Source organism: Pseudomonas sp. NBRC 111123, assembly GCF_001320205.1.
Taxonomy (GTDB): domain Bacteria; phylum Pseudomonadota; class Gammaproteobacteria; order Pseudomonadales; family Pseudomonadaceae; genus Aquipseudomonas; species Aquipseudomonas putida_J.
Map to the genome: position 1 here is coordinate 1 of NZ_BCAZ01000042.1, position 50201 is coordinate 50201.

Genomic DNA, 50201 nt, shown 5'->3' on the forward strand with positions numbered 1-50201 from the left:
ATCTCATAGGCGCTGCAAATCTGTTGGCTGGCACCTGTCAGCCGTCACCACTTCTCGCGGCAAGCCCCCCGCTGTCAGGCATTTCCGAACCTGAAACCAAATGCTTCAGTTCCGACTCCATGTCGAATTATCTTACGGCGCCTGTCGGAAGGTGTTGTCTTGGCTGGGAAGTGCTCCCGGACTACTGTCCCTGGGTCGCCTCGCAAGGCGATCGGGCGTGAGGCACCCGGGCCAAGGCACTGGTCGACGATATGGAGCTGGGCCTGAACAAGGTTCGTCAATAGACTTCAGGAACAGGGGGCTGCAACGCAGCCCCATCTCTACGGCAATCCATTTCATCTGATTTGTCTCAAGATTTTTCATGAAATCCAGCGACAACCCTTGAGAGAAGCAAAGTGGAAGTGAACAATGTTCTCTTTCGCATTCCCTCCGAGACTGGCCATGAAAACCCGTTCCCGTCTGCTCGCCTGGTTGCCGGCTGCAATGCTCGGCCCGGTGCTGGCGCTGTGCAGCACCCTGGTGCAGGCCGAAGCACCCGCCGAGGCCGCCAAAGCCTTGCATTTGCTGGACTACATTGGTGCCGACTACCCGCCGACCGTGGAAAACGGCAAGGTGATCGACGACGGCGAATACCGCGAGCAGCAGGAGTTCAGCACCGTGCTCGCCGACCTGGTCAAAGGCCTGCCGACCAATGCCGAGCAAGCCGGCCTGCAGCAAGGTGTGCAAGCGCTGCGTCAGGCCATCGACCAGCGCCAGGACGGCGCAGCGGTAGCCAAGCAGGCGCGCCAGCTGGGCGCACGCCTGGCCGTGGCGTACGAAGTCAGCCAGGCTCCGGTGATCACCCCGGACCCGGCCCGTGGCGCCTCTCTGTACGCACAGAATTGCTCGATCTGCCACGGCGATACGGGTGCCGGTGACGGCCCGGCGGGCGTGGGCCTGGAGCCGGCGCCGGCCAACCTGCGCGACACCGCACGGCTTGATCAGCTGAGCCTGTTCGACCTCTACAACACGTTGGCCCTGGGTATCGATGGCACCGAGATGCCGTCCTTCGCCGACCAGTTGGATGAGCGCCAGCGTTGGGACGTGGCTGCCTACGTCGCCAGCTTCACCGCCAAGCCTGAAGCAGCCAAGCGTGAAAAGACCTGGAACATCGCCGACCTGGCCCGCCAGACCCCGGCGGAAGTCGCCGCCACTGAAGGCGCCGCATCGGTCGAGGCGTTCCGTGCCCAGCGCGCCCAGCCGCCGCAGGTCAAGCGTGGCCCTGCGCAGTTGCTCGAATACACCGCCAGCACCCTGGACAAGAGCCTCGCAGCCTACCGCGCAGGCGACCACGATCAGGCCTACGACCTGTCGGTGGCGGCCTACCTTGAAGGCTTCGAACTGGTAGAAAGCTCGCTGGACAACATCGACACCGAAGCGCGAAAGACCACTGAAAAAGCCCTGATGGCCTACCGTCAGTCATTGCAGGACGGCCTGCCAGTCGCCCAGGTTGAACAGCGCCTGGCCGAAGCGAAAACCAAGCTCGACCAGGCTGCCAAGCTGCTGGGCAGCGATGGCCTGAGCTGGTCGCTGAGCTTCATTTCCGGCCTGCTGATCCTGCTGCGTGAGGGCCTGGAGGCGATCCTGGTTCTGGCCGCAATCCTGGCCTTCCTGCGCAATACCGGCCAGCAGTCGGCCATGCGCAGCGTCAACATCGGCTGGGGCCTGGCGCTGGTCGCGGGCTTTGCTACCTGGGCCGTGGCGGCCTATGTGATCGACGTCGGCGGTGCCCAGCGTGAGCTTCTGGAAGGCAGCACTGCGTTGTTCGCCAGTGTCATGGTGCTATGGCTGGGCGTGTGGATGCACGACCGCCGTCACGCCGCCGCCTGGCAGGACTACATCAAGAGCAGCCTGGTCAGCGGCGGCGGGCGCTTCGGGTTTGCCGTGCTGGCGTTCTTCTCGGTGTACCGTGAGCTGTTCGAAGTGATCCTGTTCTACGAAACCCTGTGGCTGCAAGCTGGCCCAGCCGGCCATCAGGCCGTGCTGGCCGGTGGCGCTACGGCGCTGGTGCTGCTGGTTGGCTTGGCCTGGGTGATCCTGCGCGGGTCGGCAAAGCTGCCACTGTCGCTGTTCTTCAGCATCAACGCAGGGCTGCTGTGCGCGCTGTCGGTGGTGTTCGCCGGGCATGGCGTGAAGGCGCTGCAAGAGGCGGGCGTGCTGGGCACGCGGCCAGTGGCGTTCTTCGAGTTCGACTGGCTGGGGATTCACCCTGATGTGTACTCGCTGAGCGCCCAAGCGGTGGCGTTGCTGGCCATTCTGGTGTTGTATGGCCGTAGTCGCCTGGTCGAGAAGCACCGGGCAACAGCTAACTGATTGGGGGCCGCTGCGCGGCCCATCGCGACGCAAGGCCGCTCCTACAAACGATCGCGTTTCCCGTAGGAGCGGCCTTGCGTCGCGAAAGGAGGGCAAAGCCCTCCCAGCTTTTTTGAGGATAAGTGCAATGCGCATCTGGATCGACGCCGACGCCTGCCCCAAGGCAGCCAAGGACTTGATCGTCAAATTCGCCCTCAAGCGCCAGCTCGAGGTAGTCATGGTGGCCGGCCAGGCCGTAGCCAAGCCGGCCTTTGCGATCGTCCGCCTGATCGTGGTACCCAGCGGCATGGATGCGGCCGACGATTACCTGGTCGAGCACGCCGTGCCCGGCGAACTGGTGATCTGTAGCGATGTGCCGCTGGCCGACCGCCTGATCAAGAAGGGCGTGGCGGCCCTGGACCCACGTGGCCGCGAATTCGACGAGCGCAACATGGGCGAGCGCCTGGCGGTGCGCAACCTGTTCACCGAGCTGCGCGAACAGGGCCAGGTCGGGGGAGGGCAAGCGCCCTATGGCGAACGCGAGAAGCAGGCGTTCGCCAATGCCCTGGACCGTATCCTCACCCGCTTGACCAAGTGATGGCCGGGGGTTGCCTAGCAGCCTATCGCCGGCAAGCGCGGCTCCCAGACCGACCGTATTCTGCTCAAGCCTTGCACAATCCTTGTGGGAACCGCGCTTACTAGTAATGGCCTGCGCAACAGGCCCTTATTGTTCACCTTCGTGGGTCAGTTCCAGTACCCGGTCCACCAGCTTGTTGATGCCGCTGGCCGCTTCACTGATCGACTTGGCGACCATGTAGGCCGGGGTCGTCACCAGCTTGCGCTGGGTATCTTCGACGATGTCATGCACATCGCACTCTTCATGCTTGCCACCCATTTTCTCTACGGCTGACGCGGTACCCGCATCATTGCCGATGGTGCAGACCACGCCCGGGCCATAGATCTTCGCCGCCAGCGCTGGCGAGATGCAGATCAGGCCGACCGGCTTGCAGGCCTCGGCAAAGGCTTCGGCCAGTGCCAGTACATCCGGGTTTACCGTGCACTCGGTGCCTTCCACGGCAAAGTTGGACAGGTTCTTCGCCGCGCCGAAGCCACCTGGCACGATCAGCGCGTCGAAATCCTCGGCCTTGGCTTCGCGGATATCCTTCACCTCGCCGCGAGCGATACGTGCCGACTCGGTCAGCACATTGCGCGACTCGGGCATTTCCTGGCCGGTCAGGTGATCGATCACGTGCATCTGTGCGATGTTCGGTGCAAAGCACTGCACCTGTGCACCGCGCTGGTCGAGGCGCAGCAGGGTGATCACGCTTTCGTGGATTTCGGCACCGTCGTACACGCCACAGCCGGAAAGAATCACCGCTACTTTCTTGGTCATGCTCATTACTCCATTTTCGAGGCGCTAAATGTCCTCTAGTTTGGCAGATGTGGCCATAGGGATTACTGCGGGCGCATCCTAATCTCTGTGGATAACCTTCGAGAGCGTTGCCCATGGACTTGATTCTGCTGGCCGTGCCGTTCTTCTTCGTGCTGATCGCGGTGGAACTGGTCGCCGACCGCGTGCGTGGCCAGCGCAACTTCACCCTGGCCGATTCGATCAACAGCCTCAGCACCGGCGCGCTGTCCACCAGCACCGGCCTGCTGACCAAAGGGGTTGGGCTGCTGACCTATGCACTGGCCTGGGAGCACCTGGCGCTGTTGCGCCTGCCGCAGGGCGCCGTGTGGGTCTGGCTGCTGGCCTTCGTGCTGTATGACCTGTGCTACTACTGGCTGCACCGTCTGGGGCACGAGCGCAATGTGCTGTGGGCGGCACATTCGGTGCATCACCAGAGCGAAGAGTACAACCTCACCACCGCGCTGCGGCAGACCAGCAGCGGCTTCATCTTCTCGTGGATCTTCTACTTGCCGCTGGCGCTGATCGGCGTGCCGCCGGTGGTATTCATCACCGTGGCGTCGCTGAACCTGCTGTACCAGTTCTGGGTGCATACCCGGCACATTCCCAAACTGGGCTGGCTCGAGTGGGTACTGATCACGCCATCCAACCATCGTGTCCACCATGCGCAAAATCCTGCTTACTTGGATCGCAACTACGGCGGTGTGTTCATTATCTGGGACCGTCTGTTCGGCACGTTCAAGGAAGAGGACCCGGCCGAGCCGGTGGTGTTCGGCGTGACCACACCCTTGGCCAGTTGGAACCCGCTGTGGGCCAACCTGCAGTTCTACGCCCAGCTGTGCAGCGATGCCCGCCGTACCCGTAGCTGGAAGGACAAGCTGCGCATCTGGTTCATGCCTACCGGCTGGCGTCCGGCCGACGTCGCAGCGGCTTACCCACAGGCGAAGCAGAACCTGGCGTTGTTCCGCCAGTTCGAAATTGCCCTGGGCCGGGCCTGGCAGGCGTACGTGGCGGCGCAGTTCGTCGTCTACATCGCGTTGGGCAGTTATCTGATGGACGTCGCCGAACGTGTGCCGAGCGCCGCCCTGGTGCTGGGCTGGTCGCTGATGGCGTTTGGCTTGTTCGTGTTGGGAGCGGCCCTGGAAAACCGGCCGTGGGCGGTGCGCCTGGAAATGGCGCGCCTGCTGACGCTGGTGCCGGCGCTGTATCTGGCCGGCACATTGGGCTTAGCGGTGGTCGTGCCCGTGTTCTGGCTGCTTCTCGGTTTTTACCTGCTGCTCAGCGTTGGCGGCTTGCTCTTCTGTCGCCGCGCGGCGCTCGGCGCGGATGGTGCGGAAGCGCCTGCGCAGCCAAAGCAGGGCACCCAGCAGCAGCAGGCCGCCGAGCACCCATAGCTCGTACTTCTTGATGCTGCCCAGCATGCCTTCGAGGATGGCGCCGAAGTGGTAGGCCGCCAGGCCCAGCGCCAGGGCCCAAACGGCGGCACCAATGCCGTTGAGCAGCAGATAGCGGCGCGGCGGGTAACCGGACAGGCCGATGGCCACCGGCATCACCGTGCGCAGGCCGTAGACGAAGCGGAAACTTAGCACCCAGATATCCGGGTGACGGCGAATATGCTCCAGCGCCCTGTCACCCATGGCCTGCCACCGCGGCTTGCGCGCGAGGATCTTGCGCCCGTGCCGCCGGCCCATGAAGTACCACAGCTGGTCGCCGGCGTAGCTGCCGCAGAAGGCCACCAGGACCACCAGCTTGATGTCCATGTATTCGCGGAACGCAAGGAAACCCGCAAGTACCAGAATGGTCTCGCCTTCGAAGAAGGTGCCTAGAAAAAGGGCAAAGTAGCCGAAATCCTGCAGGAATTGTTGGAGCATTTTCTGAGGTGCTGGCGAAATGAACGCGCAGCCTACCCCTTCGCGCGCATTCGTGAAAGTGTCCAAATGTGTCTCGACGTGAACAATTCCTACGCGGACAATACCGGCAGCCTCAAGTCGCACCTTGCGCGAAGCTGTAACACAGTCGTCATAATGGACGCTTATCTTGCCGCTCAATTGATCATAGGGCGTTAACGTCCTCAGGAACGTCAGATGAATAATGAAGTGCTAACCCCTGTCGCGATCAAGGATGCCCAGGCAGTCCCCGAAGAGATGGTACAGACCCCGCCGGACCTGCCCGAGGTTGCCGAGCCTGTGGTCGAAGCCGCAGCCCCGGCCCCTGCGCCGACGCCGGCCATTACCGTCCCGAGCCTGGACGACAGCAGCCTGTACATTCATCGCGAACTTTCGCAGCTGCAATTCAATATCCGCGTGCTGGAGCAGGCGCTGGACGAATCGTACCCGCTGCTCGAACGCCTCAAATTCCTGCTGATTTTCTCCAGCAACCTCGATGAGTTCTTCGAGATCCGCGTCGCCGGCCTGAAAAAGCAGATCAATTTCGCCCGCGAGCTTGCCGGCGCCGACGGCCTGCAGCCGCACCAGGCATTGGCGCGCATCAGTGAGCTGGTGCACATCGAAGTGGAGCGCCAGTATGCGATCCTCAACGACGTGCTGCTGCCAGAGCTGGAAAAGCACGCCATTCGCTTCATCCGTCGCCGCTACTGGACGCCCAAGCTCAAGGCTTGGGTGCGCCGCTACTTCCGCGACGAGATCGCGCCGATCATCACCCCGATCGGTCTGGATCCGACACACCCGTTCCCGCTGCTGGTGAACAAGAGCCTGAACTTCATCGTCGAGCTGGAAGGTGTCGACGCCTTTGGCCGCGACTCCGGTCTGGCGATCATCCCGGCACCACGCCTGCTGCCACGCGTCATCCGCGTGCCGGAAGACGTTGGCGGCCCGGGCGACAACTATGTCTTCCTGTCGTCGATGATCCACGCCCACGCCGATGACCTGTTCCAGGGCATGAAGGTCAAGGGTTGCTACCAGTTCCGCCTTACCCGTAACGCCGACCTGGCGCTGGACTCCGAAGAAGTCGACGACCTCGCTCGCGCCCTGCGCGGTGAGCTGTTCTCGCGCCGCTACGGCGATGCCGTGCGCCTGGAAGTGGCCGACACCTGCCCGAAACACCTGTCGGACTACCTGCTCAAGCAGTTCAGCCTGAGCGAGAGCGAGCTTTACCAGGTCAACGGCCCGGTCAACCTGACCCGCCTGTTCAGCATCACCGGCCTCGACAGCCACCCGGAGCTGCAGTACACGCCGTTCACCCCGGCCATCCCCAAGCTGCTGCAGAACGCCGACAACATCTTCAGCGTGATCGGCAAGCAGGACATCCTGCTGATGCACCCGTTCGAGTCCTTCACCCCGGTGATCGACCTGCTGCGCCAGGCCGCCAAGGACCCGCACGTGCTCGCGGTGCGCCAGACCCTGTACCGTTCGGGGGCCAACTCGGAGATCGTCGACGCCCTGGTGGATGCGGCGCGTAACGGCAAGGAGGTCACCGCGGTGATCGAGCTGCGCGCGCGCTTCGACGAAGAGTCCAACCTGCAGATGGCCAGCCGCCTACAGGCAGCCGGTGCGGTGGTGATCTACGGCGTGGTCGGCTTCAAGACCCACGCCAAGATGATGCTGATCTTGCGCCGCGAACAGGGCGAGATCGTGCGTTACGCGCACCTGGGTACCGGCAACTACCACGCCGGTAACGCACGCCTGTACACCGACTACAGCCTGCTGACCTCTGACGACGCCCTCACCGAGGACGTGGGCAAACTGTTCAGCCAGCTGATCGGCATGGGCAAGACCTTGCGCATGAAGAAGCTGCTGCACGCGCCGTTCACCCTGAAGAAGGGCATGCTCGACATGATCGCCCGGGAAACTCAGTTTGCCCTGGAAGGCAAGCCCGCGCACATCATCGCCAAGTTCAACTCGCTGACCGACGCCAAGGTCATCAAGGCGCTGTACAAGGCCAGCCAGTCGGGCGTAAAGATCGACCTTGTGGTGCGTGGCATGTGCTGCCTGCGCCCAGGCATTGCGGGGGTTTCGCACAACATCCAGGTGCGTTCGATCATCGGCCGCTTCCTGGAGCACACGCGGGTGTTCTACTTCCTCAATGGCGGCGAAGAGCAGATCTACTTGTCCAGCGCCGACTGGATGGAGCGCAACCTCGACAAGCGTGTCGAGACGTGCTTCCCGGTAGAGGGCAAGAAGCTGTTGCTGCGGGTGAAGAAGGAGCTGGAAGGCTACCTGACCGACAACACCCACGCCTGGACGCTGCAGCCAGACGGGCGCTACGTGCGTAGCACCCCGACCGGCAACCAGAACCCACGCAGTGCTCAGGCGACCTTGCTGGAGCGCCTGAGCAACCCGCTGCTCAACGTACGCTGAGGACGAAGCCGACCCGGGCCAGCCACTCCGCCTCGTTGGCGAAGTCGGCCTGGGTCAGCTGGTTGTGCTCCAGCCAGCCGTCCGGGAACACCACTTCAAGGCTGTCTTCGCCGGCCTGCAGTTCTACCTTGGGCATCTGCTGGTTGCCACGAATGTGGTGGAACAGGATGGCGAAGCGCAGCAGCACGCATAGGCGGATCAGTTGCACGGCGTCGTCGCCGAACTCTGTGAACCTGTCCTTCGGGATGTTGCGGCGATGGCCGCGCACCAACAGGGCCATCATCTGCTGCTCTTCCCGCGAGAACCCGGCAAGGTCGGAGTGCTCGATCAGGTAAGCGCCGTGCTTGTGGTAGTGGTAGTGAGCGATATCCAGGCCGATTTCATGGATTTTTGCCGCCCATGCCAGAAGATCGCGCCAATTGCCGTCTTTCATTCCCCACGTCTCGGCCACTTGGTCGAAGGCGTGCAGCGCCTTGCGCTCAACACGCGCTGCCTGCCCCTGATCGACGTGATAGCGCTCCATCAGCGAGTTGAGGGTGCGCTCGCGCACATCCTCGTGGTGATGACGGCCGAGCAGGTCGAACAGCACGCCTTCGCGCAGGGCCCCGTCGCAGTGATCCATGCGCTGCAGCTCCAACGCGTCGAAGATCGCCTCGAGAATCGCCAGGCCGGCCGGGAAGATGGTGCGCCGGTCGGGTTTGATCCCTTCGAAGTCGATCTTGTCGACCTCGCCCAGCTTGAACAGCTTGCGCTTGACCCAGGCCAGGCCCTCGGCATTGACTTCGCCATTACCCAGGCCGCCGGCCTTGATCGCGGCGCCAATGGCGCGAATGGTACCGGACGAACCGATGGCCTCGTCCCAGGTCAGGCGATGCAGGGCATTTTCGATGCTCATCAGCTCCAGGCGCGCGGCGGTGTAGGCCTGGGCGTAGCGCGCCGGGGTGATCTTGCCGTCGCGGAAGTAGCGCTGGGTGAAGCTCACGCAGCCCATCTGCAGGCTCTCGCGCAGCAGTGGCTCGAAACGCTGGCCGATGATGAACTCGGTACTGCCGCCGCCGATGTCGGCGACCAGGCGCTTGCCGGGGGTATCGGCCAGGGTGTGCGACACGCCGAGGTAGATCAGGCGCGCCTCTTCACGGCCGGAGATGACTTCCACCGGGTGGCCGAGGATGGCTTCGGCACGCTGGATGAATTCGTTGCGGTTACGCGCTTCGCGCAGGGCGTTGGTGCCCACGATGCGCACGGAGCCTGCGGGCATGCCGTTGATCAGTTGGGCAAAACGCTTGAGGCATTCCAGGCCTCGCTCCATGGCTTCTTCGCTGAGCTTGCGCTCTTCGTCGATGCCGGCGGCCAGCTGAACCTTTTCGCCGAGCCGTTCGAGAATGCGGATCTCGGTGTGGTGCGCCTTGGCCACGACCATGTGGAAGCTGTTGGAGCCCAGGTCGATGGCGGCGATCAGGGACAGGTTCTTCGCGGAGGTATGCGGCATTCTGTGTGTTCTCGGTCGGTAACCCGGCAATCGTGCCACGATCCTTGGCTGACGCCAACGCGCACCACACCGGGCCTTGATGCAAGGCAATGTGCCATTCCATGCTATGACACTTATGTGACAGTTTCGATTCGCGGCGTCTTGCACAACTATAGTTACACTCAATCGTCCGTGACTTCCTGTAGGGCCTGGGTGCGGCTATCATGGGCCACGTTTTTTTGCTTACGACCCTGGAGATATCCATGAGCAGCGATCTGATCAAACACGTCACCGACGCTACCTTCGAAGCCGAAGTCCTGAAGGCCGAAGGCGCGGTACTGGTCGACTACTGGGCTGAATGGTGCGGTCCATGCAAGATGATCGCTCCGGTTCTGGACGACATCGCTTCCACCTACGCCGGCAAACTGACCGTCGCCAAGCTGAACATCGACGACAACCAGGAAACCCCGGCCAAGCACGGTGTGCGTGGCATCCCGACCCTGATGCTGTTCAAGAACGGCAACGTCGAAGCCACCAAGGTCGGCGCCCTGTCCAAATCCCAGCTGGCCGCGTTCCTCGACGCCCACCTGTGACGTGAAGCAAAAAACCCCGCAAACGCGGGGTTTTTTCTTTTTCAGAGCACTAGACGCAGAAAAAAGCAAGTGTTACATTCGGCCTCGCACTGCTTCTCCAGTGCCCTCTGCACGCCGTCGCCGAAGCATCCCTAATTCGAATCAGTACGCGATCCTGTCGCCATCTAGCGGCGCGGCCTCATTAAGCCAAAGCTTAATTCTCCCTTCTTACATGATTACGTCACTCCCCTTATGAACCTGACTGAACTCAAGCAAAAGCCGATTACCGATCTTTTGGAAATGGCCGAACAGATGGGCATCGAAAACATGGCCCGTTCGCGCAAACAGGACGTGATTTTCGCCCTGCTGAAGAAGCACGCGAAAAGCGGCGAAGAGATCTCGGGTGACGGCGTGCTGGAGATTCTCCAGGATGGTTTCGGTTTCCTGCGTTCGGCTGATGCGTCCTACCTGGCCGGCCCCGACGACATCTACGTCTCGCCAAGCCAGATCCGCCGTTTCAACCTGCGTACCGGCGACACCATCGTCGGCAAGATCCGCCCGCCGAAGGAAGGGGAGCGTTACTTCGCCCTGCTGAAGGTCGACACCATCAACTTCGACCGCCCGGAAAACGCGAAGAACAAGATCCTCTTCGAAAACCTGACGCCACTGTTCCCCAACAAGCGCCTGAAGATGGAAGCCGGTAACGGCTCCACCGAAGACCTCACCGGTCGTGTCATCGACCTGTGCGCCCCGATCGGCAAAGGCCAGCGTGGCCTGATCGTCGCTCCGCCAAAAGCGGGTAAGACGATCATGCTGCAGAACATCGCGGCGAACATCACCCGTAACAATCCCGAGTGCCACCTGATCGTCCTGCTGATCGACGAGCGCCCGGAAGAAGTGACCGAAATGCAGCGCACCGTGCGCGGCGAAGTGGTCGCCTCGACCTTCGACGAGCCGCCAACCCGCCACGTGCAGGTTGCCGAGATGGTCATCGAGAAGGCCAAGCGCCTGGTCGAGCACAAGAAGGATGTGGTCATCCTGCTGGACTCCATCACCCGTCTGGCGCGTGCCTACAACACCGTGATCCCGAGCTCCGGCAAGGTACTGACCGGTGGTGTCGACGCCCACGCCCTGGAGAAGCCAAAGCGCTTCTTCGGCGCTGCACGTAACATCGAGGAAGGCGGTTCGCTGACCATCATCGCCACCGCGCTGGTCGAAACCGGCTCGAAGATGGACGAAGTGATCTACGAAGAGTTCAAGGGTACCGGCAACATGGAACTGCCCCTGGACCGTCGTATCGCCGAGAAGCGCGTATTCCCGGCCATCAACATCAACCGTTCCGGTACCCGCCGCGAAGAGCTGCTGACTGCCGACGACGAACTGCAGCGCATGTGGATCCTGCGCAAGCTGCTGCACCCGATGGACGAAATCGCCGCCATCGAGTTCCTGGTCGACAAGCTCAAGCAGACCAAGACCAACGACGAGTTCTTCCTGTCGATGAAGCGCAAGTAAGATCGTCGTACCACGCAAAAAGCCGGGGAAACCCGGCTTTTTGCTATCTGTATTTTGGCTATTGCGGCCCTATCGGCGCTACACTCTGCACCCCGACCGATACGGCCAACACGAGGCTCATGCATGCAGTATCGCGATTTGCGCGACTTCATCCGTGGCCTGGAGCAGCGCGGTGAACTCAAGCGCATCCAGGTTCCGATTTCCCCAGTCCTGGAAATGACCGAGGTCTGCGACCGCACCCTGCGCGCCAAGGGTCCGGCCTTGTTGTTCGAAAAGCCCACCGGCTTCGACATCCCGGTACTGGGCAACCTGTTCGGCACGCCAGAGCGCGTGGCCATGGGCATGGGGGCCGAGTCGGTCGACGAACTGCGTGAGATCGGCAAGCTGCTGGCCTTCCTCAAGGAGCCTGAGCCGCCGAAAGGCCTGAAAGACGCCTGGTCCAAGCTGCCGATCTTCAAGAAGGTCGTGTCGATGGCGCCGAAGGTGGTCAAGGACGCGGTGTGCCAGGAAGTGGTCATCGAGGGCGATGACGTCGACCTCGGCCAGCTGCCGATCCAGCACTGCTGGCCGGGCGACGTGGCGCCGCTGATTACCTGGGGCCTGACCGTGACCCGTGGCCCGAACAAGGACCGCCAGAACCTGGGCATCTACCGCCAGCAGGTGATCGGCCGGAACAAAGTGATCATGCGTTGGCTGAGCCACCGTGGCGGCGCGCTGGATTATCGCGAGTGGTGCGAGAAGAACCCGGGCCAGCCGTTCCCGGTTGCCGTGGCCTTGGGTGCTGACCCGGCCACCATCCTTGGCGCCGTGACGCCAGTACCGGACACCCTTTCCGAATACGCCTTCGCCGGCCTGCTGCGCGGTAACCGCACCGAACTGGTCAAGTGCCGTGGCAGCAACCTGCAGGTGCCGGCCACCGCCGAGATCATCCTCGAAGGTGTGATCCACCCGGGTGAAATGGCTCCAGAAGGTCCATATGGCGACCACACCGGCTATTACAACGAAGTGGACAGCTTCCCGGTGTTCACCGTCGAGCGCATCACGCACCGGCAGAAACCGATCTACCACAGCACTTACACCGGCCGGCCGCCGGATGAGCCGGCTATTCTTGGTGTGGCGCTGAACGAAGTGTTCGTGCCGATCCTGCAAAAGCAGTTCCCGGAGATCGTCGACTTCTACCTGCCGCCGGAAGGCTGCTCGTACCGCATGGCGGTGGTGACCATGAAGAAGCAGTACCCGGGCCACGCCAAGCGCGTGATGTTGGGTGTGTGGTCGTTCCTGCGACAGTTCATGTACACCAAGTTCGTTATCGTCACTGACGACGACATCAACGCCCGCGACTGGAACGATGTGATCTGGGCCATCACCACACGCATGGACCCCAAGCGTGATACGGTGATGATCGACAACACGCCGATCGACTACCTGGACTTCGCGTCGCCGGTGTCGGGGCTGGGGTCGAAGATGGGCCTGGACGCCACGCACAAGTGGCCGGGCGAGACTACACGCGAATGGGGCCGGGTCATCGTCAAGGACGAGGCCGTCACCCGCCGTATCGATGAGCTGTGGGATCAGTTGGGAATAGATTGATGCAGGTAACGTTGCAGCCGTCCGGGGCGGTGCTGGCGCTCGAACCCGGGGAACGGATCCTGGATGGAGCGCGGCGGCTGGGCTATGACTGCCCGAACAGCTGCCGCAATGGCAATTGCCATGTCTGCGCCGCGTTGTTGGTCGAAGGAAGCGTGCGTCAGGACGGCGAGGTCCGTGACCATGGCGAGTTGTTCACCTGCATTGCCGAACCGCTGGAGGATTGTGTGTTGCTCTGGGATGGTGTGCTCGCCCTGGGTGAGCTGCCAGTGCGCAAGCTGGCGTGCAGTGTGAGCGAATGCGTCGAGGTCGGTGGCGACGTCTGGCGCGTGCGCTTGCGTGCGCCTGCCGGCAAACCGGCGCGCTACCATGCCGGGCAGTACCTGATGATCGAGCGCGAAGGCGGCAAGCCGGCGGCGTTCTCGCTGGCCTCTGCGCCGCATTCCGGGCGGGATCTCGAGCTGCATGTGCTGGCCCGCGAAGCCAGCTCGTTGCAGTTGCTGGCGCAGCTGCAGCGTGACCGCGTGGCGCGCATCGAGATGCCGTTCGGCGATACCCACCTGGCTGAGTTGCCTGACGGGCCACTGGTTCTGATTGCCGCCGGTACCGGCATGGGCCAGATGCACAGCCTGGTCGAACATTGCCGGGCACAGGGCTTCAAGCACCCGGTGCACCTGTACTGGGGTGTTCGTCGCCCAGAGGATTTCTACACCATCGAACACTGGGCCGAATGGGAGCGCTTGCCAAACCTGTTCCTGCACAAGGTGGTCAGTGACCTGTGTGGCTGGGAAGGGCGCTGCGGCATGCTGCACGAGGCCGTGTGCGAGGACGTGAACGACCTCAACACCGTGCATGTGTATGCCAGCGGCTCGCCGAACATGGTCTACGCCACGCTCGACGCCCTGGTCGAGGCCGGCATGGATGCGCACCGCATGCGCGCCGATGTGTTTGCCTACGCACCACGCGGTTAATAACCGAAGTTTCAACTAGCGGGTATAAGGCGGTAATTGTTACCGCCTGAGCCACTAACTTTCACCGCCTTCGGAACAATAATTCCCAGTCGTCGGAACTGTGCGTGAAACTTGTGCGCCAGGCCTTGAGCATTGCCCGGTTTCTATCCTATGGTTACTGCAAGCGCCCATCGCGCGGCGGCGCAGGCCGCATGGCACAAGACTCTCGCTACATTGGTAGTACACGGGGATTAATGGCGGCAGTTATGTCGGCACTTGAAAGTTTGTCCTGGGAAGTTGCTTATCCTCCGACGCTCGACTTCGGTCAGCAACTGACCCGTGAGCAATTGCTCAATTCCTTGCAAACGACCATGTCTCGCCATGAAGGTGGCCCGGTCTGGTTATTTGCCTATGGTTCGTTGATCTGGCGCCCGGAATGTAATTCCGTGGAACGCCAGCGCGCGCGCGTGCATGGTTATCACCGCGGCTTGTACCTGTGGTCGCACGAGCACAGGGGCACGCCGGAAACGCCAGGCCTGGTGTTTGGCCTGGATCGTGGCGGCTCCTGCAGCGGTTTTGCCTATCGTCTTGATGAAAGCAACCTCGACGATTCGCTGATGGCCCTGTGGCAGCGGGAAATGCCTTATCCGGCCTATCGGCCGCACTGGCTCAGCTGCCGGCTGGGTGATGGCAGCAAGGTGCAGGCGCTGGGGTTCGTGCTGGAGCGGCACCTGCCGTGCTATGCGGGCAACTTGCCGGATACCTTGCTCAGCCAGATTCTGGCCAGTGCCAAGGGCCGTTATGGCACGACGCGGGATTATGTCGAGCAGACCCTGAATGCACTGCGCAGCCATCAGATGCCGGATCGCAACCTCGAAGCTCGGTTCAGGCGCTGCCATAGCCTGCACGGGCCTCTTCGCGGGTGAACCCGCTCCCACAGGGGCACACAATTCTTGGAAGCTGTGCATTCCTTGTGGGAGCGGGTTTACCCGCGAAGAGGCTGGTCTTGTTGATAAGGGGCTGAAGTCTTACCTGGCCAGCACTACCAACTTACCCACAGCCCGGCGCTGCCCAAGCTCTTCAATTGCAGCTCCGGCTTCAGCCAGTGGATAAGTCTTCGAAACCAACGGTTTCAGCCTCCCCTCGGCATGCCAGGCAAACAATTGCCGGAAGTTCGCGGCATTGTCCTCTGGTTGGCGCTGGGCAAACGCGCCCCAGAACACTCCAAGCACTGCAGCGCCCTTGAGCAGCACCAGGTTCGCTGCCATCTGCGGGATCGCTCCGCTGGCAAACCCCACCACCAACAGCCGGCCCTGCCACGCCAGGCCGCGCACGGCTTGGTCGAACAGCTCGCCGCCCACCGGGTCGTAGATCACATCCACGCCCTGGCCACCGGTCAGGCGCTTGATCTCTTCCTTGAGGTTGGCCTGGCTGTAGTCGATCAATTCGTCAGCACCTGCAGCCTTGGCAACTGCGAGCTTCTCGGCGCTGCTGGCTGCGGCGATCACCCTTGCCCCCATGGCTTTGCCGATTTCCACCGCTGCCAGGCCAACACCACCGGACGCACCGAGTACCAGCAGCGTTTCGCCGGCCTGCAGCTGGCCGCGTTGCTTGAGTGCATGCATGGAGGTGCCATAGGTCATGCCGAACGCGGCGGCAGTGGCAAAGTCCATGTGCTCGGGGATGGGCATCACGTTGTAGAACGGTACCGCCACCTGCTCGGCGAACGCCCCCCAGCCAGTCAGGGCCATTACCCGGTCGCCCACCTTGAAGGTGCCGGCCCGTTCGCCGACGGCCGCGACCACGCCTGCAGCCTCGCCACCCGGCGAGAATGGCAGGGGTGGCTGGAACTGGTACTTGCCTTCGATGATCAGCGTGTCGGGGAAATTGACCCCCGCGGCCTGCACATCGAGCAGGATCTCGTTCTTCTTCGGCACAGGGCTGGCCACGTCCTCCAGTACCAGGTCGCGAGCCGGGCCCAGGGTTTTGCACAACACAGCTTTCATCGGGGCTATTCCTTTGCGTGTAGTGGCCGATAAGTGTAGGAGTGTCGATTGCCGGGTCAACGAGCATGGCCCACCTTGATGTGCGGGCATAAGTGCCGGCACAAGCCCGGGCTTGGGTTTGAGCGACATGCTGGGTAAGCTGGCGCCAACTGTTTCTAGGAGCGAATTCGTGAAAGCGTGGATCTTGATGGTACTGGCGCTGATGCTGCCAGCGGCGGCCATGGCCGAGGAAGCCAAGGAAGGGGAGCCGAAGGTTTCCTACATCACCCTGAGCCCGCCCTTCGTTGGCAACTATGCCCTCGATGGCAGCCCCAAGCTGCGCGTGTACAAGGCCGATGTGGCCCTGCGCGTGACCGGCGACGCCGCGGCGGCTGCGGTCAAGCACCAGGAGCCGCTGATCCGCAACCAGCTGGTGGCACTGTTCACCCAGCAGACTGTGGATAGCATGAGCAATGTCGACGCCAAGGAAAAACTGCGTCAGGAAGCGTTGAAACAGGTGCAGCAGGTGATGGAATCGGAAGAGGGCAAGCCGATTGTCGAGGATCTGCTGTTCAACAACCTGATTGTGCAGTAGCTCAACATACCCAGATTGAGTCCTGTAGGAGCGGCCTCGTGTCGCGAAAGGGCTGCGCAGCAGCCCCGGCAATTACCGGTGAGTCACAGACCCTGGGGGCCGCGTTGCGGCCCTATCGCGACACAAGGCCGCTCCCACAGTCGGCAAGCAATTCAGCGCGCCAGCGCAATGATCGCCGCCCACTGCTCTTCAGTGACCGGCATCACCGACAACCGCGTGCCTTTCTGCACCAGCGGCAACTCTGCCAGCGCACTCTGCTGCTTCAGCAAGCCCAGCCCCAGCACTTGCCGGAATGTCTTCACGTGGGCCACGTCCACTGCGCTCCACGGGTTCTTCTCGGCATTGGCCTTGGCGTCGAAGTAGTGGCTTTCCGGGTCCAGTGCCGTCGGGTCCGGGTAGGCTGCTGCGGTGATACGGGCGATGCCGGCGATGCCAGGTTGCGGGCAGCTGGAGTGGTAAAAGAAGAACTCGTCGCCTACGCTCATGGCCCGCATGAAGTTGCGCGCCTGGTAGTTGCGTACGCCATCCCAGCGCGCCTCGCCCAGGCGGCCCAGGCCTTCGATCGAGAGCTCGTCGGGCTCGGATTTCATCAGCCAATAGGCCATGGATACTGCTCCTGAAAAGGTTTGAAATAACCTGTTGCACGAAACCGACAGCCGGTTGGCGTCAACGTTTGCGTGTGGACTCAGGTTGTCGGAAAATGCGCCGATTTTAAAGCTAGACGCTCCGGCGGCACCTAGAAGGTCGCCGAGCCTGAACGTATGCCTAGGGGGGCATTCTTCGATGAATCAACGTAAACCGGATCTACTGTGGATTCTGGTCTTCATCTTTGGCCTTGGTGTGGTCACTACCGGTTATGCCCAGGGTATCTGGGAGCGCAAGCTCGACACCGCCTATCAGACTCCGGTCGACGCCAACCCGCAGCAACGCTAAACCCCCGCTGACGCCGCTCAGTTCGGCGCCAGGTACCAGCCACGGTCGCTGACCGTGCCCTGCAGTGGTACATCCCAACTGGCCTGCGCCAGTCGCTCGACCTTCTGGCATTCATGTGCCAGCCCCAGCAACAGCGGTTTCTTCCAGGTTTTGCGGCGTGCCTGGTAGGCCAGGCTGCGGTCGTAGAACCCCCCGCCCATGCCTAGTCGCCCACCGACTTCATCGAAACCGACCAGCGGCAACAGGATCAGGTCCAGCGACCAGGCAGGGCGCTGACGCCGGCGATCGGTCAACGGCTCGGGAATACGGAAGCGGTTGCGCTTGAGTTTTTCACCCTGCTCGAAACGCTGGAACACCATGCGCGTGCGCGGCCAGGCGTGCAGTACCGGCAGGTAGGTGCGCTTGCCTCGGCGCTGGGCCTCGCGCAGCAGAAAGTGCGGGTCGATTTCACCGTCATTGGGCAGGTACAAAGCGATATGCCGGGCGCGGCGGAACAAGGGGTGCTGTGCCAACTGGCGGTACAGGCCTCGTGAGGCCTGGAGTTGCTGGGCGGGCGTAAGGGCGCGGCGGGCATTGCGAAGCAGGCGACGAAGCTGGGGGCGGGTGAGCGGCGCAGTTTCGGTCATGGCACTGGCTATCCCAGGTGTCGGATTGCCCAGCTGAGCGCTGGGCAGGAAGAATCAGGCTCCCCGATAAGACCGCTATCGGTGTAGCCCTTGAACCCGAAAGTTCAAGGTGGAGATTGCAGGGGGCGTTAAGGCTTTCCGTCGGGCGGACATGCACACCTGCCCCAGCGTGCAACCCCCGTGGTTGTGCGTATCGGCTCAGGGACATAACCGACTGGCGCATCCCCCAGGGAGTGGCGCCAGTATACCAATCTCAGCCGTTTTTGGTACCCGCATCGTCGGACAAAGCCTGATCGACCCGCTCCAGCAGGTCACGCACCTGCTCACGGCTGGTGCCACTCACCGGCGCGTCGGTGCGATCTTCCTGGCGGTGGAGCATTTCGTGCGTGATGTTCAACGCTGCCATGACTGCAATGCGGTCGGCACCGATCACCTTGCCGCTGCTGCGGATCTCGCGCATCTTGCCATCCAGGTAGCGCGCCGCGCTGACCAGGTTGTTGCGCTCTTCCGGCGGGCAGATGATCGAGTACTCCTTGTCGAGGATCTGCACGGTGACGCTATTGCTTGAACTCATGAGTCTTGCTCCAGGGCCTTCAGGCGTAAAATCATCGACTCGACCTTGCGCTTGGCGATCTCGTTCTTTTCGATGAGGTGGGCGCGCTCCTCGCGCCAGGATTTTTCCTGAGCTACTAGGAGTGCATTTTGCCGTTTAAGTTGCTCGACGCGTTCAATCAGCAACTCGAACCGGCTCATCAGCGCTTGCAGGTCGTTCTCTTGCGTGGGTTGCACTCGATTCGCTCCGTCGTTGAATCACCCTGCGATGATGCCTCTCCCTGCGCAGCGGCGGCCAGTGCCGATGGTCTTGGCGCGCCTGCCGGTGCTAGGATACAAGGTCTTCATTCTAGTCAAATGCGCCGTCTGGCGCCTAGCCGACCATGCCTAATACTCAATCGCCTTATGTTGCCTTCGCCATGCTCCTTTCGAGCAACGGCCACCCTGTAACCCCTGCCGAGCTGCACGGCCTGCTGATCGGGCGCAGCTGTGCCGGTGCAGGCTTCGATGCCGAGGCCTGGCTGGCCGATGCCGCCCAGCTGCTGGAAACCGAACCTGGTGACACCGTGCGCAACGCCCTGATCGGCCTGCAAGAGATGGTCAAGGGCGAACTGAACAGCGAAGACATGGCCATCGTCCTGCTGCTGCCAAGCGACGATGCCGCACTCGCCGACCGCGCCGAGGCACTGGGCCAGTGGTGCCAGGGCTTCATCACCGGCTTCGGCCTGAACGCAGGTGGCAAGGACCTGTCTACCGAAGCCAAGGAAGTGCTGCAGGACCTGGTGGCCATTTCCCAAGTCCAGGAAGCCCTCGAAGAATCCGAAGACGGCGAGAGCGACTACATGGAGGTCATGGAGTACCTGCGCGTCGCACCGCTGCTGCTGTACACGGAGCTGGCCGCGCCTGCCGCACCCGCGCCAAAACCTTCGCTGCACTGATCAACCGGGGGTAGTTCTGCCCATGAGCCACATACCCAAGGCCGAGTATGCCCGTCGGCGCAAGGCGCTGATGGCGCAGATGGTCCCCAACAGCATTGCCATCCTGCCGGCTGCCGCAGTTGCCATTCGCAACCGTGACGTCGAGCACGTGTACCGCCAGGACAGCGATTTCCAGTACCTCAGCGGCTTCCCGGAGCCTGAGGCGGTGATTGCGCTGATCCCCGGGCGCGAGCATGGCGAGTACGTGCTGTTCTGCCGCGAGCGCAACCCAGAACGTGAGCAGTGGGACGGGCTGCGTGCCGGCCAGGAAGGTGCTGTGCGTGACTTCGGCGCGGACGATGCGTTCCCGATCACCGATATCGACGAGATCCTGCCCGGCCTGATCGAAGGCCGCGAGCGGGTCTACAGCGCCATGGGCAGCAACCCCGAGTTCGACCGCCGGCTGATGGACTGGATCAATGTGATCCGCTCCAAGGCACGCCTCGGCGCTCAGCCGCCGAACGAGTTCGTTGCGCTGGATCATCTGCTGCACGACATGCGCCTGTATAAATCGGCAGCGGAAGTGAAGGTGATGCGTGCTGCCGCAGATATCTCTGCGCGCGCCCATGTGCGGGCCATGCAGGCCTGCCGGGCCGGGTTGCATGAATACAGCCTGGAAGCCGAGCTGGACTATGAGTTCCGCAAGGGCGGGGCAAAGATGCCGGCCTATGGTTCGATCGTCGCCGCCGGGCGCAATGGCTGCATCCTGCACTATCAGCAGAACGATGCCCTGCTCAAGGACGGTGACCTGGTGCTGATCGATGCCGGTTGCGAGATCGACTGCTACGCCAGCGACATCACCCGTACCTTCCCGGTCAGCGGGCGCTTTTCACCCGAGCAGAAGGCCATCTACGAGCTGGTGCTCAAGGCCCAGGCTGCAGCCTTTGCCGAGATCGCCCCGGGCAAGCACTGGAACCACGCCCACGAGGCGACCGTGCAGGTCATCACTGAAGGCCTGGTGGCGCTTGGCTTGCTCAAGGGTGAGGTGCAGGCGTTGATCGACAGCGAGGCCTACCGGGCGTTCTACATGCACCGCGCCGGGCACTGGCTGGGCATGGATGTGCACGATGTCGGCGAATACAAGGTCGGCGGCGAGTGGCGGGTGCTGGAGCCCGGCATGGCGCTGACGGTCGAGCCGGGCATCTACATTGCCGCTGACAACCAAGAGGTCGCGAAGAAATGGCGCGGCATCGGCATCAGGATCGAGGATGACGTGGTAGTGACCAAGCAAGGTTGTGAAATTCTGACTTCGGGTGTACCCCGCACAGTCGCCGAGATCGAGGCGCTGATGCAGGCTGCACGCAAGGACGCGGCATGAGTCGGGTCAACCTGGCGATCATTGGCGGCGGTCTGGTCGGCGCGAGCCTGGCCCTGGCCCTGCAGGCCGGTGCCAAGGCGCGTGGCTGGAACATCCTGCTGATCGAGCCGTTCGCTCCCGGCGACAGCTTCCAGCCGAGCTACGATGCACGCTCCTCGGCTTTGTCGTTCGGCACCCGGCAGATCTACCAGCACCTTGGCCTGTGGCAAACCATCAGCCCGCGCGCCGAGCCGATTCGGCAGATTCAGGTCTCTGACCGCGGCCGTTTCGGCGCTACCCGGCTGGATGCCATGGAAGAGGGCGTGCCGGCCTTGGGTTACGTGGTGGAGAATGCCTGGCTCGGCCAATGCCTGTGGCAGGGGCTGGACCGTGAGGTGGTGAGCTGGCGTTGCCCGGCCGAAGTGAAGGCGATGCAGGCCATCGAGGGTGGCTACCGCCTGCTGCTGGACGACGACACCAGCCTGGAGTGCGACCTTGCAGTGCTGGCCGATGGTGGCCGTTCTGGTCTGCGCCAGCAGTTGGGCATTCATGTGCGCCGTACTCCGTACGAACAGAGCGCACTGATCGCCAACATCACCCCGGGGGAGGCCCACTGTGGCCAAGCCTTCGAGCGCTTCACCGAGCAAGGCCCGATGGCCTTGCTGCCGTTGCCGGAAAACCGCTGCGCGCTGGTCTGGACGCGGCAGGGGATGGACGCCCGGCGCCTGGCCGAAATCGACGAGCGCAGCTTCCTGAGCGAGTTGCAGGATGCCTTTGGCTACCGCCTCGGCGCCCTGCGTCAGGTGGGTGCCCGGCATCTCTACCCGCTCGCGCTGATCGAGGCCGAAGAGCAGGTGCGGCCACACTTGGTGGTACTGGGCAACGCGGCGCACAGCCTGCACCCGATCGCCGGCCAAGGCTTCAACCTCTCGCTGCGTGATGTGCAATCGCTGGCCGATGCGCTGCTGGCAGGCCCGCAACAGCCAGGCGACCTGGCCAGTCTGCAGGCCTATCGCCAGCGCCAGCGTCTCGACCAGGCCCTGACCATCGGCTTCTCCGACCAGGTCACCCGCTTGTTCGGCAGCAACCAGCCGTTGCTGGCTGCCGGGCGCAATATCGGCCTGCTAGGGCTTGACCTGCTACCACCGGCAAAAAGCTGGTTTGCCCGCCAGGCCATGGGCCTCGGTACCCGCCCCGATCCGCGGGGCCAGGCATGAGCAACCCGCGCAGGCTGGCGCGCCGGGCGCGCATGTTGCGCTGGCTGCTGAACTTCTACCCGCCATACATCGGTGCCGGCATCCGCATCCAGCACATCAGCCCGGACATGCGCAACATCAAGGTACGCATGAAACTGACCCGCTGGAACCGCAACTATGTTGGCACCCAGTTTGGCGGCAGCCTGTACTCGATGGTCGACCCGTTCTACATGCTGTTGCTGATCGAGCAGCTGGGCCGCGAGTACATCGTCTGGGACAAAGCCGCCAGCATCGATTTCATCGCCCCGGGCAAGAGCACGGTGTACGCCGAATTCCACGTCGATGACGCGCTGCTGGACGAAATCCGCCGGCAGACCGCCAGTGGCAAGAAGTACCTGCCGCGTGTGCAGGTCGATATCCGTGACGAAGCCGGCGAGCTGGTGGCACGGGTCGATAAAACCCTATACGTGCGGCTCAAGCCGCAAGCGAGGCAGGCGTAAGGCATGGAAATGCGCGCAGATCTGTTGATTGTCGGTGCCGGTATGGTCGGCAGCGCCCTGGCCCTGGCGCTTCGCCACAGTGGCCTGGATATTCTCCTGCTCGATGGCGGCCCGCTGTCGGTCAAACCGTTCGACGGCGCTGCACCGTTCGAGCCACGGGTCAGTGCCTTGTCGGCGGCCAGCCAGCGCATCCTCGAACGCCTCGGCGCCTGGGACGGCATCGCCAGTCGGCGTGTGTCGCCGTATTCCGACATGCATGTATGGGATGGCAGCGGTACCGGTCATGTACATTTCTCGGCAGCCAGCGTGCATGCCCAAGTGCTCGGCCATATTGTCGAGAACCGGGTGGTCCAGGATGGTTTGCTGGAGCGCCTGCACGACAGCGACATCGGCCTGCTGCCCAATGCCCGTCTGGAACAGCTGCGCCGCTCCGGTGACGAATGGCTGCTGACCCTGGCCGATGGCCGCCAACTGCGTACGCCGCTGGTAGTGGCCGCAGACGGCGCCAATTCGGCGGTGCGCCGCCTGGCCGGCTGCGAGACCCGCGAATGGGATTACCTGCACCACGCGATCGTCACCAGCGTGCGCTGCAGTGCCGCACATCAGGCCACCGCCTGGCAGCGCTTCACCGATGAGGGGCCGCTGGCGTTCCTGCCGCTGTCCCGTGACGGCAAGCAGGACTGGTGCTCGATTGTCTGGTCGACGACTCCGGAGCAGGCCGAGCAGATCATGGCGTTGGATGAACAGGCCTTCCTCAAGGCCCTTGAGCGCGCTTTTGAGGGGCGTTTGGGCGATGTGCTGGAAGCCGACCCCCGCGTCTGCGTGCCGTTGCGCCAGCGCCACGCCAAGCGCTACGTGGACGAAGGGTTGGTGTTGATCGGCGATGCCGCGCACACCATTCACCCGTTGGCCGGGCAGGGTGTCAATCTGGGCTTCCTTGATGCTGCAGTGCTGGCCGAGGTGCTGGAGAAGGCCTGCGCGCGCGGTGAGCGGTTGGCGGATGTGAAAGTGCTCAGCCGTTATGAGCGCAGGCGCATGCCGCACAACCTGGCGTTGATGGCGGCAATGGAAGGCTTCGAGCGGTTGTTCCAGGCCAATCCGTTGCCGTTGCGCTGGCTGCGAAACAGCGGCTTGAAGCTGGTGGAACAGATGCCGGAAGCCAAGGCGATGTTCGTGCGCCAGGCCTTGGGGTTGACCGGAGACCTGCCGGAACTGGCGAAGGCTTGAGATGGCTGGGGCTGCTTTGCAGCCCTTTCCGACCGGTCCGGCACCCCGGTAAGGTCGCTCCTACACGGAGCTGCGGTCTCCTGTAGGAGCGGCCGTGTGTCGCGAGCGGGTCGCAAGCGGCCCTTGCAACATCCGGTAACTGCTCGGTAGATGAGCTGGAAAATGGGATTCACTACCATTTGCGCCTCTCATACGATCCGAGGAGTGCTTTCCATGTTGCCACGCAAGCCCCTATTGGCCGCCCTGGCCCTGACCCTGTTGGGCGGCACCGCCCAAGCGGCGGACGAAGTGGTGGTGTACTCCTCGCGCATCGACGAGCTGATCAAGCCGGTGTTCGACGCCTATACCGCCAAGACCGGGGTCAAGGTCAAGTTCATCACCGACAAGGAAGCGCCGCTGATGCAGCGCATCAAGGCCGAGGGCGAGAACGGTGTGGCCGACCTGCTGCTCACCGTCGATGCCGGCAACCTCTGGCAGGCCGAGCAGATGGGCATTTTGCAGCCGATCAAGTCGGACATCATCGACCAGAACATCCCACCGCAGTACCGCGCTTCGTCCCATGACTGGACCGGCCTGAGCCTGCGCGCACGGACCATCGTCTACTCCACCGAGCGGGTCAAACCGGCCGAGCTGACCACTTATGAAGCCCTCGCTGACAAGCACTGGGAAGGCCGCCTGTGCCTGCGCACGGCGAAGAAGGTGTACAACCAGTCGCTGACGGCCACGCTGATCGAGAACCACGGTGAAGCCAAGGCCGAGCAGATCGTCAAAGGCTGGGTCAGCAACCTGTCCACCGACGTGTTCTCCGACGACAACGCCGTGATCCAGGCCATCGAAGCCGGCCAGTGCGATGTGGGTGTGGTCAACACCTATTACTACGGCCGCATGCACGCCCAGAACCCGAAACTGCCGGTGAAGATCTTCTGGCCCAACCAGGGTGACCGCGGCGTGCACGTCAATCTGTCGGGTATCGGCCTGACCAAGCATGCCCCGCACCCGGAAGCTGCCAAAAAGCTGGTCGAGTGGATGACTGGCGAAGAGGCGCAGAAGCTGTTCGCCGACATCAACCAGGAGTTCCCGGCCAACCCGAAGGTCAAGCCGTCGGAAGAAGTGGCGGCCTGGGGCAGCTTCAAGGCCGACAGCCTTCCGGTGGAAGTGGCTGGCAAGCGCCAGGCCGATGCCATTCGCCTGATGGATCGGGCTGGCTGGAATTAAGCACCAGGCTTTACACTTCCGGGGTATGTCAGGGCCCTTTCGCGGGTAAACCCGCTCCCACAGGAACACCATCGCACTTCAGATGGCGCTAAACCCTGTAGGAGCGGGTTTACCCGCGAACGACCGCGCAGCGGTCGCTATTGCAACCGAGAATTCAACCTTGCCGCACACCCCACAAAGCCGCTGGTACCTCCCGGTCACTTTGACCGCCACCCTGGTCCTCCTGCCCTTGAGTGTGCTGCTGCTGTCCTGGCAGTCGGTCGACCTGCAGATCTGGTCGCACCTGCTCGACACCCAGATGGGCCGCCTGCTGGGCAATACCGCAACCCTGGTGGTCGGCGTCGGTACCGGCGTCACCCTGCTCGGCGTCAGCCTGGCCTGGCTCACCAGCCTGTGTGAGTTCCCTGGCCGGCGCTGGCTCGATTGGGCGTTGATGCTGCCGTTCGCGATCCCCGCCTACGTGCTGGCCTTCGTCTTCGTCGGCTTGCTCGACTTTGCCGGCCCGGTGCAAAGCGCCCTGCGCGAGGTGTTCGGGCCCATGCGCCTGCCACGAGTACGCTCCACGGGTGGGGTGATTATCGTGCTGGTGCTGGTGTTCTACCCCTATGTCTACCTGCTGGCGCGTACGGCGTTCCTGGCCCAGGGCAAGGGCTTGATGGAGGCTGCCCGGGTACTTGGCCTGTCTCCCCTGCAAGCCTTCTGGCGGGTAGCCTTGCCGATGGCGCGGCCAGCGATTGGTGCAGGTATTGCCCTTGCGCTGATGGAGACCCTGGCCGATTTCGGCGCGGTGGCCGTGTTCAACTTCGATACCTTCACCACGGCCATCTACAAGACCTGGTACGGCTTTTTCAGCCTTTCCAGCGCGGCCCAACTTGCCAGCCTGCTGCTGCTGGCGGTGATGCTGGTGCTGTACGGCGAGCGCCGCGCCCGTGGTGCGACCCGCAGTGGCAATGAGCGCCCGCGCGGCCAGGCGCTTTACCACTTGCGTGGGTTCAAGGCGCTGCTGGCCAGTGGCTGGTGCCTGCTGGTGTTCGCCTGCGCATTCGTCATTCCACTGCTGCAGTTGCTGGCGTGGTTCTGGCAGCGCGGCCGGCATGATCTGGACGAGCGGTATGTCGGCCTGGTGCTGCATACGTTGTACCTGGGCGGCATGGCCGCGTTGATCACTGTTTGCGTGGCCCTGATGCTGGCCTTCGCCCGCCGTCAGGCGCCGACAGCCGGTATCCGTGCGGGCGTCGGCCTGGCCAACCTGGGCTACGCATTGCCCGGCTCGGTGCTGGCGGTGTCGATCATGCTGGCTTTCAGCTACCTGGATAATCAGCTGGTCATTCCGCTGTCGGCCTGGTTGGGCGGCGCAGGCAAGCCACTGCTGTTGGGCAGCCTTGCCGCCTTGCTGCTGGCCTACCTGGTGCGCTTCATCGCCGTCGCTTACAGCCCATTGGAAAGCAGCCTGGAGCGCATTCGCCCCTCGTTGCCGGAGGCTTCGCGCAGCCTTGGCGTCGGTGGCCTGGGTTTGTTTTTCAAGGTGTATCTGCCGTTGCTGGTGCCAGGAGCCCTGAGTGCCGCGTTGCTGGTGTTCGTCGATGTGCTCAAGGAAATGCCCGCCACCTTGCTGATGCGCCCGTTCGGCTGGGACACCCTGGCGGTAAGGGTGTTCGAGATGACCAGCGAAGGCGAATGGGCGCGCGCCTCGCTGCCGGCGCTGACCTTGGTGCTGGTAGGGCTGTTGCCGGTCATCGGGCTGATCCGCCGTTCCGCTCGTCGCCCTGGTCACAGTCACTGAGGATGCCAGCTTGCGCCCTTGCGGCTACAATGCGCGGCATTCGCGCGGCGGGGCCTACAAGAAGAGCTGACGATTAAACGTCATCGACCGCCGCCGCTTCGCCACGCCCGGAAGGAGAAACCCATGGGACAGCGCACGCTTTTGTACGACTTGCACCTGGCACTTGGCGCCAAGACGGTCGATTTCGGTGGCTGGGACATGCCGCTGCATTATGGCTCGCAGGTCGAGGAGCACCATCAGGTGCGCAGCGACTGCGGTGTCTTCGATGTTTCCCACATGACGGTCATCGACATTGCTGGCGAACAAGCCACACCTTGGCTGCAACGTCTGCTGGCCAACGACGTGGCCCGTCTCGACGGCACCGGCAAGGCGCTGTACAGCCCCTTGCTCAATGAGGACGGCGGGGTCATCGACGACCTGATCGTCTACCGCACCCAGGGCGGCTACCGCCTGGTCACCAACGCGGCCACGCGGGCGAAGGTCATCAATTGGCTGCAGCTGCAAAGTGCAGGTTTCAGCGTCTCGTTCGAGGTTCGCCCCGACCTGGCCATCCTCGCCATTCAAGGCCCTTATGCCCGCGACAAAGTCGCCGCACTGCTGAGCCCTGCTCGCGCCGCACTGATCCGCGAACTGCACCCGTTCGAAGGTCTTGCCGAAGGTGACTGGTTCATCGCCCGTACCGGCTACACCGGTGAAGACGGGCTGGAAATCATCCTGCCGGGTGATGAGGCCGTAGCGTTCTTCAACGACCTGGTTGGCGCCGGCATCGCGCCGAGCGGCCTGGGCGCGCGCGATACCCTGCGCCTGGAAGCCGGCATGAACCTGTATGGCCAGGACATCGATGAGAGCCACACCCCGCTGACCTCCAACCTGGGTTGGTGTGTCGCCTGGGAGCCAGCTGAACGCAACTTCGTCGGCCGTGCTGGCCTGTTGGCGGAAATCGACCGAGGTGTGCAGGAAAAACTGGTTGGCTTGGTGCTGGAAGAGCGCGGCGTGCTGCGTGCCCACCAGGTGGTTCGTGTAGCCGGGATTGGCGAAGGGGAGATCACCAGTGGTAGTTTCTCACCTACGCTGAGCAAATCCATTGCCCTGGCACGCGTGCCCATGGCTACCGGTGACCGCGCCGAGGTCGAGATCCGCGGCAAATGGTACCCGGTGCGGGTGGTCAGACCGACCTTCGTGCGCCACGGCAAGATTCTGATCTGAACAATCAACGGCGGGCCGAACCGCTGACCCAAACGAGGAATTCAACACATGAGCAATATCCCCGCCGATCTGCGTTTCGCCGAAAGCCACGAATGGGCACGCCTGGAAGCTGATGGCAGCGTCACCGTAGGTATCAGCGACCACGCCCAGCAAGCGCTGGGTGACGTGGTGTTCGTCGAGCTGGCCGAAGTCGGCAAGGTGTTCGGCGCTGGCGACACTGCGGGCGTGGTCGAGTCGGTCAAGGCTGCTTCCGACATCTACGCTCCTGTTTCCGGTGAAGTGATCGCCGTCAACGAAGAGCTGGCCGACAGCCCGGAGCTGCTCAACGAAGAGCCTTACGCGTCGTGGATCTTCAAGCTCAAGCCAAGCAACCCGGCCGAGCTGGACAAGCTGCTGGATGCTGCAGGTTACGCAGCCGCTATCGGCGAGTAAGACCGCGTCGCCTGCTTCGCGGCTAAAGCCGCTCCTACAGGCACAGCGCCGCGCTCGAGGCCTGTGCAATGCTTTGTAGGAGCGGCTTTAGCCGCGAAGAGGCCGAACCTGCAGAAACAAGTTTTCCCGCAGTATCGGCGATCCCTTCCTAGACTTATAAGTCTCCATGAGACCTGGTCTAGGAAGAGAGCGTCGACATGTCCCAGTCGCCATCCCTGCATCAACTGCAAGAGCTCAACCCTTTCCTGCGCCGCCACCTGGGGCCCGATGCCTCGGAGCAGCAGTCAATGCTCACTGCCCTCGGCCTCAACAGCCGCAGCGAACTGATCGAGCAAACTGTGCCGCCAGGCATCCGCTTCAACCGTGCCCTCGACCTGCCGCCGGCCCTGGATGAACAGGCTGCGTTGGCCAAGCTTGCAGGCTTCGCCGAGCAGAACCAGGTGTGGACCAGCCTCATCGGCATGGGCTACCACGGCACCGTCACGCCCACCGTCATCTTGCGCAACGTGCTGGAAAACCCCGGCTGGTACACCGCCTACACGCCCTATCAGCCCGAAATCGCCCAAGGTCGTCTGGAGGCGCTGCTGAACTTCCAGCAGATGGTCATCGACCTCACAGGCCTGGCGCTGGCCAACGCGTCATTGCTCGACGAAGCCACGGCGGCTGCCGAAGCCATGGCCCTGGCCAAACGTGTGGCGCGCAACAAGAGCAACGCCTTCTTTGCCGACGAGCATTGCCATCCACAGACCTTGTCGGTGCTGAAAACCCGTGCGGAAGGGTTCGGTTTCCAGTTGATCGTCGACGCTGTGGATAACCTCGCCCAGCACCAGGTCTTCGGTGCCTTGCTGCAATATCCGGATACCCACGGCGAGGTGCGCGACCTGCGCCCGTTCATCGACCAGTTGCACAGCCAGCAGGCCCTGGCCTGTGTGGCTGCCGACCTGCTCAGCCTGGTGGTGCTGACCCCGCCCGGCGAGCTGGGAGCCGACGTGGTGCTGGGTTCGACTCAGCGCTTCGGCGTACCTATGGGCTATGGCGGCCCGCACGCGGCCTATTTTGCGTGCCGTGACGATTACAAGCGGGCGATGCCCGGGCGCATCATCGGTGTGTCCCGCGATGCCCGTGGCAATACTGCGCTACGCATGGCCCTGCAGACGCGTGAGCAACATATCCGCCGCGAAAAAGCCAACTCCAACATCTGCACAGCCCAGGTGCTGTTGGCCAACATGGCCGGGTTCTATGCGGTGTATCACGGCCCCGAAGGCCTGCAGCGTATTGCCCAGCGCGTGCACCGGCTGACCTTCGTGCTGGCGGCAGGCCTTGAGGCCAAAGGCATCAAGCGCCTCAACCAGCACTTTTTCGACACCTTGACCCTGGATGTCGGCGGCGCCCAGGCAGCGATCATCGACAGTGCCGAAGCCGCCCGCATCAACCTGCGTATCCTGGGCCGCGGCCATCTGGGCGTGAGCCTGGACGAGACCTGTAGCGAAGCCACCGTGCTGCGGCTGCTGGATATTTTCCTGGGTGTCGATCACGGCCTGGATATCGCTACCCTCGACCAGCACGCGTTACCGGAGGGCATCCCCGCTGCGCTGGTGCGACGCACGCCGTTCCTCAGCCACCCGGTATTCAACCTGCACCACAGCGAAACCGAGATGCTGCGCTACCTCAAGCAGCTGGAGAGCAAGGACCTGGCGCTGAACCAGTCGATGATTCCGCTGGGCTCCTGCACCATGAAGCTCAATGCCACCAGCGAGATGATCCCCATCACCTGGCCCGCTTTCGCCCAGCTTCATCCCTTTGCACCGGCGGCACAGGTCACCGGTTACAAGGCGATGATCGACGAGCTGGAAAGCTGGTTGTGCGCCATTACCGGCTTCGACGCCATCTGCATGCAGCCCAACTCCGGTGCCCAGGGTGAATATGCCGGGCTCATGGCCATCACCCGCTATCACCGCAGCCGTCATCAGCCCCAGCGCACGCTGTGCCTGATTCCGTCGTCGGCTCACGGCACCAACCCGGCCTCCGCGCAGATGGCTGGCATGGAGGTGGTGATCGTCGATTGTGACGATGCTGGCAACGTCGACCTCGAAGACCTCAAGGCCAAGGCCCATGCCGCCGGCGACACGCTGTCGTGCCTGATGGTCACCTACCCCTCGACCCATGGCGTGTACGAAGAAGGTATCCGCGAGATCTGCGAAGTGGTCCACCAGCACGGTGGCCAGGTGTACATGGACGGTGCCAACCTCAACGCCCAGGTCGGCCTGGCGCGGCCAGCGGACATTGGCGCCGACGTTTCACACATGAACCTGCACAAGACCTTTTGTATCCCTCACGGCGGTGGCGGCCCGGGCATGGGGCCGATCGGCATCCGTGCTCATCTGAAGCCGTTCGTCGCCAGCCACCCGGTAGTGCCCGTGCCGGGCCTGGACCCGAACAACAGCGCCGTCAGCGCCGCGCCTTGGGGCAGTGCGAGCATCCTGCCGATCAGCTGGATGTACATCGCCATGATGGGCCCTCAGCTGGCTGATGCGAGCGAAGTGGCGATCCTTTCGGCCAACTACCTGGCCAGCCAGCTCGGCGGCGCGTTCCCGGTGTTGTACCGCGGGCGCAACCAGCGGGTGGCGCATGAGTGCATCCTCGACCTGCGGCCGCTCAAGGCGCAGACCGGCATTACCGAGGAGGACGTGGCCAAGCGCCTGATGGACTATGGCTTCCATGCCCCGACCATGTCGTTCCCGGTACCTGGAACGCTGATGATCGAACCCACTGAAAGTGAGTCGAAGGCCGAGCTGGACCGCTTCGTCGAAGCGATGCTGGCAATTCGGGCGGAAATTGCCCAGGTGCAGGAAGGTAACTGGCCGGCGGAGGACAACCCGCTCAAGCATGCGCCGCATACCCTGGCCGATGTGCTGGCGCCGTGGGCCCGGCCTTACAGCCTGGAGCAGGCGGTTGCGCCCAGTGCCCACGTGCGGCTGCACAAGTACTGGCCAGCGGTGAACCGGGTCGACAATGTGTATGGGGACAGGAATCTGTTCTGTGCTTGCGTGCCGGTGGAGGCTTACCGCTGAAATCTGGGGCCGCTTTGCGGCCCATCGCGACACAAGTCCGCTCCTGCAAGGTTTCGTGATCTGCTGTAGGAGCGGCCTTGTGTCGCGAAAGGGGCGCATAGCGCCCCCAAAGCCTTAGTTGGTTACCGCGTTCTTGGCCAGGATGGCGTTCGCCAGTTCCATGTCCGAGGCTTGCATCCCTGGGTTCTCGGCACGCACCTGTTGCAGCGCCTGCTCCAGGAACGGCCCGCGAATTGCCCCCTCACTGGCGACGAAGCTGCCGGCGTCATCCTGCGCCGCGAGTACCCGCTTGTGGTCGTGCGAGGTGATGTAGCTCGACGCCGTGGTGGCGCCAGAGGTCATTACGTTACGCCAGAAGGTATCGGCCATGGCGGAGCCAACAGGCAGCGAAAGCAGGGCAGCAGCTGCGATGGCGGTTTTGAGACGCATGATGAAACACCTCGAAGGGTGAGGGTTGGAGATGGCCGGTTTGATCCAGCGAAATGGCCGCAAGTTCCTTGAATACAAGGGTTTTTTGCTCAAGAACAGACCCGCAGCACCTCCTCCAGGCGGGTCAGCCCGCGGTTCACTTTCGCCTGGCCACAGCTGCGCAGATCCTGTAACCCTTCAGCTAGAGCCTGCCGTTGCAGTTCGGCCAGATCGGTGCTGGCGCCTATCCGTGCACGCAGGCTTTCACTCGGGATCAGCAGTTCGAACAAACCCGTCCGGCCACGATAGCCGGTGCCCCGGCAGACTTGGCACGGATCGCTGGATGGGCGGCCGTGGCATGTGTTGCAAAGCACGCGCACCAGGCGTTGGGCCATGACCCCACCCAGGGTCGCCCGGATCAGGTAATCGGCAACGCCCAGCTCAAGCAGGCGGGTAATGGCGCTGCAGGTGTCATTGGTGTGCAGGGTGGAAAGCACCAGGTGCCCGGTGAGGGCAGCCTGAACGGCCACCATTGCGGTCTCGCGGTCGCGGATCTCGCCGATCATGATGATGTCCGGGTCCTGGCGCAGCAGGGCGCGCACGCCATCGGCAAAACCCAGGCCCAGGGCAGGCTGCACCTGTAACTGGTTGAACGAAGGTTCCAGGCGCTCGATCGGGTCTTCGATGGTGCACAGGTTGACCTGCGGTGTGGCCAGCAACTTGAGGCTGGCGTAAAGCGTGCTGGTCTTGCCGGAGCCAGTTGGCCCGGTGACCAGCAGGATGCCCTGGCGACGCTGCAATAGCGTTTGCCACTGGCTCAACTGCTCGCCCTCCAGGCCCAGCTGGTCGAAGTCTTCCTGCAACTGGCGTGGGTCGAACAAGCGCAGCACCAGTTTTTCACCAAAGGGTGTCGGCAGCGTCGAGAGGCGCAGCTCCACTTCGCTGCCGCCTGGCAGGCTGCTCTTCACCCTGCCATCCTGTGGGCGGCGCTTTTCCGCTACGTCCATGCGCCCCAGGTGTTTCAGGCGGCTGACCACGGCCAGCGTGACGCTGGCCGGGAAGGCGTAGACCGTGTGTAGCAGCCCGTCGATGCGGTAGCGCAGGTGGCCCTGGTCGCGGCGTGGCTCCAGATGGATATCACTGGCGCGCTGCTCGATGGCGTACTGCAGCAGCCAGTCGACGATATGCACGATGTGCGCATCATCGGCGGTGGCCTCCACCTGGCGCTTGCCAAGCTCAAGCAAGTGTTCGAGCTCGCCCAGGCTGGTCGCTTGCTGGTGCTGCGCACCTTGTACCGAGTGGGCCAGGCGAAACAGCGACTGGCCCAGTTGGCGGATCTGCAGCGGGCTGGCCAGCACCCGGCGGATCGGCTTGCCCAGGCTGCGCGCGAGGTCGGCCTGCCACAGCTGTTGATAAGGTTCGGCACTGGCCACAGTGATGGCATCGGCGTCGTTGGCCACGACCAAGATGCCGTGGCGCTGCGCGAAGGCAGGGGAGATCAGGCCATTGACCCGGGCCAGGTCGAGTTGCATGGGGTCGATACGCAGGTAGGGCTGACCGACTTTTTGCGCCAGCCATTGGCAGAGGGTGTCCAGATTCAGCAGTTTGCCGGGCTGGCTGCGATCTTCCAGGCCCACGGCAGCGATGGCCTCAAGCGGGTGGTGAGCACTGTAGCGGGATGCTTGTTCGCGAACCTGGCATGAATCGTTGGCAGTCAGGTGCTGGTCGGCTTGCAAGGCGTCCAGCAGGCTTTTGAGGTCGAGGGCTTGCTCGTTGGGTGTGAACATCGGCGGCGTCCGTGCCTTGGGGGAGACCTTGGTCAAGGCTAGCCGTGCCTGGCGGAACGGGGTTTGGGAAAGGATTTCGGGATTTTGCGCCGCCGGGCTTCAGACCACCGCCAGCTCCAGGCGCGCCAGGTTTTCCAGGCTCACTTCCCCGACACACACCAGGTTGCGCAGTTTTTGTGCAATCACTTGCGCCCGATGCCAGCTCAGCCCGCCGACGCCAACCTCGATGTCGAGCCAGTCTTCCTGCTGGTTGACCTGCACGCTGTGCGGTGTCAGGAACTGCAGGGCAAACAGGTTGAGCACCCGGCAAAGGGTATCCGGCTCGGCTTCGGCCTGCAGGCGATATCGTACGGTGCTGTGGCTGGTGTTGGCGGCCCAGGCATCGCTGCGGGCCAAGGGGCGTTCGAGTGCGTTCATGCTGGGTCTCCGCGAATGTGGGAGAAATTCTTGCACGTCGAGGCCGGTATTTTTTCGCTATGATTCCATCGAATACCTAGAGCTGCAGATTGATCAATTCAAATAAGTGCTTTTTGGAGAATTATTAATGCAAGGCGAACTGGATGCCTATGACCGACGCATTCTCGAGCTCCTGCAAGAGGACGCATCGCTGTCCAGTGCGCAGATCGCCGAGCGTGTGGGGCTGTCACAATCACCCTGCTGGCGCAGGATTCAGCGGCTGAAAGACGAAGGTGTGATCCGTGGGCAGGTGACCCTGCTGGATCGCAAGAAAGTCGGCCTGAACACGCAGATTTTTGCTGAGGTGAAACTCAACGCCCACGGCCGCTCCAACTTCACCGAATTCACCGAGGCGATCCGCGGCTTTCCGGAAGTGCTGGAGTGCTATGTGCTGATGGGGGCGGTGGATTTTCTGTTGCGCATCGTTACCTCGGATATCGAGGCTTATGAGCGCTTCTTTTTCGAAAAGCTCTCGAACGTGCCGGGTATTCAGGAAGTGAACTCGATTGTGGCGCTGTCGGAGATCAAGTCCACCACCAGCCTGCCACTGTCGAGGTGAGGCCGCTTCAGACCCGCTGATGCGGCCCCTGTAGGAGCGGCCTCGTGTCGCGAAAGGGCCACAAATCGGACCCTGCAAAATCAGCCTACTGCACAAATCCTGGGGGCGCTTCGCACCCCTTTCGCGACACAAGGCCGCTCCTACAAAGCCTCGTTAGCCTTCAGGAGCGGTCTCAAGCCTTGAGCAGGTGCTTCCAGCCACGGCTCTGGTCGACCGCCCGAGCTTGCTCGATACGCGCTTCCAGCAGTTCGCCAGGCTCTTCGCCCAAGGGCAGCTCAGCCAGTTCATGCAGCTTTTTCAGGTCGCCGTACAGGCGGTCCATCTGGGGTGCTTCGAGCACCTGGCGAGCATGGTGCAGCCAGGCCAGCAGCTGTTCGATACGCGGCAGCTGTTCGGCCAGGTCTTCCGGACGCTGGGTGTACAGCGTCAGCTTCAGCGAGCGGCCTTCCTCACCCAGCAGGTGCGCCAGCCAGCTGGCCAGCTGCGCCTTGCCTTGGCGCTCGCCACGGCCCTTGCGCTCCACGGTCCAGGCGCGGGCCAGCAGCCAGCGCGAGGTTTCCAGGGAGAACTGGCCCCAGCGTACGTCTTCGAGCTCTTGGATGAACTGCTCGGGCGCGGCACGGCGGATGTCTTCGTCGTCATTACCGGCCTGCACCAGCGGGCGCCAGTCTTCCAGTAGCGCATCGAGGCTGGCGCGCAGCTCGCGGGTGGTCGCGCGTGGCGCAGCCTGGCCCAGGCTGGCAACCAGTGCGCGCAACTCGGCCAGGCACTGCACCCAGTCCTGCAGCAGGCGCCAGTGGCCATTGTGGCGATACTGCTCGGCCAGGCGCTGGCTGCTGCCCAGCAATTGCCAGGCGAGGGCTGCGAAGGCGTCGTCCACGGCCATTTCGGCGTCCAGCTCGGTGGTTGGCAGGCCCAGCTCGTAGCTGTCCGGCTCCAGCAGGCGGTAGCCGCGCTCGGCCTTGCTGATGTCGCATGGCATCAGCGGCAGGCTGGCGGCCAGCTCGGCAGCCAGCTCCAGCAGCGCTTCAGGGGCGCCTTCGCGCAACTCCAGTTCGAGCTCGCAGATCTCTTCCTTCTGCTTGCCGGCGATCACGAAGCCTTGGTCCAGCGCGGCCTCGATGACCACCTTGCTCTTACCACGGCCCCAGGCGATTTCGGCGAACTCGCGGGTGAAATCGGTGGTGAACAACGGCTTGATGGTTTTCTTGTCCAGCTCGGCCAGTGGCTCTGGCCAGCAGGTGGCGTCGAGCTTTTTCAGGTCGAGCTTGACCTTGTCCAGGTGCCATTCGTATTCATTGCGCTCGGACAGCCCGGCGACGCTCTGGCCACGGCACTTCAGGGTCTGGATGATCACCTCGCCGTCGCGGCGCAGGCGCAGGGCGACACGGGCTGCGCAGAGGTCGCGCGCAGGGGTGTCGAAGTACTGGTTGAGCAGCTCGCGGGTCTGCCAGCCGGACTTGTTGCGCTTTTTCAGCAGGGGGTGCTCGCGCAGGGCAGCCAGGGTCTCGCGACTGGCGCGGAGCTTGAGTTCGGTTTCTTTGTGCATCGCAGGCTCGAAGGAGGGCGTGATTGCCGTGCAGTCTACAGGACTGGGCCGGCAACGGTTTATTCCTTGCGCCGGATGGCCCTATGATGGGCAACGCTTCCGAGGAGTACGCGCATGCCGTTGCCAACGCTGAAAGACCAGTTTGCCGCCTTGATTGCCGCGCCCTCGGTCAGTTGCACCCAGCCTGCACTGGACCAGTCCAACCGCCAGGTCATCGACCTGCTGGCCGGCTGGCTGGGCGATCTGGGGTTCAGTTGTGACATCCGACAGGTCAGCCCGGGCAAGTTCAACCTGCTGGCCAGCCGTGGCACCGGCCCCGGTGGCCTGGTGTTGGCCGGCCATAGCGACACGGTGCCCTACGACGAACAGCTGTGGTCCAGCGACCCGCTCAAGCTGACCGAGGTCGACGGCCGATGGGTCGGCCTGGGCAGTTGCGACATGAAAGGCTTTTTCGCCTTGGTCATCGAAGCGGTGATTCCGCTGCTTGAGCACGATTTCAAGCAACCACTGCTGATCCTCGCCACCTGTGATGAAGAAAGCTCGATGTCCGGCGCCCGCGCCCTGGCAGCCGCCGGCCAGCCACTCGGCCGCGCAGCGGTGATCGGCGAGCCCACGGGCCTGCGGCCGATCCGCATGCACAAGGGCATCCTCATGGACCGCATCGACATCCTCGGGCGCAGCGGCCATTCGTCCGACCCGAGCCTGGGCCACAGCGCGATGGAGGCCATGCATGAGGTGATGGGTGAACTGATGGGCCTGCGCCGGCAGTGGCAAGAAACCTTCCGCAATCCGCAATTTACCGTGCCTACGCCAACCATGAACTTCGGCTGCATTCATGGGGGGGACAACCCCAATCGCATCTGTGGCCAGTGCGCCCTGGAGTTCGACCTGCGCCCGCTGCCTGGCATGGATGTCGAACAGCTGCGCGCCGCCATTCGCGGCAAGCTCAAGCCGGTGGCCGAGCGCCATGAGGTGCGTATCGACTATGCGCCGCTGTTCCCGGAAGTGCCGCCCTTCGAGCAGGCCGCCGACGCCGAACTGGTGCAAGTGGCCGAACGCCTCACCGGCCATCGCGCCGAAGCGGTGGCGTTCGGTACCGAAGCGCCTTATCTTCAGCAGCTGGGTTGCCAGACCATCGTGCTGGGCCCCGGCGATATCGCCTGCGCTCACCAGCCCGGCGAATACCTGGAAATGTCACGAATCGAGCCTACCGTGCGTCTATTGCGTGACCTGATCGGGCACTACTGCCTGAATTAAACGTCCACCCTGTTGATTCGTTCTTGCCTAGAGGAGACCGCGCGTGACCGCAAGCCTGTTCCGACGATGATCCTGAACGCCGTGTGACTCACCGTTCTCCGTCCACTTTATCCACAGGCCCTGTCATGCCCGAATACGTCAACTGGCTACGTCATGCCTCCCCGTACATCAATGCCCATCGCGACTGCACCTTCGTGGTCATGCTCCCCGGCGATGGGGTTGAACACCCGAACTTCGGCAACATCGTCCACGACCTGGTACTGCTGCACAGCTTGGGTGTGCGCCTGGTGCTGGTGCATGGGTCGCGCCCGCAGATCGAAAGCCGTCTCTCTGATCGCGGCCTGACCCCGCACTACCACCGGGGCATGCGCATTACCGATGCCGCCACCCTGGACTGCGTGATCGATGCCGTGGGTGCCCTGCGCCTGGCCATCGAGGCGCGCCTGTCGATGGATATCGCCGCCTCGCCGATGCAGGGCTCGCGCCTGCGCGTGGCCTCCGGCAACCTGGTCACTGCGCGGCCGATCGGCGTGCTCGAAGGGGTGGACTACCACCACACCGGCGAGGTGCGCCGGGTCGATCGCAAGGGCATCAGCCGCCTGCTCGACGAGCGCTCCATCGTGCTGCTGTCGCCGCTGGGCTACTCGCCTACCGGTGAAATCTTCAACCTGGCTTGCGAAGACGTCGCCACTCGCGCGGCCATCGAGCTGGGTGCCGACAAGCTGCTGCTGTTCGGCGCCGAACCTGGCCTGCTGGACGAAAACGGCAAGCTGGTGCGTGAACTGCGTCCGCAACAGATCGCCCCGCACCTGGCGCGCCTGGGCAGCGATTACCAGGGCGAGTTGCTGGATGCCGCCGCCGAGGCCTGCAAAGGCGGTGTGGCGCGCAGCCATATCGTCAGTTATGCCGAAGACGGTGCGCTGCTGACCGAGCTGTTCACCCGTGAAGGTGGCGGTACGCTGGTGTCGCAGGAGCAGTTCGAGGTCGTGCGTGAGGCGACCATCGATGATGTCGGTGGCCTGCTGGAGCTGATCAGCCCGTTGGAAGAGCAGGGCATCCTGGTGCGTCGCTCACGCGAGGTGCTGGAGCGCGAGATCGAACAGTTCAGCGTGGTCGAGCGTGAAGGGATGATCATTGCCTGCGCGGCGCTGTACCCGATTGCCGATTCGCAGGCGGGTGAACTGGCGTGCCTGGCGGTGAACCCGGAATACCGCCATGGCGGGCGCGGGGATGAGCTGCTTGAGCGGATCGAAGGGCGGGCGCGGCAGATGGGGTTGAATACCTTGTTCGTGCTTACCACCCGTACGGCGCATTGGTTCCGTGAACGCGGGTTTGCGCCCAGCGGTGTCGAGCGGCTGCCGGCGGCGCGGGCGTCACTGTACAACTACCAGCGCAATTCGAAGATCTTCGAGAAATCCCTGTAGGAGCCGAAGCGCCTGGAGATCAATGAAAAACGCCGCCCTGATGGGCGGCGTTTTTGTTTACACGGTGTGTAGATACCAGTTGTACTCGAGGTCGGAGATCGAGTGCTCGAACTCCTCCAGCTCGCTCTCCTTGCACGCGACGAAGATGTCGATGTACTTCGGATCGATGTACTTGTTCAGGATCTCGCTGTCGTCCAGCTCGCGCAGGGCATCGCGCAGATTGTTCGGCAGGCTCTGCTCCAACTGCTCGTACGAGTTGCCTTCAATTGGCGTGCCTGGCTCGATCTTGTTGGTCAGGCCGTGGTGCACGCCTGCCAGCACGGCAGCCATCATCAGGTACGGGTTGGCGTCGGCGCCAGCTACGCGGTGCTCGATACGCACGGCATCTGCAGAGCCAGTCGGCACACGCAGGGCCACGGTACGGTTGTCCAGGCCCCAGCTCGGCGCATTCGGCACGTAGAACTGCGCGCCGAAGCGGCGGTAGGAGTTGACGTTCGGGCAGAGAAACGCCATGGACGCAGGCAGGGTCTCGAGCACACCGCCGACAGCGTGACGTAGCGCGGCGTTCTGCTCGGGATCCTCGCTGGTGAAGATGTTGTTGCCATCTTTGTCCAGCACGGAGATGTGTACATGCAGGCCGTTGCCAGCCTGGCCCGGGTAGGGCTTGGCCATGAAGGTGGTGTCCATTTCATGGTCGTAGGCGATGTTCTTGATCAACCGCTTGAGCAGTACCGCGTAGTCGCAGGCCTTGAGCGGGTCGGCAACGTGGTGCAGGTTGACTTCGAACTGCGCCGGGGCGCTTTCCTTGACGATGGCGTCGGCCGGGATGCCTTGCTCTTTCGCGCCTTCCAGGATGTCCTGCAGGCAGTCGGCATATTCGTCGAGGTCGTCGATCAGGTACACCTGGGTCGACTGCGGGCGCTTGCCCGAAATTGGCGAGCGTGGCGGCTGCGGACGGCCGTTCACGTTCTCCTGGTCGATGAGGTAGAACTCCAACTCGAACGCGGCGCAGATGGTCAGGCCCATGTCGGTGAACTTGCTCACCACCTGACGCAGCACTTCGCGCGGGTCAGCGAAGAATGGCTCGCCTTCCAGTTCGTGCATGGTCATCAGCAGTTGGGCGGTAGGACGCTTTTGCCACGGCTCATTGCAGAGCGTATCGGGGATTGGATAGCAGATGCGGTCAGCATCGCCGATGTCCAGGCCCAGCCCGGTGCTTTCGACGGTGGAACCGTTGATGTCCAGGGCGAAGAGGGAGGCAGGCAGGTTGATGCCTTTCTCGTAAACCTTGTGGAGGCTGGTGCGCTCAATGCGCTTGCCGCGCACCACACCATTCATATCTGCAATCAAAAGGTCAACGTAGAGAACCTCAGGATGTTCCTTAAGGAACGCGTTCGCTTCGTTAAGCTGAACGGCACGCGGGGGTACCGACATGATGCAACACCTTTGTTGTTAAAAATATCAATCAAGGGGGGCTTGCAGGACCAGTCAATCGAAAAGACAAACTGATGTCAAGCCAACCCCATGATGCCCTGAAACGGCACATCGACGGCAGATTTGCTGCATATCGGGGCATGCCATTATCCGCTATTTCCTTCGCAAAGGGCTATCTCCAACCTGCCGTGTTTTATTTTTTACGGAGGTGTTGTGTAAAAAAATTAACAAGGCTAAGCTCGGACTCAACCCAGAACACAATAATACGAGGGTCACATGGTCCGCTTGTCGCGACCTGAACGCGCTGCCTGCGCAGTGCAGTCGGGTATCCCTGCCGTTCCCGCACGCATCAGTCGAGCTGTGGCCTGCATGGCCGCAATAATTGACGCTTTGCGCACCTGGGCGATACCTCGTAACGCTTTTTCGTTGCTCTTCTCGTATTCCTGCCCTTTGATCCCACTACGGACACGCTTGGTTTCAGTGTATCCACAGTGCGGCTGCGCGTGGGTTTTTGCTTTAGCAATCTACTCCATCCAGAATCAGAGCGCGGACCACCTTACCTCCTGAGGTATTTATGAGTAACAACCTCGACCAGCTCACCGATTGGTTGAAAGAGCACAAGATCACCGAAGTCGAATGCCTGATCAGCGACCTGACCGGCATCACCCGCGGCAAGATCTCGCCGACCAACAAGTTCATCGCCGAAAAAGGCATGCGCCTGCCCGAGAGCGTGCTGCTGCAGACCGTGACCGGCGACTATGTCGACGATGACATCTATTATGACCTGCTCGACCCGGCCGACATCGACATGATCTGCCGCCCCGACCAGGATGCCGTGTTCCTGGTGCCGTGGGCCATCGAGCCGACCGCCCAGGTAATCCACGACACCTACGACAAGAAGGGCAACCCGGTCGAACTGTCGCCGCGCAACGTGCTGAAGAAGGTCCTCAAGCTGTATGCCGACAAGGGCTGGCAGCCGATCGTCGCGCCGGAGATGGAGTTCTACCTGACCAAGCGCAGCGAAGACCCGGACTTCCCCCTGCAGCCGCCGGTTGGCCGCTCTGGCCGCCCGGAAACCGGCCGCCAGTCGTTCTCGATCGAGGCCGCCAACGAATTCGACCCGCTGTTCGAAGACGTCTACGACTGGTGCGAACTGCAGCGCCTGGACCTTGACACGCTGATCCACGAAGACGGCACGGCGCAGATGGAAATCAACTTCCGTCACGGCGATGCCCTTCACCTGGCCGACCAGATCCTGGTGTTCAAGCGCACCATGCGCGAGGCCGCGCTCAAGCACAACGTCGCCGCCACCTTCATGGCCAAGCCGATGACCGGCGAGCCGGGCAGTGCCATGCACCTGCACCAGAGCGTGGTCGACGTGGCCACTGGCAAGAACATCTTCAGTAATGAAGACGGCAGCATGAGCGAACTGTTCCTGCACCACATCGGTGGCTTGCAGAAGTTCATCCCCGAAGCGCTGCCGCTGTTCGCCCCCAACGTCAACTCGTTCCGCCGCTTCCTGCCCGACACCTCGGCACCCGTGAACGTCGAGTGGGGTGAGGAGAACCGCACCGTAGGCCTGCGCGTACCGGATGCCGGCCCGCAGAACCGCCGTGTCGAGAACCGCCTGCCGGGCGCCGATGCCAACCCTTACCTGGCCATCGCGGCCAGCCTGTTGTGCGGCTATATCGGCATGGTCGAGGGCATCGAAGCCAGCGCACCGGTTCAGGGCCGTGGCTACGAGCGCCGCAACCTGCGCCTGCCGCTGACCATCGAAGACGCCCTCGAACGCATGGAAATCAGCCGTGCGCTGGTGCAGTACCTGGGCAAGAAATTCATCACCGGCTACGTCGCCACCAAACGCGCCGAGCATGAGAACTTCAAGCGTGTCATCAGCTCCTGGGAGCGTGAGTTCCTGCTGTTTGCTGTGTGATCAACCCCCTGAGGCCGCCCGCCGGCGGCCTGCGGAACATGGAGAAGCACATGAGCGTCAAAAACCCGCAAACCCGTGAATGGCAAACCCTGAGCGGCGAGCACCACCTTGCACCTTTCAGTGACTACAAGCAGCTGAAGGAGAAGGGGCCGCGCATCATCACCAAGGCGCAGGGCGTGCATTTGTGGGACAGCGAGGGGAACAAGATCCTCGACGGCATGGCTGGCCTGTGGTGCGTGGCGGTCGGTTATGGGCGTGAAGAGCTGGTGCAGGCTGCCGAAAAGCAGATGCGCGAGCTGCCGTACTACAACCTGTTCTTCCAGACTGCCCACCCGCCTGCACTGGAGCTGGCCAAGGCCATCACCGACGTGGCGCCCGAGGGCATGACTCATGTGTTCTTCACCGGCTCCGGTTCCGAAGGCAATGACACCGTGCTACGCATGGTTCGCCACTACTGGGCGCTGAAGGGCAAGCCGCACAAGCAGACCATCATCGGCCGCATCAACGGTTACCACGGCTCCACTTTCGCGGGTGCGTGCCTGGGCGGCATGAGCGGCATGCACGAGCAGGGCGGCCTGCCGATCCCGGGCATCGTGCACATCCCGCAGCCTTACTGGTTCGGTGAGGGCGGCGACATGAGCCCCGACGAGTTCGGCGTGTGGGCAGCCGAGCAGCTGGAGAAGAAAATTCTGGAAGTCGGCGAAGACAACGTCGCCGCCTTCATTGCCGAGCCGATCCAGGGCGCCGGCGGCGTGATCATTCCGCCAGAGACCTACTGGCCGAAGGTCAAGGAGATCCTGGCGAAGTACGACATCCTGTTTGTCGCCGACGAAGTGATCTGTGGCTTCGGCCGCACCGGCGAGTGGTTCGGCTCCGACTACTACGACCTCAAGCCCGACCTGATGACCATCGCCAAGGGCCTTACCTCCGGTTACATCCCCATGGGCGGTGTGATCGTGCGTGACAAGGTGGCCAAGGTGATCAGCGAAGGTGGCGACTTCAACCACGGCTTCACCTATTCAGGCCACCCGGTGGCGGCCGCAGTGGGCCTGGAAAACCTGCGCATCCTGCGCGACGAGAAGATTGTCGAGAAGGCGCGCACGGAAGTGGCACCCTACTTGCAAAAACGTCTGCGCGAGCTGCAGGACCACCCGCTGGTGGGCGAGGTACGCGGCCTGGGCCTGCTCGGTGCAATCGAGCTGGTCAAGGACAAAGCCACCCGCAGCCGTTACGAAGGCAAGGGCGTGGGCATGGTGTGCCGCAACTTCTGCTTTGAAAACGGCCTGATCATGCGCGCGGTGGGCGACACCATGATCATCGCGCCACCGTTGGTGATCAGCCGCGAGGAGGTCGACGAGCTCGTGGAAAAGGCGCGCAAGTGCCTCGACCTGACCCTCGAAGCGATCCGTTGAGCGTTTGCTAGGCTAGCGATGTGACATTAAGTGGTTACAAGGCCCTGCTTTCCTTGAAACAGAGCCTTGTAACTTGCCAGACTAGCGGTTGTTTCAGTCGCTGCGACGCGTGTAGCGCGGGGCCTGGCTGCTGAACGGATGGCTAATCAAAAAAATCTGGAGCATGACGCATGAAGAAAATGGGCAAGACGTTGCTGGCCGCCGCCCTGATGGGTGCCATGGCCACTGCTGCACAGGCTGAAGACAAGGTACTGAACGTCTACAACTGGTCGGACTACATCGCTCCGGACACCATCGCCAAGTTCGAGAAGCAGACCGGCATCAAGGTCAAGTACGACGTCTTCGACAGCAACGAAACCCTCGAAGCCAAGCTGCTGGCGGGCAAGTCGGGCTACGACATCGTCGTGCCGTCCAACAACTTCCTGGCCAAGCAGATCAAGGCTGGCGTATACGAAGAACTGGACCGCTCCAAACTGCCAAACTGGAAAAACCTGGACGAAGACCTGCTCAAGGCCGTCGGCGACGCCAGCGACAAGGATAACAAGCACGCCTTCCCATACATGTGGGGCTCGATCGGCATCGGCTACAACCCGGAGAAGGTCAAGGCCGCGCTGGGCGTGGACAAGATCGACTCGTGGGACGTGGTGTTCAAGCCTGAGAACATCGCCAAGCTCAAGAGCTGCGGCGTGAGCTTCCTGGATGCCCCGACCGAGATGATCCCGGCGGCGCTGCACTACCTGGGCAAGCCGACCAACAGCACCAGCAAGGAAGACCTGAAGGCCGCCGAAGATCTGTTCCTCAAGATCCGTCCTTCGATCACCTACTTCCACTCGTCCAAGTACATCGGCGACATGGCCAACGGCAACATCTGCGTGGCCGTCGGCTATTCGGGTGACCTGGAGCAGTCCAAGGCCCGCGCCCACGAAGCCGGCGACAAGGTCAAAGTGGACTACGTGATTCCGAAAGAAGGTGCCGGCACCTTCTACGACATGGTCGCCATCCCGAAAGATGCCGAACACAAAGACGCCGCCTACCAGTTCATGAACTTCCTGTTGCAGCCGGAAGTCATGGCCGAAATCACCAACGCTGTGCGCTTCCCGAACGGCAACGCCGCTGCCACCCAGTTCGTGGACAAGGCAATCACCAGTGACCCAAGCATTTATCCACCGGCTGAAGTGAAGAAACAGCTGTACGCGATCGCTGCACCAGATGCCAAGGTCCAGCGTGACATCACGCGTAGCTGGACCAAGATCAAATCGGGCAAATAACCCCGATGCGTGACCTCTGGGCCGGGGTTTTCCGGCCCAGAGCCAGTGAATGGCAATTGATGATTGCGGCATCGAAGCTGCGCAGGTAAGTTGCGCGCCGGTTTTGCGTGTGCGGCGGTGCTTGTAGCCAATAAGTACGCCGTCACCAAGGCACTGATTGTGAGGACCACCCACTTGTCTATTTCTGTATTACGCAAGGCCTTGATGGCTGGAGCGGGCCTGACGCTGGCATGCAGCGTCCAAGCGGCGCCTACGGTGCACTTCTACAACTGGTCGGACTATATCGGCCCGAACACACTCGCGGACTTCGAAAAGGAAACGGGCATCAAACCCGTGCAGGACGTTTTCGATTCCAACGAAACCCTGGAAGGCAAACTGCTGGCCGGCAACACCGGCTATGACGTGGTGGTGCCGTCCAACCATTTCCTTGGCAAGCAGATCAAGGCGGGCGCGTTCCAGAAGCTCGACAAGAATCTGCTGCCCAATTATTCCAATCTCGACCCGGCGCTGATGAAACGCCTGGAAAAGAACGACCCGGGCAACCAGTACGCCGTGCCTTACCTGTGGGGCACCAACGGCATCGGTTACAACGTCGACAAGGTCAAGGCCGCGCTGGGCGTGGACACCATCGACTCCTGGGCTGTGCTGTTCGAACCCGAGAACATGAAGAAGCTCTCCAAGTGCGGTGTGGCCTTCCTCGACTCGGCAGACGAAATGCTCCCGGCGGTGCTCAACTACATGGGGCTCAGCCCCAACAGCACCGACCCCAAGGATTACGCCAAGGCCGAGCAGAAACTGCTGGCAGTACGCCCGTACGTGACCTACTTCCACTCGTCCAAGTACATCACCGACCTGGCCAACGGCGACATCTGCGTCGCGGCAGGCTTCTCGGGTGATGTGTTCCAGGCCAAGGCCCGCGCTGAAGAAGCGAAGAAGGGCGTGAACCTGGCTTACGCCATTCCCAAGGAAGGCGGCAACCTCTGGTTCGACGTACTGGCGATCCCCAAAGACGCCAAGAACGTGAAAGAGGCCCACGCCTTCATCAACTATTTGCTGAAACCTGAGGTTATCGCCCAGGTCAGTGATTACGTCGGTTACGCCAACCCGAACCCCAAGGCTGGCGACCTGATGGACCAGGCCGTGAGGACTGACGCTGCGGTTTACCCACCGCAGGAAGTGCTGGACAAGATGTTCGTGAACTCAGAGTTGCCGCCCAAGGTGCAGCGCCTGATGACCCGTAGCTGGACCAAGGTCAAGTCGGGCAAGTAATCATCCAGACCCGTTGCGGTACCTGAGACTCAGGCCGCACGGGCACAAAAATCTTGTTGGGAGTTTCACTCATGGCAGTTGCCTCCGGTGCCTATAAAAAAGCCCTCGAGGGTGGCCAGCAACCCAAGCAGGTGCTGGTCAAGATCGACCGGGTTACAAAAAAATTCGACGAAACGGTCGCCGTGGACGATGTGTCCCTGGAAATCCGCAAAGGCGAGATCTTCGCCCTGCTGGGTGGCTCCGGTTCCGGCAAGTCAACCTTGCTGCGTATGCTGGCTGGCTTCGAGCGCCCGACTGAAGGGCGGATCTTCCTCGATGGCGTAGACATCACCGACATGCCGCCATACGAGCGGCCGATCAACATGATGTTCCAGTCCTACGCGCTGTTCCCGCATATGACCGTGGCGCAGAACATCGCCTTCGGCCTGCAGCAGGACAAGATGCCCAAGGCCGAGATCGACGCCCGCGTGGCCGAGATGCTCAAGCTGGTGCACATGAGCCAGTACGCCAAGCGCAAGCCGCACCAGCTCTCCGGTGGCCAACGCCAGCGGGTAGCCCTGGCCCGTTCCCTGGCCAAGCGCCCCAAACTGCTGCTGCTCGACGAGCCGATGGGGGCACTGGACAAGAAACTGCGTTCGCAGATGCAACTGGAACTGGTGGAAATCATCGAGCGCGTGGGCGTGACTTGCGTGATGGTGACCCACGACCAGGAAGAGGCCATGACCATGGCCCAACGCATCGCCATCATGCACCTGGGCTGGATCGCCCAGATCGGCTCGCCAGTGGACATCTACGAGACCCCGACCAGCCGCCTGGTGTGCGAATTCATCGGTAACGTCAACCTGTTCGACGGTGATGTGGTCGACGACGCCGAAGGCCACGCGATCATTGCCAGCCCGGAACTGGAGCGCAAGATCTACGTCGGCCACGGCATCACCACCTCGGTGGAAGACAAGCACATCACCTACGCCCTGCGCCCTGAAAAGCTGCTGGTCACCACCAGCCAGCCAGACTTCGAGCACAACTGGTCGCGCGGCAAGGTCCACGACATCGCCTACCTGGGTGGCCACTCGGTGTTCTACGTCGAGCTGCCAAGCGGCAAGGTCGTCCAGTCGTTCGTCGCCAACACCGAGCGCCAGGGCGCACGCCCGACCTGGGGCGATGAGGTGTACGTGTGGTGGGAAGACGACAGCGGCGTGGTACTGCGGTCATGAAACCACGCAAGCTCAAGCGAGCCTTCCAGCGCTTAATCCCGGAGGGGCGGCACGTGGTGATCGGGGTTCCGTTCATCTGGCTGTTCCTGTTCTTCATGCTGCCGTTCTTCATCGTGTTGAAGATCAGCTTCGCCGAAGCCGACGTGGCGATCCCGCCGTATACCGAGATCTACAGCTACGTCGAAGACAAGATCCAGGTGGTGCTCAACCTGGCCAACTACGGCCTGTTGACCGAGGATGAGCTGTACATCTCGGCCTACCTGGGCTCGTTGAAGATGGCCTTCTTCAGCACCCTGCTGTGCCTGTTGATCGGCTACCCGATGGCCTACGCCATCGCCAACGCCAAGAAGGAGACCCAGACGGTCTTGCTGTTGCTGATCATGATGCCGACCTGGACCGCGATCCTGATCCGCGTCTATGCCTGGATGGGTATCCTCAGCAACAACGGGCTGCTCAACGGCTTCCTGATGTGGACTGGGTTGATCGACCAGCCGCTGCAGATCCTCAACACCAACCTGGCGGTGTATATCGGCGTGGTTTATTCGTACCTGCCGTTCATGATCCTGCCGTTGTTCGCCAACCTGGTGAAGCATGACCCGAGCCTGCTCGAAGCCGCTTCGGACCTAGGGTCGAGCACCTTCAACAGCTTCTGGAAGATCACTGTCCCGCTGTCGAAGAACGGCATCATCGCCGGCTGCATGCTGGTGTTCATCCCGGTGGTGGGCGAGTTCGTCATTCCTGAGCTGCTTGGCGGCCCGGAAACCCTGATGATCGGTAAAGTGCTGTGGCAGGAATTCTTCAACAACCGTGACTGGCCGGTAGCCTCCGCCCTGGCGGTGGTAATGCTGGCGATCCTGATCGTGCCGATCTTGCTGTTCAACCGCAGCCAGGCCAAAGAAATGGAGGGCAGGGCATGAAGCGCTTCAGTTTCTCCAAGCTGATGCTGGTGCTCGGCTTGCTGTTCATCTACCTGCCGATGCTGATCCTGGTGATCTACTCGTTCAACGCCTCCAAACTGGTGACGGTGTGGGGTGGCTGGTCGGTGAAGTGGTACGTCGGCCTGCTCGACAACACCCAGCTGATGGGTTCGGTGATGCGCTCGCTGGAGATCGCCTGCTACACCGCGGTAGCGGCAGTGGCGCTGGGTACCCTGGCGGCCTTCGTGCTGACCCGGGTCACCCGCTTCAAGGGCCGCACGCTGTTCGGCGGCCTGGTTACCGCGCCGTTGGTAATGCCTGAGGTGATCACCGGTCTGTCGCTGTTGCTGCTGTTCGTGGCCATGGCGCAGATGATCGGCTGGCCGCAGGAGCGTGGCATCGTCACCATCTGGATTGCCCACACCACGTTCTGTGCGGCGTATGTGGCGGTGGTGGTGTCGGCGCGCCTGCGCGAGCTGGACCTGTCGATCGAGGAAGCGGCAATGGACCTGGGTGCCAAGCCGTGGAAGGTGTTCTTCCTGATCACCATTCCGATGATTGCGCCATCGCTGGCGGCGGGCGGCATGATGTCGTTCGCACTGTCGCTGGACGACCTGGTACTGGCGAGCTTCGTGTCGGGCCCAGGCTCGACCACTTTGCCGATGGAAGTGTTCTCGGCGGTGCGTCTGGGCGTGAAGCCTGAGATCAACGCCGTGGCCAGCCTGATCCTGCTGTCGGTGTCGCTGGTGACCTTCTTTGTCTGGTACTTCAGCCGCCAGGCCGAAGAGCGTCGTCGCAAGGCGATCCAGCAGGCGATCGAGGAAGGCGCGGCGGCCAACGCCTCGCAGCCACAGGTCAAGCGCACGGCGCAGGTTGCAGCGTCGGCCTGACCCGGCCCTTTCGCGAGTGAACCCGCACCACAGGGTCACCACAATCTTCGGGTTTGTGGTGACCCTGCGGGAGCGCGAATGTCCCAATGCCGATTCAAAGCCATACGGCATCCCAGTGGGGATAGTCCCTGACACTTCTGACCAGGCCGGCCCGCAAGGGGTTGGCAACAATGTACCTGGCAACATGCACCATGCTCTCCTCCCGCCGCAGTGCCCGGTCCTGATACCCAGGCTGCCATACCGGATCATGCTCAACCCCTGCCTGATGCAGTACCAGACTGGACCTGGACTTGAACCTGCGCATCAATGTCCCCAGCGTCGTGCCTCTCAACTCGATCAGCCAATGCAGATGGTCCGGCATCAGTACCCAGGCCAAAGACCGGCAGGCGTGTTCCTGATCGGATTGACGCAGTTGCTGAATGACCAGCCTTGCATGGTGCAAGTCTAGGAACAGTGGCTTGCGTTGGTGAGTCACAGTGGTCAACAGATAAAGCCTGCCGAGTTCAGAGTAACGGCCGCGCCGCAGCAGATGGGATTTTGCCCGAAGCATTGGTTTCTTCCTTGAAAGTGACCTTTCCAAGGTACTGGCTGTGGTGCCCGGATAGTGCAACTGAATGGTTTCTGGATATCACAGGTGGCTTGTGGGTGACTGTACCGGCCCTTTCGCGGGTGAACCCGCTCCCAT

At 62.5% G+C, this 50201-nt stretch carries 44 protein-coding genes, 1 other RNA gene and 1 pseudogene; 31 read left to right on the top strand and 15 right to left on the bottom strand.

All coding sequences use genetic code 11. The features are described from left to right. Positions 1 to 408: 408 nt before the first annotated feature. Positions 409 to 2352 (top strand): FTR1 family protein, encoded by a 1944-nt coding sequence (locus APH27_RS19490; RefSeq protein WP_060485673.1) that lies wholly within the window; start codon positions 409 to 411, stop codon positions 2350 to 2352. 127 nt (positions 2353 to 2479) lie between these two features. After that, entirely contained in the window at positions 2480 to 2929 is a 450-nt protein-coding gene (locus APH27_RS19495; protein ID WP_060485674.1) for a YaiI/YqxD family protein, read from the top strand. 126 nt (positions 2930 to 3055) lie between these two features. Here the strand turns inward: APH27_RS19495 and elbB are convergent, their stop codons facing one another. Further along, positions 3056 to 3724 (bottom strand): isoprenoid biosynthesis glyoxalase ElbB, encoded by a 669-nt coding sequence (elbB, locus tag APH27_RS19500; RefSeq protein ID WP_060485675.1) that lies wholly within the window; start codon positions 3722 to 3724, stop codon positions 3056 to 3058. A gap of 113 nt (positions 3725 to 3837) precedes the next feature. On the opposite strand from elbB, the pseudogene APH27_RS26930 reads away from it, so the two are divergent. After that, positions 3838 to 4464: pseudogene (locus APH27_RS26930) on the top strand (sterol desaturase family protein); the annotation flags it as partial. Positions 4465 to 4965: 501 nt separating this feature from the next. Here the strand turns inward: APH27_RS26930 and APH27_RS26105 are convergent. Continuing rightward, positions 4966 to 5610 carry a DedA family protein gene (locus tag APH27_RS26105; protein WP_081784349.1) on the bottom strand — a complete coding sequence of 215 codons (645 nt, stop codon included), beginning with the start codon at positions 5608 to 5610 and terminating at the stop codon, positions 4966 to 4968. A 213-nt stretch (positions 5611 to 5823) separates the two neighbouring features. Here APH27_RS26105 and ppk1 point away from each other — a divergent pair, with 213 nt between their 5' ends. Further along, positions 5824 to 8055 (top strand): polyphosphate kinase 1, encoded by a 2232-nt coding sequence (gene ppk1, locus APH27_RS19515; RefSeq protein WP_060485677.1) that lies wholly within the window; start codon positions 5824 to 5826, stop codon positions 8053 to 8055. On the opposite strand, the gene ppx is transcribed toward ppk1, so the two are convergent. Beyond that, the gene (gene ppx / locus APH27_RS19520; protein ID WP_060485678.1) at positions 8042 to 9544 is read right to left on the bottom strand and encodes an exopolyphosphatase; all 1503 of its coding nucleotides are present in this window, start codon (positions 9542 to 9544) and stop codon (positions 8042 to 8044) included. The two genes, ppk1 and ppx, sit on opposite strands and share 14 nt — an antisense overlap. A gap of 242 nt (positions 9545 to 9786) precedes the next feature. Here ppx and trxA point away from each other — a divergent pair, with 242 nt between their 5' ends. The 5 genes from trxA (at position 9787) to APH27_RS19545 (ending at position 15070) form a co-directional block, all read left to right on the top strand. After that, positions 9787 to 10116 (top strand): thioredoxin TrxA, encoded by a 330-nt coding sequence (gene trxA / locus APH27_RS19525; protein WP_027920865.1) that lies wholly within the window; start codon positions 9787 to 9789, stop codon positions 10114 to 10116. Between the two features lie 231 nt (positions 10117 to 10347). Then, positions 10348 to 11607 carry a transcription termination factor Rho gene (rho, locus tag APH27_RS19530; protein ID WP_003253661.1) on the top strand — a complete coding sequence of 420 codons (1260 nt, stop codon included), beginning with the start codon at positions 10348 to 10350 and terminating at the stop codon, positions 11605 to 11607. Between the two features lie 123 nt (positions 11608 to 11730). After that, positions 11731 to 13197, top strand: coding sequence for a 4-hydroxy-3-polyprenylbenzoate decarboxylase (ubiD, locus tag APH27_RS19535; protein ID WP_027920866.1), 1467 nt, complete (start codon positions 11731 to 11733; stop codon positions 13195 to 13197). Continuing rightward, the gene (locus APH27_RS19540; RefSeq protein ID WP_027920867.1) at positions 13197 to 14165 is read left to right on the top strand and encodes a CDP-6-deoxy-delta-3,4-glucoseen reductase; all 969 of its coding nucleotides are present in this window, start codon (positions 13197 to 13199) and stop codon (positions 14163 to 14165) included. The genes ubiD and APH27_RS19540 overlap by 1 nt, the downstream gene beginning before the upstream one ends. A gap of 245 nt (positions 14166 to 14410) precedes the next feature. Next, a complete protein-coding gene (locus APH27_RS19545) occupies positions 14411 to 15070 on the top strand; it encodes a gamma-glutamylcyclotransferase (RefSeq protein ID WP_060485679.1) in 660 nt (219 codons plus the stop codon). A 102-nt stretch (positions 15071 to 15172) separates the two neighbouring features. Here APH27_RS19545 and APH27_RS19550 read toward each other — a convergent pair whose 3' ends face one another. Beyond that, the gene (locus APH27_RS19550; RefSeq protein ID WP_060485680.1) at positions 15173 to 16150 is read right to left on the bottom strand and encodes an NADPH:quinone oxidoreductase family protein; all 978 of its coding nucleotides are present in this window, start codon (positions 16148 to 16150) and stop codon (positions 15173 to 15175) included. A 169-nt stretch (positions 16151 to 16319) separates the two neighbouring features. On the opposite strand from APH27_RS19550, the gene APH27_RS19555 reads away from it, so the two are divergent. Next, the gene (locus APH27_RS19555; protein WP_027920870.1) at positions 16320 to 16724 is read left to right on the top strand and encodes a flagellar basal body-associated protein FliL; all 405 of its coding nucleotides are present in this window, start codon (positions 16320 to 16322) and stop codon (positions 16722 to 16724) included. A 152-nt stretch (positions 16725 to 16876) separates the two neighbouring features. Here the strand turns inward: APH27_RS19555 and APH27_RS19560 are convergent, their stop codons facing one another. Further along, a complete protein-coding gene (locus tag APH27_RS19560) occupies positions 16877 to 17329 on the bottom strand; it encodes an EVE domain-containing protein (RefSeq protein ID WP_060485681.1) in 453 nt (150 codons plus the stop codon). A 178-nt stretch (positions 17330 to 17507) separates the two neighbouring features. On the opposite strand from APH27_RS19560, the gene APH27_RS26645 reads away from it, so the two are divergent. Then, positions 17508 to 17657, top strand: coding sequence for a hypothetical protein (locus APH27_RS26645; RefSeq protein ID WP_165837333.1), 150 nt, complete (start codon positions 17508 to 17510; stop codon positions 17655 to 17657). Positions 17658 to 17674: 17 nt separating this feature from the next. On the opposite strand, the gene APH27_RS19565 is transcribed toward APH27_RS26645, so the two are convergent. The 4 genes from APH27_RS19565 to APH27_RS19580 all read right to left on the bottom strand — a co-directional run bounded on the left by APH27_RS19565 (position 17675) and on the right by APH27_RS19580 (position 19036). Next, positions 17675 to 18283, bottom strand: coding sequence for a 5-formyltetrahydrofolate cyclo-ligase (locus tag APH27_RS19565; protein ID WP_060485682.1), 609 nt, complete (start codon positions 18281 to 18283; stop codon positions 17675 to 17677). A gap of 56 nt (positions 18284 to 18339) precedes the next feature. Further along, positions 18340 to 18519, bottom strand: a non-coding RNA gene (gene ssrS, locus APH27_RS19570) — 6S RNA. Positions 18520 to 18536: 17 nt separating this feature from the next. Next, entirely contained in the window at positions 18537 to 18857 is a 321-nt protein-coding gene (locus APH27_RS19575) for a cell division protein ZapA (protein ID WP_027920873.1), read from the bottom strand. Further along, complete coding sequence (locus APH27_RS19580; RefSeq protein ID WP_029886233.1) at positions 18854 to 19036, bottom strand: TIGR02449 family protein; 183 nt, start codon at positions 19034 to 19036, stop codon at positions 18854 to 18856. The genes APH27_RS19575 and APH27_RS19580 overlap by 4 nt, the downstream gene beginning before the upstream one ends. Positions 19037 to 19218: 182 nt before the next feature. Here APH27_RS19580 and APH27_RS19585 point away from each other — a divergent pair, with 182 nt between their 5' ends. From APH27_RS19585 to gcvP, 10 genes are all read left to right on the top strand, one after another. Next, the gene (locus APH27_RS19585) at positions 19219 to 19773 is read left to right on the top strand and encodes a YecA family protein (RefSeq protein ID WP_027920874.1); all 555 of its coding nucleotides are present in this window, start codon (positions 19219 to 19221) and stop codon (positions 19771 to 19773) included. A gap of 22 nt (positions 19774 to 19795) precedes the next feature. Further along, positions 19796 to 21130 carry a Xaa-Pro aminopeptidase gene (gene pepP / locus APH27_RS19590; RefSeq protein ID WP_027920875.1) on the top strand — a complete coding sequence of 445 codons (1335 nt, stop codon included), beginning with the start codon at positions 19796 to 19798 and terminating at the stop codon, positions 21128 to 21130. After that, positions 21127 to 22326 (top strand): 2-octaprenyl-6-methoxyphenyl hydroxylase, encoded by a 1200-nt coding sequence (ubiH, locus tag APH27_RS19595; RefSeq protein ID WP_060485683.1) that lies wholly within the window; start codon positions 21127 to 21129, stop codon positions 22324 to 22326. Before pepP ends, ubiH begins: the two co-directional genes overlap by 4 nt. Next, on the top strand, positions 22323 to 22805 hold the full coding sequence (locus APH27_RS19600; protein WP_060485684.1) for a DUF4442 domain-containing protein: 483 nt from the start codon (positions 22323 to 22325) through the stop codon (positions 22803 to 22805). The genes ubiH and APH27_RS19600 overlap by 4 nt, the downstream gene beginning before the upstream one ends. A 9-nt stretch (positions 22806 to 22814) precedes the next feature. Next, on the top strand, positions 22815 to 24032 hold the full coding sequence (locus APH27_RS19605) for a 2-octaprenyl-3-methyl-6-methoxy-1,4-benzoquinol hydroxylase (RefSeq protein WP_177331699.1): 1218 nt from the start codon (positions 22815 to 22817) through the stop codon (positions 24030 to 24032). A 213-nt stretch (positions 24033 to 24245) separates the two neighbouring features. Further along, entirely contained in the window at positions 24246 to 25247 is a 1002-nt protein-coding gene (locus APH27_RS19610; RefSeq protein WP_027920879.1) for an extracellular solute-binding protein, read from the top strand. A gap of 160 nt (positions 25248 to 25407) precedes the next feature. Beyond that, a complete protein-coding gene (locus APH27_RS19615; RefSeq protein ID WP_027920880.1) occupies positions 25408 to 27030 on the top strand; it encodes an iron ABC transporter permease in 1623 nt (540 codons plus the stop codon). Between the two features lie 123 nt (positions 27031 to 27153). Next, the gene (gene gcvT, locus APH27_RS19620; RefSeq protein WP_027920881.1) at positions 27154 to 28236 is read left to right on the top strand and encodes a glycine cleavage system aminomethyltransferase GcvT; all 1083 of its coding nucleotides are present in this window, start codon (positions 27154 to 27156) and stop codon (positions 28234 to 28236) included. A 48-nt stretch (positions 28237 to 28284) separates the two neighbouring features. Then, positions 28285 to 28668, top strand: a complete 384-nt coding sequence (gcvH, locus tag APH27_RS19625; protein WP_027920882.1) for a glycine cleavage system protein GcvH — start codon at positions 28285 to 28287, stop codon at positions 28666 to 28668. Between the two features lie 197 nt (positions 28669 to 28865). Beyond that, positions 28866 to 31739: an aminomethyl-transferring glycine dehydrogenase gene (gcvP, locus tag APH27_RS19630; protein ID WP_060485686.1), complete on the top strand. Its 2874-nt coding sequence runs from the start codon at positions 28866 to 28868 to the stop codon at positions 31737 to 31739. A gap of 114 nt (positions 31740 to 31853) precedes the next feature. On the opposite strand, the gene APH27_RS19635 is transcribed toward gcvP, so the two are convergent. The 3 genes from APH27_RS19635 to APH27_RS19645 all read right to left on the bottom strand — a co-directional run bounded on the left by APH27_RS19635 (position 31854) and on the right by APH27_RS19645 (position 34351). Continuing rightward, positions 31854 to 32168 (bottom strand): DUF2388 domain-containing protein, encoded by a 315-nt coding sequence (locus APH27_RS19635; RefSeq protein WP_027920884.1) that lies wholly within the window; start codon positions 32166 to 32168, stop codon positions 31854 to 31856. Positions 32169 to 32257: 89 nt separating this feature from the next. Then, positions 32258 to 33934 carry a GspE/PulE family protein gene (locus APH27_RS19640; RefSeq protein WP_027920885.1) on the bottom strand — a complete coding sequence of 559 codons (1677 nt, stop codon included), beginning with the start codon at positions 33932 to 33934 and terminating at the stop codon, positions 32258 to 32260. 99 nt (positions 33935 to 34033) lie between these two features. Next, a complete protein-coding gene (locus tag APH27_RS19645; protein WP_027920886.1) occupies positions 34034 to 34351 on the bottom strand; it encodes a hypothetical protein in 318 nt (105 codons plus the stop codon). 127 nt (positions 34352 to 34478) lie between these two features. Between APH27_RS19645 and APH27_RS19650 the strand changes: the two genes are divergently transcribed. After that, positions 34479 to 34949: an Lrp/AsnC family transcriptional regulator gene (locus APH27_RS19650; protein ID WP_027920887.1), complete on the top strand. Its 471-nt coding sequence runs from the start codon at positions 34479 to 34481 to the stop codon at positions 34947 to 34949. A 172-nt stretch (positions 34950 to 35121) separates the two neighbouring features. Here APH27_RS19650 and APH27_RS19655 read toward each other — a convergent pair whose 3' ends face one another. After that, positions 35122 to 36498, bottom strand: coding sequence for an inorganic triphosphatase (locus APH27_RS19655; protein WP_027920888.1), 1377 nt, complete (start codon positions 36496 to 36498; stop codon positions 35122 to 35124). A 114-nt stretch (positions 36499 to 36612) separates the two neighbouring features. On the opposite strand from APH27_RS19655, the gene argE reads away from it, so the two are divergent. Both argE and argA read left to right on the top strand, forming a co-directional pair. Further along, a complete protein-coding gene (gene argE / locus APH27_RS19660; RefSeq protein ID WP_060485687.1) occupies positions 36613 to 37755 on the top strand; it encodes an acetylornithine deacetylase in 1143 nt (380 codons plus the stop codon). A gap of 125 nt (positions 37756 to 37880) precedes the next feature. After that, entirely contained in the window at positions 37881 to 39179 is a 1299-nt protein-coding gene (gene argA, locus APH27_RS19665; protein ID WP_027920890.1) for an amino-acid N-acetyltransferase, read from the top strand. Positions 39180 to 39236: 57 nt separating this feature from the next. Here the strand turns inward: argA and APH27_RS19670 are convergent, their stop codons facing one another. After that, a complete protein-coding gene (locus tag APH27_RS19670) occupies positions 39237 to 40613 on the bottom strand; it encodes a glutamine synthetase family protein (RefSeq protein WP_027920891.1) in 1377 nt (458 codons plus the stop codon). Between the two features lie 574 nt (positions 40614 to 41187). On the opposite strand from APH27_RS19670, the gene APH27_RS19675 reads away from it, so the two are divergent. The 7 genes from APH27_RS19675 (at position 41188) to APH27_RS19705 (ending at position 49516) form a co-directional block, all read left to right on the top strand. Then, positions 41188 to 42546, top strand: a complete 1359-nt coding sequence (locus APH27_RS19675; protein ID WP_027920892.1) for a glutamine synthetase family protein — start codon at positions 41188 to 41190, stop codon at positions 42544 to 42546. A 50-nt stretch (positions 42547 to 42596) separates the two neighbouring features. After that, positions 42597 to 43958, top strand: a complete 1362-nt coding sequence (locus APH27_RS19680; RefSeq protein ID WP_027920893.1) for an aspartate aminotransferase family protein — start codon at positions 42597 to 42599, stop codon at positions 43956 to 43958. Positions 43959 to 44128: 170 nt separating this feature from the next. Beyond that, positions 44129 to 45226 carry a polyamine ABC transporter substrate-binding protein gene (locus APH27_RS19685; RefSeq protein WP_027920894.1) on the top strand — a complete coding sequence of 366 codons (1098 nt, stop codon included), beginning with the start codon at positions 44129 to 44131 and terminating at the stop codon, positions 45224 to 45226. A 174-nt stretch (positions 45227 to 45400) separates the two neighbouring features. Further along, on the top strand, positions 45401 to 46495 hold the full coding sequence (locus APH27_RS19690; protein WP_027920895.1) for a polyamine ABC transporter substrate-binding protein: 1095 nt from the start codon (positions 45401 to 45403) through the stop codon (positions 46493 to 46495). Between the two features lie 71 nt (positions 46496 to 46566). Continuing rightward, a complete protein-coding gene (locus APH27_RS19695) occupies positions 46567 to 47709 on the top strand; it encodes an ABC transporter ATP-binding protein (RefSeq protein ID WP_027920896.1) in 1143 nt (380 codons plus the stop codon). Between the two features lie 35 nt (positions 47710 to 47744). Next, positions 47745 to 48626 (top strand): ABC transporter permease subunit, encoded by an 882-nt coding sequence (locus tag APH27_RS19700; RefSeq protein WP_177331700.1) that lies wholly within the window; start codon positions 47745 to 47747, stop codon positions 48624 to 48626. Next, positions 48623 to 49516 (top strand): ABC transporter permease subunit, encoded by an 894-nt coding sequence (locus APH27_RS19705; protein WP_060485689.1) that lies wholly within the window; start codon positions 48623 to 48625, stop codon positions 49514 to 49516. The genes APH27_RS19700 and APH27_RS19705 overlap by 4 nt, the downstream gene beginning before the upstream one ends. A gap of 94 nt (positions 49517 to 49610) precedes the next feature. Here the strand turns inward: APH27_RS19705 and APH27_RS19710 are convergent, their stop codons facing one another. Then, positions 49611 to 50066, bottom strand: coding sequence for a transposase (locus APH27_RS19710; RefSeq protein WP_060485690.1), 456 nt, complete (start codon positions 50064 to 50066; stop codon positions 49611 to 49613). Between the last annotated feature and the right edge of the window lie 135 nt (positions 50067 to 50201).

Bases quoted from the DNA above. Each gene is read 5' to 3' on its own strand.
- APH27_RS19490 (WP_060485673.1), top strand. From the start codon at position 409: ATGTTCTCTTTCGCATTCCCTCCGAGACTGGCCATGAAAACCCGTTCC.
- APH27_RS19495 (WP_060485674.1), top strand. From the start codon at position 2,480: ATGCGCATCTGGATCGACGCCGACGCCTGCCCCAAGGCAGCCAAGGAC.
- elbB (WP_060485675.1), bottom strand. From the start codon at position 3,724: ATGACCAAGAAAGTAGCGGTGATTCTTTCCGGCTGTGGCGTGTACGAC.
- APH27_RS26105 (WP_081784349.1), bottom strand. From the start codon at position 5,610: ATGCTCCAACAATTCCTGCAGGATTTCGGCTACTTTGCCCTTTTTCTA.
- ppk1 (WP_060485677.1), top strand. From the start codon at position 5,824: ATGAATAATGAAGTGCTAACCCCTGTCGCGATCAAGGATGCCCAGGCA.
- ppx (WP_060485678.1), bottom strand. From the start codon at position 9,544: ATGCCGCATACCTCCGCGAAGAACCTGTCCCTGATCGCCGCCATCGAC.
- trxA (WP_027920865.1), top strand. From the start codon at position 9,787: ATGAGCAGCGATCTGATCAAACACGTCACCGACGCTACCTTCGAAGCC.
- rho (WP_003253661.1), top strand. From the start codon at position 10,348: ATGAACCTGACTGAACTCAAGCAAAAGCCGATTACCGATCTTTTGGAA.
- ubiD (WP_027920866.1), top strand. From the start codon at position 11,731: ATGCAGTATCGCGATTTGCGCGACTTCATCCGTGGCCTGGAGCAGCGC.
- APH27_RS19540 (WP_027920867.1), top strand. From the start codon at position 13,197: ATGCAGGTAACGTTGCAGCCGTCCGGGGCGGTGCTGGCGCTCGAACCC.
- APH27_RS19545 (WP_060485679.1), top strand. From the start codon at position 14,411: ATGTCGGCACTTGAAAGTTTGTCCTGGGAAGTTGCTTATCCTCCGACG.
- APH27_RS19550 (WP_060485680.1), bottom strand. From the start codon at position 16,150: ATGAAAGCTGTGTTGTGCAAAACCCTGGGCCCGGCTCGCGACCTGGTA.
- APH27_RS19560 (WP_060485681.1), bottom strand. From the start codon at position 17,329: ATGGCCTATTGGCTGATGAAATCCGAGCCCGACGAGCTCTCGATCGAA.
- APH27_RS26645 (WP_165837333.1), top strand. From the start codon at position 17,508: ATGAATCAACGTAAACCGGATCTACTGTGGATTCTGGTCTTCATCTTT.
- APH27_RS19565 (WP_060485682.1), bottom strand. From the start codon at position 18,283: ATGACCGAAACTGCGCCGCTCACCCGCCCCCAGCTTCGTCGCCTGCTT.
- APH27_RS19575 (WP_027920873.1), bottom strand. From the start codon at position 18,857: ATGAGTTCAAGCAATAGCGTCACCGTGCAGATCCTCGACAAGGAGTAC.
- APH27_RS19580 (WP_029886233.1), bottom strand. From the start codon at position 19,036: ATGAGCCGGTTCGAGTTGCTGATTGAACGCGTCGAGCAACTTAAACGG.
- APH27_RS19585 (WP_027920874.1), top strand. From the start codon at position 19,219: ATGCCTAATACTCAATCGCCTTATGTTGCCTTCGCCATGCTCCTTTCG.
- pepP (WP_027920875.1), top strand. From the start codon at position 19,796: ATGAGCCACATACCCAAGGCCGAGTATGCCCGTCGGCGCAAGGCGCTG.
- ubiH (WP_060485683.1), top strand. From the start codon at position 21,127: ATGAGTCGGGTCAACCTGGCGATCATTGGCGGCGGTCTGGTCGGCGCG.
- APH27_RS19600 (WP_060485684.1), top strand. From the start codon at position 22,323: ATGAGCAACCCGCGCAGGCTGGCGCGCCGGGCGCGCATGTTGCGCTGG.
- APH27_RS19605 (WP_177331699.1), top strand. From the start codon at position 22,815: ATGCGCGCAGATCTGTTGATTGTCGGTGCCGGTATGGTCGGCAGCGCC.
- APH27_RS19610 (WP_027920879.1), top strand. From the start codon at position 24,246: ATGTTGCCACGCAAGCCCCTATTGGCCGCCCTGGCCCTGACCCTGTTG.
- gcvT (WP_027920881.1), top strand. From the start codon at position 27,154: ATGGGACAGCGCACGCTTTTGTACGACTTGCACCTGGCACTTGGCGCC.
- gcvH (WP_027920882.1), top strand. From the start codon at position 28,285: ATGAGCAATATCCCCGCCGATCTGCGTTTCGCCGAAAGCCACGAATGG.
- gcvP (WP_060485686.1), top strand. From the start codon at position 28,866: ATGTCCCAGTCGCCATCCCTGCATCAACTGCAAGAGCTCAACCCTTTC.
- APH27_RS19635 (WP_027920884.1), bottom strand. From the start codon at position 32,168: ATGCGTCTCAAAACCGCCATCGCAGCTGCTGCCCTGCTTTCGCTGCCT.
- APH27_RS19640 (WP_027920885.1), bottom strand. From the start codon at position 33,934: ATGTTCACACCCAACGAGCAAGCCCTCGACCTCAAAAGCCTGCTGGAC.
- APH27_RS19645 (WP_027920886.1), bottom strand. From the start codon at position 34,351: ATGAACGCACTCGAACGCCCCTTGGCCCGCAGCGATGCCTGGGCCGCC.
- APH27_RS19650 (WP_027920887.1), top strand. From the start codon at position 34,479: ATGCAAGGCGAACTGGATGCCTATGACCGACGCATTCTCGAGCTCCTG.
- APH27_RS19655 (WP_027920888.1), bottom strand. From the start codon at position 36,498: ATGCACAAAGAAACCGAACTCAAGCTCCGCGCCAGTCGCGAGACCCTG.
- argE (WP_060485687.1), top strand. From the start codon at position 36,613: ATGCCGTTGCCAACGCTGAAAGACCAGTTTGCCGCCTTGATTGCCGCG.
- argA (WP_027920890.1), top strand. From the start codon at position 37,881: ATGCCCGAATACGTCAACTGGCTACGTCATGCCTCCCCGTACATCAAT.
- APH27_RS19670 (WP_027920891.1), bottom strand. From the start codon at position 40,613: ATGTCGGTACCCCCGCGTGCCGTTCAGCTTAACGAAGCGAACGCGTTC.
- APH27_RS19675 (WP_027920892.1), top strand. From the start codon at position 41,188: ATGAGTAACAACCTCGACCAGCTCACCGATTGGTTGAAAGAGCACAAG.
- APH27_RS19680 (WP_027920893.1), top strand. From the start codon at position 42,597: ATGAGCGTCAAAAACCCGCAAACCCGTGAATGGCAAACCCTGAGCGGC.
- APH27_RS19685 (WP_027920894.1), top strand. From the start codon at position 44,129: ATGAAGAAAATGGGCAAGACGTTGCTGGCCGCCGCCCTGATGGGTGCC.
- APH27_RS19695 (WP_027920896.1), top strand. From the start codon at position 46,567: ATGGCAGTTGCCTCCGGTGCCTATAAAAAAGCCCTCGAGGGTGGCCAG.
- APH27_RS19705 (WP_060485689.1), top strand. From the start codon at position 48,623: ATGAAGCGCTTCAGTTTCTCCAAGCTGATGCTGGTGCTCGGCTTGCTG.
- APH27_RS19710 (WP_060485690.1), bottom strand. From the start codon at position 50,066: ATGCTTCGGGCAAAATCCCATCTGCTGCGGCGCGGCCGTTACTCTGAA.